This is a genomic window from Nonomuraea sp. CA-141351 (assembly GCF_050944675.1).
Taxonomy (GTDB): domain Bacteria; phylum Actinomycetota; class Actinomycetes; order Streptosporangiales; family Streptosporangiaceae; genus Nonomuraea.
The window spans coordinates 6,712,550-6,769,757 of the sequence record NZ_CP191982.1 but is presented as its reverse complement, the minus strand read 5'-3'; the positions used below and the strand labels follow the sequence as shown (position 1 = coordinate 6,769,757).

The 57,208-nt window shown below is 71.3% G+C and carries 48 protein-coding genes (1 of these 48 only partly in view); 24 read left to right on the top strand and 24 right to left on the bottom strand.

The window, feature by feature from the left end:
• Nucleotides 1-106 precede the first annotated feature (106 nt).
• The 4 genes from ACQPWU_RS32090 to ACQPWU_RS32075 form a co-directional block, all read right to left on the bottom strand.
• Nucleotides 107-631, bottom strand: coding sequence for a DUF1707 SHOCT-like domain-containing protein (locus tag ACQPWU_RS32090; protein ID WP_433428245.1), 525 nt, complete (start codon nt 629-631; stop codon nt 107-109).
• 17 nt (nt 632-648) lie between these two features.
• Nucleotides 649-1,452 carry an ABC transporter permease gene (locus ACQPWU_RS32085; protein WP_433428242.1) on the bottom strand — a complete coding sequence of 268 codons (804 nt, stop codon included), beginning with the start codon at nt 1,450-1,452 and terminating at the stop codon, nt 649-651.
• Entirely contained in the window at nt 1,449-2,414 is a 966-nt protein-coding gene (locus ACQPWU_RS32080; RefSeq protein ID WP_433428240.1) for an ATP-binding cassette domain-containing protein, read from the bottom strand. Before ACQPWU_RS32080 ends, ACQPWU_RS32085 begins: the two co-directional genes overlap by 4 nt.
• Before the next feature lie 78 nt (nt 2,415-2,492).
• Nucleotides 2,493-3,020, bottom strand: a complete 528-nt coding sequence (locus ACQPWU_RS32075; RefSeq protein ID WP_433428238.1) for an EXLDI protein — start codon at nt 3,018-3,020, stop codon at nt 2,493-2,495.
• 130 nt (nt 3,021-3,150) lie between these two features.
• Here ACQPWU_RS32075 and ACQPWU_RS32070 point away from each other — a divergent pair, with 130 nt between their 5' ends.
• Entirely contained in the window at nt 3,151-3,756 is a 606-nt protein-coding gene (locus ACQPWU_RS32070; protein ID WP_433428235.1) for a hypothetical protein, read from the top strand.
• Nucleotides 3,757-3,819: 63 nt separating this feature from the next.
• Here the strand turns inward: ACQPWU_RS32070 and argG are convergent, their stop codons facing one another.
• From argG to ACQPWU_RS32045, 5 genes are all read right to left on the bottom strand, one after another.
• Complete coding sequence (argG, locus tag ACQPWU_RS32065) at nt 3,820-5,280, bottom strand: argininosuccinate synthase (protein ID WP_433428233.1); 1,461 nt, start codon at nt 5,278-5,280, stop codon at nt 3,820-3,822.
• A gap of 82 nt (nt 5,281-5,362) precedes the next feature.
• Nucleotides 5,363-5,872, bottom strand: a complete 510-nt coding sequence (locus ACQPWU_RS32060) for a CGNR zinc finger domain-containing protein (protein ID WP_433428231.1) — start codon at nt 5,870-5,872, stop codon at nt 5,363-5,365.
• An 80-nt stretch (nt 5,873-5,952) separates the two neighbouring features.
• The gene (locus ACQPWU_RS32055; RefSeq protein ID WP_433428229.1) at nt 5,953-6,984 is read right to left on the bottom strand and encodes a 3-oxoacyl-ACP synthase III family protein; all 1,032 of its coding nucleotides are present in this window, start codon (nt 6,982-6,984) and stop codon (nt 5,953-5,955) included.
• A 25-nt stretch (nt 6,985-7,009) separates the two neighbouring features.
• Nucleotides 7,010-8,230, bottom strand: a complete 1,221-nt coding sequence (locus ACQPWU_RS32050; RefSeq protein ID WP_433428227.1) for a cytochrome P450 — start codon at nt 8,228-8,230, stop codon at nt 7,010-7,012.
• A gap of 32 nt (nt 8,231-8,262) precedes the next feature.
• Nucleotides 8,263-9,663: a glycosyltransferase gene (locus ACQPWU_RS32045; protein WP_433428224.1), complete on the bottom strand. Its 1,401-nt coding sequence runs from the start codon at nt 9,661-9,663 to the stop codon at nt 8,263-8,265.
• Between the two features lie 222 nt (nt 9,664-9,885).
• Between ACQPWU_RS32045 and ACQPWU_RS32040 the strand changes: the two genes are divergently transcribed.
• From ACQPWU_RS32040 to ACQPWU_RS32015, 6 genes are all read left to right on the top strand, one after another.
• Entirely contained in the window at nt 9,886-11,175 is a 1,290-nt protein-coding gene (locus tag ACQPWU_RS32040) for a cytochrome P450 family protein (RefSeq protein ID WP_433428222.1), read from the top strand.
• Nucleotides 11,165-12,907, top strand: coding sequence for a fatty acyl-AMP ligase (locus ACQPWU_RS32035; RefSeq protein ID WP_433428220.1), 1,743 nt, complete (start codon nt 11,165-11,167; stop codon nt 12,905-12,907). The genes ACQPWU_RS32040 and ACQPWU_RS32035 overlap by 11 nt, the downstream gene beginning before the upstream one ends.
• Nucleotides 12,907-18,318, top strand: a complete 5,412-nt coding sequence (locus ACQPWU_RS32030; protein WP_433428217.1) for an SDR family NAD(P)-dependent oxidoreductase — start codon at nt 12,907-12,909, stop codon at nt 18,316-18,318. The genes ACQPWU_RS32035 and ACQPWU_RS32030 overlap by 1 nt, the downstream gene beginning before the upstream one ends.
• A 42-nt stretch (nt 18,319-18,360) precedes the next feature.
• Nucleotides 18,361-21,012: a beta-ketoacyl synthase N-terminal-like domain-containing protein gene (locus tag ACQPWU_RS32025; RefSeq protein WP_433428215.1), complete on the top strand. Its 2,652-nt coding sequence runs from the start codon at nt 18,361-18,363 to the stop codon at nt 21,010-21,012.
• Nucleotides 21,009-22,181, top strand: coding sequence for a hypothetical protein (locus ACQPWU_RS32020; protein WP_433428213.1), 1,173 nt, complete (start codon nt 21,009-21,011; stop codon nt 22,179-22,181). The genes ACQPWU_RS32025 and ACQPWU_RS32020 overlap by 4 nt, the downstream gene beginning before the upstream one ends.
• 199 nt (nt 22,182-22,380) lie before the next feature.
• On the top strand, nt 22,381-22,854 hold the full coding sequence (locus ACQPWU_RS32015; RefSeq protein WP_433428211.1) for a hypothetical protein: 474 nt from the start codon (nt 22,381-22,383) through the stop codon (nt 22,852-22,854).
• Nucleotides 22,855-22,859: 5 nt separating this feature from the next.
• Here the strand turns inward: ACQPWU_RS32015 and ACQPWU_RS32010 are convergent, their stop codons facing one another.
• Complete coding sequence (locus ACQPWU_RS32010) at nt 22,860-23,414, bottom strand: YceI family protein (protein WP_433428208.1); 555 nt, start codon at nt 23,412-23,414, stop codon at nt 22,860-22,862.
• Between the two features lie 90 nt (nt 23,415-23,504).
• Here ACQPWU_RS32010 and ACQPWU_RS32005 point away from each other — a divergent pair, with 90 nt between their 5' ends.
• Nucleotides 23,505-24,140 (top strand): LysE family translocator, encoded by a 636-nt coding sequence (locus tag ACQPWU_RS32005; RefSeq protein ID WP_433428205.1) that lies wholly within the window; start codon nt 23,505-23,507, stop codon nt 24,138-24,140.
• A gap of 429 nt (nt 24,141-24,569) precedes the next feature.
• Here the strand turns inward: ACQPWU_RS32005 and ACQPWU_RS32000 are convergent, their stop codons facing one another.
• The 3 genes from ACQPWU_RS32000 to ACQPWU_RS31990 form a co-directional block, all read right to left on the bottom strand.
• Nucleotides 24,570-25,838 (bottom strand): MFS transporter, encoded by a 1,269-nt coding sequence (locus tag ACQPWU_RS32000; protein WP_433428203.1) that lies wholly within the window; start codon nt 25,836-25,838, stop codon nt 24,570-24,572.
• The gene (locus tag ACQPWU_RS31995) at nt 25,835-26,263 is read right to left on the bottom strand and encodes a MarR family winged helix-turn-helix transcriptional regulator (protein ID WP_433428201.1); all 429 of its coding nucleotides are present in this window, start codon (nt 26,261-26,263) and stop codon (nt 25,835-25,837) included. Before ACQPWU_RS31995 ends, ACQPWU_RS32000 begins: the two co-directional genes overlap by 4 nt.
• A 121-nt stretch (nt 26,264-26,384) precedes the next feature.
• Nucleotides 26,385-27,515: an FAD-dependent monooxygenase gene (locus ACQPWU_RS31990; protein ID WP_433445341.1), complete on the bottom strand. Its 1,131-nt coding sequence runs from the start codon at nt 27,513-27,515 to the stop codon at nt 26,385-26,387.
• A gap of 290 nt (nt 27,516-27,805) precedes the next feature.
• On the opposite strand from ACQPWU_RS31990, the gene ACQPWU_RS31985 reads away from it, so the two are divergent.
• The 4 genes from ACQPWU_RS31985 to ACQPWU_RS31970 all read left to right on the top strand — a co-directional run bounded on the left by ACQPWU_RS31985 (nt 27,806) and on the right by ACQPWU_RS31970 (nt 32,371).
• On the top strand, nt 27,806-28,669 hold the full coding sequence (locus tag ACQPWU_RS31985) for an LLM class F420-dependent oxidoreductase (RefSeq protein ID WP_433428199.1): 864 nt from the start codon (nt 27,806-27,808) through the stop codon (nt 28,667-28,669).
• Nucleotides 28,670-28,776: 107 nt separating this feature from the next.
• Nucleotides 28,777-30,150, top strand: a complete 1,374-nt coding sequence (locus ACQPWU_RS31980; protein WP_433428197.1) for an ATP-binding protein — start codon at nt 28,777-28,779, stop codon at nt 30,148-30,150.
• A gap of 152 nt (nt 30,151-30,302) precedes the next feature.
• Nucleotides 30,303-31,205 carry an SRPBCC family protein gene (locus ACQPWU_RS31975; RefSeq protein ID WP_433428193.1) on the top strand — a complete coding sequence of 301 codons (903 nt, stop codon included), beginning with the start codon at nt 30,303-30,305 and terminating at the stop codon, nt 31,203-31,205.
• Complete coding sequence (locus ACQPWU_RS31970) at nt 31,202-32,371, top strand: zinc-dependent alcohol dehydrogenase (protein WP_433428190.1); 1,170 nt, start codon at nt 31,202-31,204, stop codon at nt 32,369-32,371. The genes ACQPWU_RS31975 and ACQPWU_RS31970 overlap by 4 nt, the downstream gene beginning before the upstream one ends.
• A gap of 43 nt (nt 32,372-32,414) precedes the next feature.
• Here the strand turns inward: ACQPWU_RS31970 and ACQPWU_RS31965 are convergent, their stop codons facing one another.
• The 5 genes from ACQPWU_RS31965 to ACQPWU_RS31945 form a co-directional block, all read right to left on the bottom strand.
• Entirely contained in the window at nt 32,415-34,784 is a 2,370-nt protein-coding gene (locus tag ACQPWU_RS31965) for a glycoside hydrolase family 65 protein (RefSeq protein WP_433428188.1), read from the bottom strand.
• Nucleotides 34,781-35,557: a beta-phosphoglucomutase family hydrolase gene (locus ACQPWU_RS31960; protein ID WP_433428186.1), complete on the bottom strand. Its 777-nt coding sequence runs from the start codon at nt 35,555-35,557 to the stop codon at nt 34,781-34,783. The genes ACQPWU_RS31965 and ACQPWU_RS31960 overlap by 4 nt, the downstream gene beginning before the upstream one ends.
• Before the next feature lie 44 nt (nt 35,558-35,601).
• Nucleotides 35,602-36,927, bottom strand: a complete 1,326-nt coding sequence (locus ACQPWU_RS31955; protein WP_433428184.1) for a sensor histidine kinase — start codon at nt 36,925-36,927, stop codon at nt 35,602-35,604.
• A gap of 140 nt (nt 36,928-37,067) precedes the next feature.
• Complete coding sequence (locus tag ACQPWU_RS31950; RefSeq protein WP_433428181.1) at nt 37,068-37,823, bottom strand: hypothetical protein; 756 nt, start codon at nt 37,821-37,823, stop codon at nt 37,068-37,070.
• 107 nt (nt 37,824-37,930) lie between these two features.
• Nucleotides 37,931-38,317, bottom strand: coding sequence for a VOC family protein (locus tag ACQPWU_RS31945; protein ID WP_433428179.1), 387 nt, complete (start codon nt 38,315-38,317; stop codon nt 37,931-37,933).
• 141 nt (nt 38,318-38,458) lie between these two features.
• On the opposite strand from ACQPWU_RS31945, the gene ACQPWU_RS31940 reads away from it, so the two are divergent.
• Both ACQPWU_RS31940 and ACQPWU_RS31935 read left to right on the top strand, forming a co-directional pair.
• Entirely contained in the window at nt 38,459-38,746 is a 288-nt protein-coding gene (locus ACQPWU_RS31940) for an ArsR/SmtB family transcription factor (RefSeq protein ID WP_433428176.1), read from the top strand.
• On the top strand, nt 38,743-39,129 hold the full coding sequence (locus ACQPWU_RS31935) for a VOC family protein (protein ID WP_433428175.1): 387 nt from the start codon (nt 38,743-38,745) through the stop codon (nt 39,127-39,129). Before ACQPWU_RS31940 ends, ACQPWU_RS31935 begins: the two co-directional genes overlap by 4 nt.
• Before the next feature lie 80 nt (nt 39,130-39,209).
• Here the strand turns inward: ACQPWU_RS31935 and ACQPWU_RS31930 are convergent, their stop codons facing one another.
• A complete protein-coding gene (locus ACQPWU_RS31930) occupies nt 39,210-39,857 on the bottom strand; it encodes an HD domain-containing protein (RefSeq protein ID WP_433428173.1) in 648 nt (215 codons plus the stop codon).
• 71 nt (nt 39,858-39,928) lie between these two features.
• On the opposite strand from ACQPWU_RS31930, the gene ACQPWU_RS31925 reads away from it, so the two are divergent.
• Nucleotides 39,929-40,921 (top strand): GlxA family transcriptional regulator, encoded by a 993-nt coding sequence (locus ACQPWU_RS31925; RefSeq protein ID WP_433428171.1) that lies wholly within the window; start codon nt 39,929-39,931, stop codon nt 40,919-40,921.
• Between the two features lie 97 nt (nt 40,922-41,018).
• Here ACQPWU_RS31925 and ACQPWU_RS31920 read toward each other — a convergent pair whose 3' ends face one another.
• The 5 genes from ACQPWU_RS31920 to ACQPWU_RS31900 all read right to left on the bottom strand — a co-directional run bounded on the left by ACQPWU_RS31920 (nt 41,019) and on the right by ACQPWU_RS31900 (nt 48,813).
• Complete coding sequence (locus tag ACQPWU_RS31920; RefSeq protein WP_433428169.1) at nt 41,019-41,966, bottom strand: DUF5829 family protein; 948 nt, start codon at nt 41,964-41,966, stop codon at nt 41,019-41,021.
• A 199-nt stretch (nt 41,967-42,165) separates the two neighbouring features.
• Nucleotides 42,166-42,618, bottom strand: a complete 453-nt coding sequence (locus ACQPWU_RS31915) for a DUF6623 family protein (RefSeq protein WP_360700896.1) — start codon at nt 42,616-42,618, stop codon at nt 42,166-42,168.
• A gap of 186 nt (nt 42,619-42,804) precedes the next feature.
• Nucleotides 42,805-44,625 carry a rhamnogalacturonan lyase gene (locus ACQPWU_RS31910; RefSeq protein ID WP_433428166.1) on the bottom strand — a complete coding sequence of 607 codons (1,821 nt, stop codon included), beginning with the start codon at nt 44,623-44,625 and terminating at the stop codon, nt 42,805-42,807.
• A 237-nt stretch (nt 44,626-44,862) separates the two neighbouring features.
• Nucleotides 44,863-45,879 carry an aminotransferase class V-fold PLP-dependent enzyme gene (locus ACQPWU_RS31905; RefSeq protein ID WP_433428164.1) on the bottom strand — a complete coding sequence of 339 codons (1,017 nt, stop codon included), beginning with the start codon at nt 45,877-45,879 and terminating at the stop codon, nt 44,863-44,865.
• A 45-nt stretch (nt 45,880-45,924) separates the two neighbouring features.
• The gene (locus ACQPWU_RS31900; RefSeq protein ID WP_433428161.1) at nt 45,925-48,813 is read right to left on the bottom strand and encodes a hypothetical protein; all 2,889 of its coding nucleotides are present in this window, start codon (nt 48,811-48,813) and stop codon (nt 45,925-45,927) included.
• A 144-nt stretch (nt 48,814-48,957) separates the two neighbouring features.
• Between ACQPWU_RS31900 and ACQPWU_RS31895 the strand changes: the two genes are divergently transcribed.
• The 9 genes from ACQPWU_RS31895 to ACQPWU_RS31855 all read left to right on the top strand — a co-directional run.
• Nucleotides 48,958-49,692 (top strand): GntR family transcriptional regulator, encoded by a 735-nt coding sequence (locus ACQPWU_RS31895; protein WP_433428159.1) that lies wholly within the window; start codon nt 48,958-48,960, stop codon nt 49,690-49,692.
• 114 nt (nt 49,693-49,806) lie between these two features.
• Complete coding sequence (solA, locus tag ACQPWU_RS31890; protein WP_433428158.1) at nt 49,807-50,922, top strand: N-methyl-L-tryptophan oxidase; 1,116 nt, start codon at nt 49,807-49,809, stop codon at nt 50,920-50,922.
• On the top strand, nt 50,919-51,974 hold the full coding sequence (locus ACQPWU_RS31885; RefSeq protein ID WP_433428156.1) for an ABC transporter substrate-binding protein: 1,056 nt from the start codon (nt 50,919-50,921) through the stop codon (nt 51,972-51,974). The genes solA and ACQPWU_RS31885 overlap by 4 nt, the downstream gene beginning before the upstream one ends.
• The gene (locus tag ACQPWU_RS31880) at nt 51,971-53,008 is read left to right on the top strand and encodes an ABC transporter substrate-binding protein (RefSeq protein WP_433428153.1); all 1,038 of its coding nucleotides are present in this window, start codon (nt 51,971-51,973) and stop codon (nt 53,006-53,008) included. The genes ACQPWU_RS31885 and ACQPWU_RS31880 overlap by 4 nt, the downstream gene beginning before the upstream one ends.
• On the top strand, nt 53,005-54,096 hold the full coding sequence (locus ACQPWU_RS31875; RefSeq protein WP_433428150.1) for an ABC transporter ATP-binding protein: 1,092 nt from the start codon (nt 53,005-53,007) through the stop codon (nt 54,094-54,096). Before ACQPWU_RS31880 ends, ACQPWU_RS31875 begins: the two co-directional genes overlap by 4 nt.
• Nucleotides 54,060-54,932, top strand: coding sequence for an ABC transporter permease (locus ACQPWU_RS31870; RefSeq protein WP_433428148.1), 873 nt, complete (start codon nt 54,060-54,062; stop codon nt 54,930-54,932). The genes ACQPWU_RS31875 and ACQPWU_RS31870 overlap by 37 nt, the downstream gene beginning before the upstream one ends.
• Nucleotides 54,929-55,726 (top strand): ABC transporter permease, encoded by a 798-nt coding sequence (locus ACQPWU_RS31865; RefSeq protein WP_433428145.1) that lies wholly within the window; start codon nt 54,929-54,931, stop codon nt 55,724-55,726. The genes ACQPWU_RS31870 and ACQPWU_RS31865 overlap by 4 nt, the downstream gene beginning before the upstream one ends.
• A gap of 11 nt (nt 55,727-55,737) precedes the next feature.
• Complete coding sequence (locus ACQPWU_RS31860; protein WP_433428143.1) at nt 55,738-56,880, top strand: NAD(P)/FAD-dependent oxidoreductase; 1,143 nt, start codon at nt 55,738-55,740, stop codon at nt 56,878-56,880.
• A 126-nt stretch (nt 56,881-57,006) separates the two neighbouring features.
• Nucleotides 57,007-57,208, top strand: partial view of a TioE family transcriptional regulator gene (locus ACQPWU_RS31855; RefSeq protein WP_433428141.1) — the beginning only. The gene runs 524 nt beyond the window's last position; 202 of the gene's 726 nt are visible here — the first part of the coding sequence; it begins with the start codon at nt 57,007-57,009; its stop codon lies beyond the right edge, outside the window.

Here is a 57,208-nt window from a genome sequence, read left to right as displayed (position 1 = left end):
GGCCGGGAGCCGGCGCGGTGATGATCGTGGTGCGGTCCTGACCTGGGACGTGCTGCGGCGGCGCACCGACGCGGTTGCGGGCCGGATGCGCTTCCGCGTCTCATGACTACCTGCGCGAGTTCCGGATCCGCAGGCGGCCGTGGGTGAGCGTGCCGGTGACGCGGACGTGCAGCGCGCCGGGACGCGCCCGGCCCGCCGCCTCGCAGGTCACGCTGCCCCATTCGGTACGCACCCCGTCGGTGTTCGCGGTGGCGCCGGGCGGCAGGACGATCGTGGCGGAGCCGTATTCGAGCCGCAGGTCGATCTCGATCTCCGGATGGTCGACGACGGCCCGGGACAGGTCGAGCCGCACCTTGCCGTACTCGGACTCGATGCTCAGCCGGCGCGGGACCTGCCAGTCGCCTGCTCGCCGGATGTGCCCGCCGGTGGACCTCAGCTCGACCAGCTCGTCCGGGAGCTCGGGCAGGCCGGCGATCGCCGAGGTCAGCTCGGCGTGGGAGGCGGCGGTGAGCGCCCGTTCGAGCCGCTCCTCCATCTCGGCGGCGCTGAGCCGCCCGTCGGCGAAGGCCTCCTGGAGCCTCCGGACGGTCCTGTCGCGGTCGCCGCCGACGACCCGCACCTGTGGTTCCATGTCACTCCCCGGTGTGGTCATCGGCTGAGCGCTCGCTTGTACAGCCGGGTGGCCAGGGGCACGAACACGAGCAGGAGCACCAGCGACCAGAGCAGCGAGGCCGGCACCGCGTGCTGCAGCGGCCAGGCTCGCGGCAGCGCCATGGCAGAGGTGGTGTTGCCGAACAGTTCGCGGGCGGCCTGGGTGATGGTGGAGACGGGGTTCCACTCGGCTATGGGCCTGAGCGGCCCGGGCAGGCGGGCGCTGTCGACGAACGCGTTGGACAGGAAGACCAACGGCATCGACACGATGGTGGCGATGTTGTTGAACACCTCCGGCCTGCGCAGGGCCAGCGCGACCGTGGCGGTGACCCAGGAGAAGGCGTACGAGAACAGGATCAGCAGGCAGAAGCCCAGCAGGGCCTCGTACGGCGCCGAGTGGATGCGCCAGCCGACGGCCAGCCCGGCCAGGACCATCACGACGACGCTGGTGAGGTTCATGAGCACGTCGCTCAGGGTCTGGCCGACGAGCACCGCCGAGGGCGCCATGGGCAGCGTGCGGAACCGGTCGAAAATGCCCTTCTGCAGGTCCAGGGTGAGGGTGTAACCGGTGATCTGCGCGCTCATGACGATGGTCTCCACGAAGATCCCGGGGACGATGAACTCCCGGTACGACATGCCGGGCAGGTCGATCATGCTGCCGAAGACGAACGCGAACAGCAGCATGAACACGATCGGGAGGATGACCGTGCCGCCCAGTAAGTCGGGCGCCCGCTTGATCTTCAGGGCGTTGCGCTTGGCGATGGTCATGCCGTCGGCGAACGCCATCTGCAGGGTGGTCATGGGGTGTGCTCCTTGGCGGGTTCGGTGGTCTGATGGCCGGTGAGGGTGAGGAACACCTCGTCGAGGGTCGGGCGGCGCAGACCGGCGTCGCGTACGCGGATGCGTTCGGCGGCCAGACGGCCGAGAGCGGTGGTGAGCGAGGCGGCGCCGTCGCTGACCGGGATGGTCACCCGCAGGGCGGTGGGGTCGGTCCGCACGTCGCCCACGGCGAGTGGCGCCAGCATGCGGCGTACGGTGTCGAGGTCCGCGCCGCTGGTCATGGTGAGCTCGATGCGGTCGCCGCCGACCTGGCCCTTCAGCTCGTCGGCGGTGCCCAGCGCGATGACGTGGCCGTGGTCGACCACGGCGATCCTGTCGGCGAGGCGGTCGGCCTCCTCCAGGTACTGGGTGGTGAGCAGGACGGTGGTGCCGCCCTTGACGAGCTCGGCGATGACGTCCCACAGGCTCGCGCGGGCCCTGGGGTCGAGACCGGTGGTGGGCTCGTCGAGGAAGAGCACGGGCGGGTCGGCCACCAGGGCCCCGGCGAGGTCGAGACGGCGCCGCATGCCGCCGGAGTAGCCCTGCACCGGACGGTCGGCCGCGTCCGTCAGGTCGAAGCGTTCGAGCAGCTCGCGGGCACGTTGTCTGCTGCGTGCGACGCCCAGGTGGTAGAGGCGGCCGACCATCTCCAGGTTCTCGGCGCCGGTGAGGTGGTCGTCGACGGCGGCGTACTGGCCGGAGGCGCCGATGTGGGAGCGCAGCCGGCGGGCGTCGGCGACGACGTCTAATCCGGCGACCGTGGCGTGTCCGGCGTCGGGCTTCACCAGGGTGGTCAGGATTCTTACCGTGGTGGTCTTGCCCGCGCCGTTCGGGCCGAGCAGGCCGAGTACCGTGCCCTCGGGGACGGACAGGTCCATCCCGTCGAGGGCTACGACGTCTCCGTACCTTTTGACCAGGCCCTCGGCATGAATAGCGGGGGACATGCGGAACTCTCCTTCGTTCGGTTTCCGGGCATGACGGAATGGCGGCCGGGCGTCCGGCCGCGTCGGTCAGGGTGGGGGTTAGATGTCGAGGTCCTCCACGGCGGGCCGTTCGGCGATCTCGGCGAGCAGGTCGTAGAACTCGTCCGGGATCTTGCCGCGCAGGTCCTCGACCGCGTCGACGACCTCCAGCGTGGACTCACCCTGCACGAAGCCCCAGTTCGACTCGCCCAGCCCCAGGTAGCCGCGCCAGGTGCTCAGCCAGTCGTCGGACTCCGAGCCGCTCACCCAGTCGGGCGAGCGGTCCACGTGCAGGACGAACTTGCCCTTCCTGGAGCGGTACACCCGGAACATCTCCACCCGCCCGCCACGGCTGGTGCGGCCCCACTCGCCGAGCAGCACCCCGGAGAAGCGCTGCTTGCGGCCGGTGCCGTGGCCGACCTGCACGATGATCTCTTCGTAGCCCTCCTGGCGGCCCTCCTCCATCTCGACGTACCGCCGCAGCGCCACGCTGATCGCCGCCGACAGCTTGCCGCCGGCCAGGTCCTGGGCCCGCTGGAAGAGTGGGAGATCCTCGTCTGACACGTAGATCGTCTTGTTCGGCATCATGTCATCCTCCCGTATGCGTATAAGGCTACGTATATGGCGGGGGTGTGACAAGGGCCGGGCGGAATTCTGTGACGGCGCGATGTCAGCGGTGGCGGGGAGCCTCGTGTGCGAAGAAAGGACGTGGTGCGAAATGAGACGCGCACTCGACGCCCGGGAGGTGGTGGGCGATCCGGAGCTCCAGAGCGGGATGGCGGCGCAGGCCGGAAACTTCCTGGAGGTGAAGTCGCCCGACAAGACGCGTGCGGTCTTTCGTCGTGGGCATGACCTGTGGGTCCGTTCGCCGGCGGACGACCGGGAGCGTCAGGTGACGATCGATGGTGAAAAGGACCACGTCGCGGCGACGCGGCAGCCGGCCGAGAGGCGGCCGTGGATGGACCTCGACCGCGGGGTCGCCGTCTGCGGCATGCCGGGCGGCGGATTCGCCACGGTGCGGGCGATGCTCGACTTTCCCGGGGTGTACACCGTCGGCGCCGCCATCTGCGGCTCGCACTGGCGTCGGCGAGATGTACGACGGGCCGCCGCCGGAGGCCGGCTACGCCGCCTACTCCAACGTCAAGGACGCCGGCTGATCATCCCCGGCGCCGACCATCTCTCATCGGCTACGAGCGCCACATGCCGCGGCGGCTGTGGAATTACCTGGTCGGCCACCACATGGGCGCCGAGCCGCCCGCATCAAGCCGACCCCCGCTCGACACGGACCTCATCTCCGGATTGTTCGGCTGATCCCCGCTCGTAGTGGCGGGGTGTGGCGGGCTGTCCGACGGCGTTCGCCGCGACGACCCGCCACCACGGCCGGCGGTCAGTCGGTGCCGGACTCCATCGCGGCGTGATCGAGCAACTGGTCGTCGTCGGGAACCTCTGTGGGGACCTCGCCGCGGGAGGCGATCGCCTCGGCCCCGCCCTCGGGCATCGCGCCGATCAGCCCGGTCGAGGCGGCCTGGGCGGCATCGATCAACGTCGGGTGCGGGCTGCCGACGATGCCGAGCCTGGCGTACTGCTCCAGCTTGGCGCGGGAGTCGGCGATGTCGAGGTTGCGCATGGTCAGCTGGCCGATGCGGTCGAGCGGCCCGAAGGCGGAGTCCTCGGTGCGCTCCATGGAGAGCTTGTCCGGGTGGTAGCTGAAGGCCGGTCCGGACGTGTCCAGGATGGAGTAGTCCTCACCGCGCCGCAGCCGCAGGGTCACCTCGCCGGTGACGGCCGTCCCGACCCAGCGCTGCAGCGACTCGCGCACCATCAGCGCCTGCGGGTCCAGCCAGCGGCCCTCGTACATCAGCCTGCCCAGCCGCCGCCCCTCATTGTGGTAGCTGGCGAGGGTGTCCTCGTTGTGGATCGCGTTGACCAGCCGCTCGTACGCCGCGTGCAGCAACGCCATGCCAGGCGCCTCGTAGATGCCCCGGCTCTTGGCCTCGATGACCCGGTTCTCGATCTGGTCGGACATGCCCATGCCGTGCCGGCCGCCGATGGCGTTGGCCTCCAGCACCAGGTCGACCGCGGAGGGGAACTCCTTGCCGTTGATGGCCACCGGCCGGCCCTGCTCGAAGGCGATCGTGACGTCCTCGGTGGCGATCTCCACGGCGGGGTCCCAGAACCGTACGCCCATGATCGGTTCGACGATCTCGATGCCCGCGTCGAGGTGCTCGAGCGCCTTGGCCTCGTGCGTCGCGCCCCAGATGTTCGCGTCGGTGGAGTAGGCCTTCTCCGTGCTGTCCCGATAGGGCAGGTCGTGGGAGAGCAGCCACTCGGACATCTCCTTGCGGCCGCCGAGCTCGCTGACGAAGTCGGCGTCCAGCCACGGCTTGTAGATCCGCAGGGAGGGGTTGGCGAGCAGGCCGTAACGGTAGAACCGCTCGATGTCGTTGCCCTTGAAGGTGGAGCCGTCACCCCAGATCTGCACGGCGTCCTCGAGCATCGCGCGCACCAGCAGGGTGCCCGTGACGGCCCGGCCGAGCGGGGTGGTGTTGAAGTACGTGCGGCCGCCGGAGCGGATGTGGAACGCCCCGCAGGCCAGAGCCGCGAGCCCCTCCTCCACGAGGGCCGCCCGGCAGTCGACCAGCCGGGCGACCTCCGCGCCGTACGCCTTGGCACGACCGGGCACCGAGCCGATGTCGGGCTCGTCGTACTGGCCGATGTCAGCGGTGTAGGTGCACGGGACCGCACCCTTCTCGCGCATCCACGCGACCGCTACCGAGGTGTCGAGGCCGCCGGAGAAGGCGATCCCGACGCGTTCGCCGACAGGCAGGGAGGTGAGCATCTTGGACACGAGTAGAAGTATATACACACCAATGCATGGCCATGCAACGCCCACCCGCCGGAGAACTCAGCCGTTCAACAAGTTGATCAGTTCACGCCGTGCGGTTGCGGTGGGCGCGGGTTTTCATCCGGTTGCCCCAGCCCGCGGTGGAGCACCAGCGACCGTTGCGCGGTTTGGCGTGGTCGTAGAAGATCCAGCGGCAGTCGGGGGCGGCGCACTCCTTCATCCTGGCCCAGGACCCGTCGGCAGGCGCGACGACGACACTGGCCAGCAGGTTCGCGAGCGTGCCGGCGATCCCGTCGTCCGCCGCGCCGACGCCGAGCGTGCCGTCGCCGCCCGGGCGCGCCCGTAGCGGCAGCGCCGCGCTCACCCGGTCGAGCTCCGTCGCCACGTCAGGATCCAGCTCGCCCGTCCGGTTGGCGCGGGCCATGGCCCGGAGCGTCCGGCGCAGCGCGAAGGCCAGTTCGTCCTCTGCCGGCTCGCATGAGCCGAGCCACCCGGCCAGCTCGTCATCGGGCTCGCGCCCGCCGAAGGTCCGCAGGTCGCAGGTGTTCCTCGCCTCCGGGAAGGCGCCGGACATCAGCGGCTCCGAGCTGGTCATCGACGGCGGCATGCTGAAGCAGGTCTAGCCTGATCCGGTGTCGCCTTCCGCCACGATGGAAGGCGACACCGCGGGCCAGGTCAGGGACCGTGGTGCGCGAAGTCGCCGGGCGCGTTCCACTCCACCAGGGCCGCGCCGTAGTTGAGGCCCGAGCCGAACGCGACCAGCACGGCGCGCTGCCCGGCCCGCAACCGGCCCGTGTCCGTCGCCTCGCGCAGCACCAGCGGGAGCGAGGCGCCCGAGGTGTTGCCGATCCGCTCGATGTTGGTGAGGGTTCTGCTCAGCGGTACGCCCAGGGTGTCCAGCACGCCGTGCACCAGCCGCAGGTTCGCCTGATGCAGCGCGAAGAAGTCGATGTCCGCGACCCCCAGGCCCTGGTCGTGCACGAACGACTCGATGAACTTCGGCAGCGTGCCGAGCACGAAGTCGCGGATCTCGCGGCCCTCCATCGTGGTGAAGTTCTCACCGAAGGCGGAGGACTTGGGCCTCCCGTCCGCGCCGGTGCGCGGCTCCCGTGCCACGTACGCCGTCCAGTACCCGGCCGGTTCGCTGCGCAGGGTCACCCGCCGGATGCCGCGGCCGGCCGCGGCCGGCTCGAGCAGGTAGCAGGCCGCGGCGTCACCGAAGATCACCCCGATCGTCCGATCCTCCGGGTCGAACAACTTCGAGCTGACGTCGGTCAGCACCACCGCCACGCGCGCGTACTCGCCGGACTGCACGTACCGGCGTCCGACGTCGAGCGCGAACACCCCTCCAGGGCACCCCCCGGAGTTGACGTCGAAGCCGGCGCCGCCGTCCATGCCGGCCTTCCGCATGATCGCCACGGCCGTGCTCGGCAGCATGAGGTCCGGCGTGAACGTTCCGCAGATCACCAGGTCCACCTGGTCAGGGGTGATGCCGGCCTGCGCGCAGGCGTCCACCAGGGCGTGCGCCCCCAGATCGGAGGACCACTCGCCGGAGGCCGCCATCCGGCGGGTCTCGACGCCGATGTGCTCATGGATCCATTCGCTCGTGGTGGGCAACCGCGCGGCGAGTTCGTCGTTCGTCACCACGCGCTCGGGGACGTAGCGGCCGATCGCCCGAATCCCTACGCCGAACGGCGGAACGCTCATAGGAGACCTCCCTCGTCTGCCGGCGTCACGCCGCTTTCACGGTCGCCGGCAGGGAGTCGTACCAGCGGATGGCATAGCGGTTCAGCCGGGTGGGCTCGCCCGCGAGTGTGAGGTCCGGCAGCCGGCGCATGACCGCAGGGAGGGCGATCTGCGCCTCCAGCCGGGCCAGCGGGGAGCCGAGGCAGAAGTGCGGGCCCACGCTGAAGGAGATCGGCTGGTTGTCCGGCCGGTCGGGCCGGAAGTCGTGAGGCGAGTCGAAGCGCCGGGGGTCGCGGTTCGCCGCGCCCAGCAGAATCAGGAGCTCGGCCTCCGGCGGCAACGTCGTGTCTCCGACCCGCATCGTGGTGGTCGCCCGGCGCACGGTGAACTGCGCCGGCGCGTCCCAGCGCAGCAATTCCTCCACGTACGGCCGCACGAACTCCTCGTCGTCGCGCAGGCGCGTCGCGTGCTCCGGGCGGCGGAGCAGCTGCAGCAACCCGTTGGCCAGCAGGTACGTGGTCGAGTCGAGCGCGGCGGCGAGCATCCCCACGAGGTTGACCAGCAGCTCGTCGGCGGTGAGAGCGGCCTGGTCGCGGTCGTGAGCGGCGATGAGCGCGCTCGTCAGGTCGTCCGCGGGCGCGCGACGCCGGGCGGCGATGAGGTCGATGATGTAGGCCTCGATCTCCTCCGTCGACCGCTGCCCCAGCTCCGCCTCGTCCGGCGGCGGGAACGCCTCCAGCACGATCAGCATGTCCCCGACCCGGTCCTCGAACCAGCCGTAGTCCGACTCGGGGATGCCGAGGATGTCGCACATGATCCGCACCGGCAGGGGGAGGGCGAAGTCCTTCACCAGGTTGACGACGCCGTCACCGGCGCACCGTTCGACGAGGCCGTCGGCCAGCCGCTCGGACCGCTCCCGGATGAGATCGCTCATGCCCGCCACCCGGCGGGCGCTGAACCAGCCGGAGAGCAGGGGACGGACTCGCGTGTGATCCGGAGGGTCGGTGAACAGCAGCGTCTTGGTCAGCAGCGTCGAGGCCCGGTTCGTCCGCCAGGCCGGCCAGTTGCGGTCCAGGCGCTCTTCGTTCACCACGGACGTGGAGGCGTCGCGCAGGATCTGGTCGGCCGCCTCATAGCCGACCACGATGAACATGCTGTCGGTCACCGGCACGATCGGGCCGTGCTCGTGCAGCGCCTGGTACCCCGGATAGGGATCCTCGATCCCGTTGGGGCCCATGATCCAGGCCAGGGCGGACTCCACGTCCATCCCGGATCACCTCCTTGCCGTCGTCTGTGGTCTCATGCGCCGGACGTCTGGTTCGATGCCGCGACGTCCCGCGGCTGGAGCGCGGGCAGCCGGTTTCCGTGTGTGAGGTGCACCGCTTGCAGGACGATGTCCGCGGCCCGTCCGACGCCACCGGCCTGCCGGAGCCGATCGCCCCAGTGCCGGCTGCGCCGCCGGAAGGAGCCGTCCGACAGCAGCAGGAGCAGCTTGGCGGCCACCTCGGCCGCGTCGAAACCGGGCGGCCGGTCCAGGGCCAGCCCCACACCGGCGTCCACGGCGCGGGCGGCCAGGTCGTAGCAGTCCAGCCAGAACGGCATGACCAGCATGGGCTGCCCGCAGTAGACGCTCTCGTGGAAGATGTTGTTGCCGCCGTGGCAGACGACGGCGCGCACGTGCGGGTGGGTGAGCACCCCGAAGTGCGCCGGGACCCACTCGACCGTGCGGACGTTGGCCGGCAGCTCGGCCGGCAGCAGCGCCCGCTGGTCGGCGGGCAACTTCCACAGCACCTGGTGGCCCGGCCCGATCCGCCGCAACGCCTCGGCGAACTCCCGCAGCTGGGCGGCGGACAGCTTGATCAAGGTGCCCATGTTCACGTACACGACGGACTCGTGCCGGTCCAGCCAGTCGCCCAGCTCGCCGGCCCCGTCAGCCCATGCCTCCCGCGGCGGGACCACGGCGCCCACCATGTGCAGGTGCGGGGGAGCGGCGAACGGATACTCCAGCCCGAAGACCGAGTAGTTGAGCACCGCGACCGCGTCGGCGCTGTGCCCTTCCGGGTCGGCGAAGACGTTGGCGAGGCCGTACGCCCGCCGCTCCCGCGCGAGCGTGAGGTCGGCGCAGCGCAGCATCGCCGTCCGGAGCCGGAGCCGGAACGCGACGTTGACGAGCCACTGGGTCCCGCTCAGCCGGTGCGGCAGGCCGGAGGTCGGGGTCGGGTACGTCCACGGCAGGCGGCCGAGGTACACCCCGCTCGCAGGGAAGGCGATGCTCAGCACGAACGGCACCCGGCGCGCGCAGGCCGCGTCGATCGCGCCGACGTTCAGGTTGTCGATCACCATCAGGCGGGGGCGTACGCGATCGATCTGCTCCAGGGTGCGCTGGAAGAACGTCCGCAGCACCGCCCGGTCCCGCACGACGCGCGCCAGCGCGACCGTGCCCGCGGTGGTGCGCGGTCCCCGGGTCATGGCGCCGTACATAGCGCCGTCGACCGTGACCATCTTCTCGCCATAGGAATGGAACGAGATCGGGCTGCCCGGGCCCGCCCCGTCCACCAGGCGCCGCGCGTCCTCCTCGGAGGCGAAATGCAGGTCCGGCACATTTCGCCGGGACAGTTCTCCGGCGATCGAGAGAATCGGATTGAGCAGGCCGGAGTGCGCCGCACTGGCGAACAGAATAGGTCCTCGATCTGATGTCATCCGCATTCCTGGGTTAGGCCGCAGAAAGTCATCGCCAGGCTCGCCTGACGTGGTCGAAGGCCGGTCGTGCGGCGCTCGAGGAAAATGGGGAGGTCGGGCGGCGCTCGAGGGCCGCTGAATTGCGGGTCCAGGAAAACAATCGGCACTTGACGTGCTGACCGCGGACCGCGAAAACTCGGCTATCGGGACCTCGGGGGCGTCCGGCTTATTCTTCCGGAGGAAATGCCAGTGTCGGAATCAAGTTCCGCTCTACCCGGTTTTTACTCCCGGGAATTCGTCAGCGACCCGTACGCGGCGTACGACTATCTGCGCCGCACCGGGCCGGTCCGGCGGATCCACCGGGCCGGCGTGCGCGTCTGGCTGGTCACCAGCTACGACGAGGTGCGGTTGGTCCTCACCGACCAGCGCTTCGTCAAGGAGCCGGCGCGATGGCCCGTACCGATCGAGGAGGCCGACCCCGGGCTCGGGGGCCTCGCCCGTTTCGTCGGGAAGCACCTGCTGTATTCGGATCCGCCGGGCCACACCCGGCTGCGCCGGCTGGTGTCGAAGACCTTCACGCCGGGCAGGGTCGCGGAGTTCGAGCCGATGATCAGGACCGTGGTGGACGAGCTGCTCAAGCAGTTCGACGTACGGGACGAGATCGACCTCGTCGGCTGGTTCGCGGTGCCCATCGGGACCACCGTGATCTGCGAGATCCTGGGCATCCCCGCGGCCGAGCGGAAGGATTTCCGGCGGTGGTCGCTCCCGCTGGTCTCCGACGACGAGTCCGCCCGCTCCGGCGCGGAGCTCGCGGCCGGCCGGCGGGCCGCGCTCGCCCAGCTGAGCGACTACCTCGGCGCGCGGATCCGGCAGAAACGCGCCCGCCCCACCCCTGACCTGCTGAGCGCGCTGATCCAGGCCCGCGACGGTGACGCCCGCCTGAGCGAGACGGAGCTCGTCGCGATGGCGCTGCTGCTGCTGATCGCCGGGCACGAGACGACCGTCAACCTCATCGGGAACGGGATGCTGGCCCTGCTGACCCACCCTGACCAGGCCGAGCTGCTGCGCCGCCGGCCGGACCTGATCCCCGGCGCGATCGAGGAACTGGTCCGCTACGAGGGCTCGGTCATGATCTGCAGCCTGCGGGTCACCGGCGAGCCCGTCGAGCTCGCCGGGGTGCGCATCCCGGAGGGCGAGCTGGTCATGGCGGTGGTGGCCGCGGCGGATCGCGACCCCGCCCGGTTCGACGACCCGCAGCGGCTCGACGTCACCCGGCCGTCCAATCCCCATCTGGGGTTCGGCGCGGGCGCCCACTACTGCGTCGGGGCGCCCCTGGCGCGGTTGCAGAGCCGGATCGCCATCGGGGAGCTGCTGCGGCGCTATCCCCGGATGGAACTGGCCGTGCCCCGGCAGGAGCTGTCCTGGCATCCCAGCATCTCGCTGCGGGGCCTGCACGCCCTGCCTGTCGCACCGCACGGCAGGCCCGCGTACCCCGCGATGCGGCATGCGGCTGGGGGTGCCCGTGGTCGCTGACACCCCGCCGGGACCTGTCGCGCTGCTGCGGCGGCACGTCCGCCGCATGCCCGGCGCCACCCTCTACGAGTACGCGGGCGACCGCGACGACCGCCTCACCTTCGCCGAGCTCGACGCGCGCGCCATGGCGCTGTCCGCCGAGATCAGGCGGCACACCGCGGTCGGTGACCGGGTGGTCATCCTGCAGGAGTCCGGGCTGGAGTTCCCGGTCGCCTTCTTCGCCTGCCTGTACGCCGGTGCCGTCGCCGTCCCCCTGTACCCGCCGGACGCCCAGCGGGCCACCACTCGTCTGGACTCGGTGGTCCGTGACGCGGATCCGGCCCTCGTCCTGACCGCCGCCCGCCACCGGCGCGCCGTGCGGAGCTGGCTGGACAGCGGCGTCGTCCGATCGCCCCGGCTGGTGCTCATCGACGAGCCCGGCCACGCCGACGGGGAGCCGGTGGTGGCACGAGGCGACGAGCCGGCGCTGCTGCAGTACACCTCCGGCTCCACGGGAGACCCCGCCGGAGTCGTCGTCACCCACGACAACCTGGTGGCCAACGTCCGCCAGATCCAGCACGCCTATGAGCTGTCCTCCGACAGCGTCCTGGTCAACTGGCTTCCCCTCTTCCACGACATGGGCCTGCTGACCATGGTGGTGCTGCCGGCGCTGTTCGGGATCCGCTCGGTCCACCTGGCGCCCGCGACGTTCATCCGCCATCCACGCCGCTGGCTCGAACTGATCTCCCAGCTGCCGGACGCCAACGCCATGTCGCCCGACTTCGGCTACCGGCACTGCGTGCAGCGGATCGCCCCACCGCAGCGGGCCGGCCTTGACCTGCGCGGATGGCGGATCGCCGGGAACGGCAGCGAGCCGGTCCGGCCGCAGACGCTCGACCTGTTCGCCGAGGCGTTCGCCGGCCAGGGGTTCGACCCGGCGGCCTTCCGCCCCAGCTACGGCCTGGCCGAGGCGACCGTTCTGGTGTCCGGGTTCAGGGCGCCGGGGCCGCCCCGGCGGTTGCCGGTGGACCGCGCCGCGCTGGGTCTCGGCGAGGTGCGGGCCGTCGAGCCCGGCCCCGGCGGCGTGCTCGGGCGGCCCGTCGAGTCCGGGCCGGCGCTGGTCCTCGTCGGGTGCGGCGTTCCGGCCGAGCAGGACGTGCAGGTGGTCGACCCGGACACCGGGAAGGTAGGCCCGCCGGGACGGGTCGGCGAGCTGTGGGTGTCCGGTCCGAACATCACCGCCGGCTACTTCCGCCGGCCGGAACGCACCGCTGCCACGTTCGTCCCCGACCTCGACGGCAGGCCCGGCCCCTGGCTGCGCACCGGAGACCTGGGCTTCCTCGACCAGGGCGAGATCTTCGTCGTGGGGCGGCTCAAGGACCTGATCATCATCGACGGGCGCAACCACCATCCGGCGGACGTCGAGCAGACCGCCGAGCAGGCGCACCCGGCCATCGCGGCGGCGGGCGTCGTGGCGACCTCCGTGGACACCGCCGAGGGAGAGGCGCTCGTGGTGCTCGCCGAGGTGGACCGGCGCGCCCCCGGCTTCGCACCGGCGGCGGTGCGCACCGCGGTGCGTCGAGCCGTCGCCGACCGCCACGGCGTGTCGCCGCACGACGTCGTGCTGGTCCGCCGCGGCGCACTGCCGCGCACGACCAGCGGGAAGGTGCAGCGACGCCGGGGCCGCCGGCTCTATCTGGACGGCGCCTTCGCGGACGATCCGGCAGCCGTCGAGGCGGGGGTGGGGAACTGATGGCGAGCGGGGAACCGGCCGGGCTCAGCCCGGTGGTGCTGCAGGGCTGGTTCGTGGAGAGGATCGCGGCCGCCGCCGGGGTGGCGCGCGACGAAGTCGACCCGGAGGCGAGTTTCCGGGATCTGGGGCTCTCCTCACGGATGCTGGTCTCGCTGCACGGAGCCCTGGAGGACAGGCTCGGCCGTACGGTGCCGGCGGCCGTCGTCTGGGAGCACGGCAGCCCGGCCCGGCTGGCGCGCTTCCTCTGCGCGGACTCCGCCCCAGACGGCTCCGGCCCCGCCGACCGGCAGGAAAGGGACGACCGCGCCGATTCGATCGCTCCCGCCGGCCCTGTCGCCGAGCCGATCGCCGTCGTCGGCATCGGGCTGCGGCTCCCCGGCGCCGTCGACTCGCCGGACCGCTTCTGGCGGCTGCTGTGCGACGAGGTCGACACCGTACGCGAGGTGCCGCCGGAGCGCTGGCGGCTGGACGACGACGCCGTCCGGCGGGCGGGTGCGGATCCTGCCGCATGTCGCTGGGGAGCGCTGCTGGAGCGGGTGGAGGAGTTCGACGCCGGGTTCTTCGGCATCTCGCCCCGCGAGGCCGCCGCGATGGATCCGCAGCAGCGGCTCCTGCTGGAGGTCGCCTGGGAGGCCATCGACCGGGCGGCCGTGCCGCTGGACCGGCTGCGGGCCGGCCGGACCGGGGTCTTCGCCGGGATCGCCAACTACGACTACGGCCGCATGCAGGACGCCGAGGGCGCCGGGATCGGGGCGTACGCCAACTCCGGCAGCGCGTTGAGCATCGCCGCGAACCGGCTCTCGTACGCCTTCGACCTGCACGGCCCGAGCCTGGCGGTGGACACCGCCTGCTCGTCGTCGCTGGTGGCCGTACACCTGGCCATGCAGAGCCTGCGCTCCGGTGAGAGCGACGCCGCCCTCGTGGGCGGGGTGAGCCTCGCGCTGTCCCCGGTCGTCGGGCTCAACTACGGCCTCCTCGGCGGGATCTCGCCGAGCGGGCGGTGCCGGGCCTTCGACGCCGACGCCGACGGCATCGTACGAGGCGAGGGCGCGGCCGTCGTCCTGCTGGAACGGCTCTCCGACGCCGTCCGGCACGGCGACCCCGTCATCGCGGTGGTGCGAGGCAGCGCGATCAACCAGGACGGGCGCACGAACGGCCTGACCGCACCCAGCGCCGCCGCACAGGCCGGCGTCGTACGCCGCGCCTGGCAGGCGGCGGGCGTCACGTCCGCCGATGTCGCCCTGGTGGAGACCCACGGCCCCGGCACCCCGCTGGGCGATCCGATCGAGGTCGCCGCGCTCGCCGAGGTGTTCGGGGACGACGGCATCCGCTGCGCGCTCGGATCGGTGAAGACCAACATGGGACACCTGGAGGCGGCCGCCGGGCTCGTCGGCCTGGTCAAGGCGGCCCTGTGCGTGCAACACGGCAGGATCCCCGCCAACCTGCACTTCCGCCGGCCCAACCCGCTGATCCCCTTCGACGGGTCGCCGTTCTTCGTGCCCACCGAGGTGACGGACTGGCCCTCCGCCGCCCGCCGGAGGGTCGCCGGCGTGAGCAGCTTCGGCTTCGGCGGCACGAACGCGCACGTCGTGGTGGAGAACGCCGCGCCGCCGCCCGACCCCGCCGAGCCGGCCCCGATGGCCGCCGGCAGGCCGCACGTACTGATGGGATCGTCCCGCGGCGCCGAGGCTCTGGCGCAGTCCGCGCGGCGGCTCGCGGAGGCGGTCGAGCGGGAGGCGTCACTGGGCGACCTCTGCTTCACCGCGGCCCGCCGCCGGACCCACCTGGAGCACCGCTTCGGGGTGGTCGGACACAACCGGGACGAACTCGCGGCCAGGCTGCGCGCCTTCGCCGACGGCGCCCGGCCGTCCGGGGTGCGGGCCGGGCTGGCCCGCGGCGTCGCACCGATGGTGGCCTGGTGCTTCGCCGGGTACGCCGGCGACCCGGCCGCCGCCGGCCGCGCGCTGTACGCCGTCCCCGGCCCCTTCCGCGACGCCGTCGACCAGGTCGCGCCGCTGATCGCCGAGGAATCCGGCTTCGACGTCCGAGACGTCCTGCGGGGACGTGCGGATGCGTCCGAGGACGGGGCTGACCTCCTCGAGGGACGCCCGGATGCGCCCGTGGATCGGGCGGATGTCCTGCGGGGTCGCCTGGATGCGCCGGACGATCGGGTGGACGTCACGCGGGAAGGCCTGGACGTGCCCGAGGACCGGGCGGACGTCCTGCTGCCGACCGCCTTCGCCGTGCAGATCGCGCTGGCCGCCTGGTGGCGGTCCTGCGGCGTCACGCCCGACGCCGTCATAGGGCACAGCGCGGGCGAGGTCGCGGCCGCGTACGTCGCCGGTGCGCTTGACCTGCGGGACGCCGTACGGGTGATCTGCCGGCGGGCCCGGCTCCTGCAGACCCTGACCGGCCGCGGCGCCATGATGTCGGTGGAGATGCCGTACGAGCGCGCGATGCGGGAGTCGACCGGCGGCGGACTCGCGATCGCCGTCGATGCGGCACCCGGCCAGGTCGTCGTCTCCGGACCGGACGAGGCGCTGACCGCCCTGACCGAACGTTGCGAGGCCGAGGGGATCCGCTGCCGCCGCCTCACCACTCGGGTGCCCGGCCACTCAGAACTGGTCGAACCCATCCTGGCCGAGCTGGGGGAGCAACTGGCCGGCATCACACCACGCACGCCGGCCGTCCCGTTCGTGTCCACCGTGGACGCCGGTGCGTGGAACCCGGCCCTCGACGCCGCCTACTGGGTGCGCAATCTGCGGCAGACCGTGCGTTTCCGGCCCGCGGTGCAGGATCTGGCCGAGCGTGGGTTCGGCGTGTTCCTGGAGATCAGCGCGCACCCGGTGCTGACGTACTCGATCGACCGCACGGTGCCCGGGGGCGGGGCCGCGCGGCCGGCCGTCCTGGCCTCCGTCCGGCGCGACGAGCCGCCCTGGGAGTCGCTGCTCGCCACGCTGACCGAGCTGCACTGCCGGGGCGTCGCGGTGGACTGGTCGGTGTGGTATCCACAGGGCGAGATCGTCCCGCTGCCGTCCTATCCCTGGCAGCACCGCCCGTACTGGTTCACGCCACAGGAGCGGCAACCCGCCGACCCGCGCCCGACCGCACAGGCCACTGGTGGGGTCCCGGCCGCGCCTTCGACGGCAGCGGCGGCCGGCGGGGTCCCGGCCGTACCCCCGACGGCACCGGCGAGTGGTGCGGCTGTGACCGTGTCCCCGACCGCGCCTACGACCCGCTTGGGCCCGGCCGGGCCGGTGGCCGGTACGAGGCCGGGGACTGCGCCGATGGTGCCGCCCGGTCAGTACGAGATGACCTGGCACCCGGCTCCGCCGCCGGGAGCGCCCGCCGCCTGTGACGACGGCTGGCTGGTGCTGGCCGACGACGGTCCGTACGGCGTGGCTGTCGTCCTCGAGCTGGCCCGGCGTGGCCGGCGATGCCTGCTCGTGCGGCCGGACCGGCTGGACGAGCAGGCGCTGCGGACCCTTCGCGACGGCGCGAGACCCTGGCTCGTCGTCGACCTGCGCGCCCTCACCGATGACCACGATGACCGGGAGACGGCCCCTCCAGACCTGGCCGAACGCCGGCTGGCCCGCACCGCCGCGCTGGTCGCCGACCTGGCGGCGGCGGGGCTCGCCGGCCGGGCGCGGACCTGGTGGGTCACCCGGGGCGCCCAGCCGGTGTCCGGTTCCGCCCAACTCGTCGATGTGGCGTCGGCGGCGCAGTGGAGCCTGGCGCGGACGGTACGGCTGGAACACCCCGACCTGTGGGGCGGCCTGCTGGACGTCGGCGCCGACGACCCCGAGCCGGTGGCTCGCTGTCTGGTCGGCGAGTTGCTCGCCGCGGGCCAGGAGGACGAGGTGGCCTACAGGGACGGGCGGCGCTTCGTCGCCCGCCTCACGCCGATCGAGCCCGTCCGGCCCCATCCCGCCCCGGCCGCGGACCCCGAAGGCACCTACCTGGTCTGCGGGGGCCTGGGGCGGCTCGGGATGGCGGTCGCGCGCTGGCTCGCCGACCGTGGCGCCCGCCATCTGGTGCTGACCGGCCGGACCGGGGCCGGCCAACGGCATGAGGCCGACCTGGAGAACCTGGCCGGCCTCGGCCTCCAGGTCACGCCGGTGCGGGTGGACGTCACCGACGAGGGCGCGATGACGGCGCTGTTCGAGCGCTTCGGGCGGGACCTGCCGTCGCTGCGGGAGGTGTACCACCTCGCCACGAGCCGGGGGATAGGCCGCCTGGCCAGCACCCGCGTCGAGGACGCGACGGCGCGGCTGGCGGCGAAGCTGCGCGGAGGCTGGCTGCTGCACCGGCTGTGTGCCGGGCGTGGCGTGTCCCGTCTCGTCTTCTTCTCCTCGGCGGCGGCCTGCCTGGGATGGCGGCTGGGCGGGCACTACGCCGCGGCCAACGGCTTCCTGGACGCCCTGGCACACGAGCGCTCCCGTACCGGTGAGCCGACGCTGAGCGTCGGCTGGGGCGCCTGGGGCATGCCGGACTCGCTCGACGTCGACCTGGTCGGCGACGACGGGTTCCGCCCCATGCCGCCGGACGCCTGCCTGGCGATCCTCGGCTCGTTGCTCGCCGGCGACGTGACCCACCGCGCCGTGGCGGCCGTCGACTGGCCGGTGCTCGCGGCCACCTACCGGTCCGGCCGGGCCGTGCCTGTGCTCGACTCGGTCGCGGGCACAGCTCGGTTGGTGACGGACCCGGCTGGGTTGGGGGCGGGCACGGCTGGGCCGTTGGCGGGCACGGCTGGACCGGTGGTGGGTATGGATGGGCCGCCGGGCGAGAGGCCGGCACCGATCCGCGGCGGCGCCGTTCCGGTCACCGGCCCGGTGCCCGCCGTACTCACCGGCACGGCGGATACGGCCGTCGGCACGAACGGGGCCTCGGGAGCCGATCGCCCGGCCCGCCTCGAAGGTGTCGATGACCTGCGCCGGATGCTGAGCGCGGAGCTCGCCGCCGTACTGCGGATCGACGATCCGGAGGAGATCGACACGCGGGTCGGCCTGTTCGAACTGGGGCTGGACTCGGCGATGAGCGTCGAGCTACGCAGCAGGATCGAGGGACGCCTCAGCCGTGAGGTGCCGCCGACCCTCGTCTTCGAATATCCGACCGTCGAGGAACTGGCCGTCGCCCTGGCTATGCCCTATTACGGTCCCGGCACCGTGTCGGCCGGCCCCGGGCCACTGGCCACGCCCTTCGGCCGCCCGGATGCCGTGCCGGCCGATTCCGAGTCGCCACCCCCGTCGTTCGGTGGTCCGGGCGATCCCGGGACGGCGGTCGCACCGCGCGGGCCCAGGCCGGAGGACGCGCGCCACCGCGCTGGAGCGGAGCCGTACGGGCACGGCCCGCTGGAGGAACAGGACGAACTGATCAGGAGGCTGGCCGAGAAGCTGGAGCGGCTCCGCTGACCAGCGGCGTCCGGTGGCCCGGCAGCGAGGGGAGGGACTGATATGGACATCGATCCGGCGCACCGGGAGTTGCTCGGTCGCGCGCTGGCGACCATCGAGGATCTGGAGGGCCGCCTCGAGCGCGCAGAGCAGGGCCGTGCCGTGCCGATCGCCGTGGTGGGGATCGGGTGCCGCATGCCCGGCCGGATCCGGGGAGCCGCCGAGTTCTGGCGCGCCCTGCGGGACGGCACCGACCTGGTCGGCGCGCTCGACCGGCGGACGGCCGAGCCCGGCGTACCGCCCGACGGCTACCTGACCGGGCTTCCCGGCGCTTACCTGGACGACGTCGACCGGTTCGACAACGAGTTCTTCGGCATCGCGCCGGGCGAGGCCGCCGTCATGGACCCGCAGCAGCGGCTCCTGCTGGAGACGGCCTGGGAGGCCCTGGAGCACGCCGGCATGCCCAAGGAGGCCGTACGAGGCAGCGCGACGGGCGTCTTCCTGACCCTCGGCACGCACGACTACTGGCAGGTGGGTATCTCCCGGCTGGGCACGGCGCCACGGCACGACCACGCCGTCGTCAACAACTCCCACAGCACCGCCTGCGCCCGGATGTCGTACTTCCTGGGTGTGCGCGGCCCGAGCCTGACCGTCGACGCCGGCTGTTCGTCGGCCCTGCTGGCGACGCACATGGCCGTACGTAGCCTGCGGGCGCGTGAGTGCGACGCGGCACTGGTCGGGGCGGTCAACCTGATGATGGCCGAACACTCGGGCGCCGGCATCGCCGAGTCGGGCACGCTGTCGCCGGACGGCCGGTGCCGGACCTTCGACGCCGGTGCAGACGGCTACGGGATCGGCGAGGGCTGCGGCGTGGTGGTGCTCAAACGCCTGGCCGACGCGGAACGGGACGGTGACCGCGTGCTCGCCGTCCTGCGCGGCAGCGCGATCAACCACAACGGCGGCGGGCCCGGATACGGAATCCCCGCTGTCTCCGCGCAGCGCGCGGTCATCCGCGCGGCGTACGACGACGCCGGGGTCCCGGCTCGGACCGCGACGTATGTGGAGAGTCACGGCACCGGGACCTCCCTGGGTGACGCGGCCGAGCTGAGCGCGCTCGCCGCCGAGTTGCTGCCCGGCAGGCCGGTGGACCGCCCGCTGGTGGTGGGGGCCGTCAAGACGAACGTGTCGCACCTGTTCGCCGCGTCGGGCATGATCGGCCTGATCAAGACGGTGCTGTGCCTGCACCATGGGGAGATCCCCGGGAACCTGCACTTCACCAGGCCCCACCCCGACCTCGGCACGCTTCCGTCGGCGATCGTCATCCCCAGCGCCACGCGCCCGTGGCCACGTGGCGCCGAGCCGCGGGTCGCCGGCGTCAGCGCGTTCGCCCAGGGTGGCAGCAACGCCCACGTGGTGTTGTCCGACCCCGTGGCCCAGCCGCGGGGCTCCGGCGTCGGCGCGCCGGCCCAGCGCGGTGGCAGCGCCCACCTGGTCCTGATCGACCCGCCGGCCGACGGAGGCGTTTCCGCGCCGTGTCACCGGCCGCAACCTGTGCTGGTCCCGATCTCGGCCCACGACGAGGCGGCGTCGCGCGCGCTGGCGGTCCTGCTCGCGGATCGGCTGGAACGGGATGGAGCGGCGGCCACACCGGCCGACGTCGCCTACACCGCGGCGCGGCGGCGCTCGCACCTCGCGCATCGAGGGGCGGTGGTCGGCCGCACCGGCGAGGACCTCGCCGCGGCACTGCGCCGGCTGGCGTCCGGCCGGACCGGGCCCGGCGTGCGGGCCGGACGAGCGGCCGTCACCGCACGAACGGCGTGGTGCCTGGGCGCCGGTGACGCCTGGCCCGCCATGGCTTCCCTCGCCGGCAGCGATCCGGTCCGCCGGCTCCTCGCCGAGGCAGCGCCCCTTGTGGCCGTTGAGACCGGCGTCGACCTGGCCGCCGCGGTGGCTGCTGAGGCGGGTGTCCACTCGACGGCCGCCCTGGCCGCTGACATCCATGCCGGCCTGACCACCGCCGTGGCCGCCGGGATGGGCGCCGTCCCGGCCGCCCCCGTGGTTGCCGAGATGGGCGTCGACCTGGCCATGGCTGCGACGGGTGCGGCGGTCGCGGGTGACCGGGCCACGGCTCGGGTGCTCACCGTGCTGGCGCAGATCGGTCTGGGACGGTGGTGGCGGTCGGTGGTCGGCGAACCGGCGCTGCTGCTGTGCGCGGGGCTCGGCGTGCTGGCCGCCCGTCACCTCATCGGAGGGTTACCGCTGGAGGAAACGATCAGGTCGGCACTGGCGGACGCCTGCCCGCCCGCCGGTGGTCCGGGCGACGGCGACCCGCCCGCGCTGTGCCGGTACGACAATCCGGCCGCTCTCGCCGCCGCGGCGTCCGTCCTGGCGAGAGACGGCGGGTACGGCCTCGTGGAGATCGGCCGGATCTGCGTGCCGCCCGGTGCGGCTGACCGTGACCCCGCCATCGCCGCGCCGGGCGATGGCCGGCACACCGGCCCGGATGAAGTCCGGCGCACCGGTCTCCATCAGGCCGGGGACGAATCGGTGCTGGACACGCTCGGCCGCCTGTACTGCCGCGGCGTGGACGTGCGGTGGGAGGCGCTGTATCGGGCGGGACGACATGTCGACCTGCCGCACTATCCATGGTCGGACCGGCGGCACTGGTGGAGCCCGCCGGCGGACGCGCGGGACGGAAAGGAGCCGGACGAATGATCACGACTGACGCGTGGGTGCTTCACGCCGGGCCGAAGGGCGGTGGCCCGGCGCCCGGCGGCGCGGCCGGCCTGCGCAGGGAGACGTTCGCGTTCCCGGACCTGGGCGACGACGAGGTGCTGGTCGAACCCCTGTACGGCTCGTGGGAGGCGAACCTGGAGCACGCCCTGTCCCGCTCGCCGGTGGACATCTGCCGGCAGCGCGGCGAGCCGTCCGTCGTGCTCGGCAACATCGGCGTGGTCCGCGTGCTGCGCACCGGGCAGGCACCGGAGGCGCGGGCGCTCTCGGAGGGCGACGTGTGCATGGTGATGCCCTTCGGCAAGTGCGACCGGTACGGCTACGCCGAACTGGCCTACGCGTACGATGCTCCGGGCACGATCGGACTCCTGGCGAAGCGGACGAAGGTCGCGGCGCGGATGCTGCTCCCGCTGCCGTCCGACTCGGCGTACACCCTGCCCCAATGGGCCACCTACGCCCGGTACTTCTCGGCCTGGGACAACTGGCGGGTGGCGTACGCCTGCTGGCGGGGTCAGCTGCCGGACGTCGCCGCCGAGGACCACCTGGTGTTCGGCTGGGGCGGCGGCGTCGTCCTCGCGGAACTGGAGCTGGCGCGGCGGGCCGGGTTCCGCGTCGCCATGACGGCCGGCGGCGACGAGCGGCTGTCCTGCCTGGCCCGCAAGGGCATCACGCCCGTGGACCGGCGTACGTTCCCGGACCTCGAGCTGAGCCGGCGGCTGGACGAGGGCGATCCGGACCTGGTGGAGCGGTACCGGACCTCGGAGAAGGAGTTCCTGCGGATCATCGAGTCCCTCAGCGACGGCCACGGGGCCGCGATCTTCATCGACAACATCGGCGCGCCGCTGCTGCGGCCCACGCTCAAGGCGCTCGGACGTCTGGGGGTGCTGACCACGCTCGGCTGGAAGCGGGGGATGGTCACCGAGACCCGCCGCGCCGTCGAGTGCATCAAGCGGCACCTGCACGTCAACACGCACGTGTGGCGCTCCGGCGACTCCCCGGAGATCCTGGAGTACCAGGCGGCGACCGGCTGGATCCCGGACCCGGACATGATCCGGACCTACGACTTCGAGGACGTCCCGCGGCTCGCGGACGACTACGCCACAGGCAAGGTGACCAGCTATTTCCCCGTGTTCACGGTGAATCCCGAGTGACCGGCGCCATCGGGAACGTGGACGCCAGGCGCGACACGTCCGCACCTGCACGCGTTTCGTCGCCCCGCCGAGGCCGGCCTGCTCGTCGGCGGCTGGAGCAAGGCCAGGTCAGTCCTGGGCCGGCGGTCGAAGGCGGGGTTCGAGGAGCCGCCGTTGGGTAGCGGAACGGTGACGTAAGGTGACGAGAGGAATCGTGGCGATGCGTGCCATCATCTCTATCGTGATCGTGATGGCCGTGGCCGCGACCGGTTGCGTGTCGGTGGGCACGTATCCGTCGCAGACGTACGTGCCGAACAGCGGGGCCAACGCCGACGTTCAAGGAGTGCTGCACCTGCGCAACGTCTTCCTCCTGGACGGCGCGGACCCGAGCTCTCCGTCCCCGCAGCTCGCCCTGTACGCCGTGCTGCTCAACAGCGGCGGCAAGCCGGTCCAGCTCGACCGGGTCACCGTTGACGGCGGCGGCTCCGTACAGCTGGCAGGTCCCATCACCCTGCCCCCCAACCAGCCCGTCGGCACCGGCGACAAGCCCATCGGCACCGTCAGCGGCGTGCGCGGTGCCACAGTGCCGATGACCTTCGTCTTCGGCGGCACCGCGCCCATCCGTGTGAACGTCCCGGTCCAGCTGAGAGCCGGACAGTACGCCAACCTGCCCACCGCCCCCGCGGGGCGATAACGGGGTCACTGCTTCGGTACGAGGCCGGCGTCGAACCGTACCTCGACCTCGTCGCCGAGTTTGAGCGCGCCCAACAGCGCCGAGTAGGGACGAATCCCCCATCGGGTCTGCGCGATGGTCGCCGAGCCCTGCACGCGCTCCTCGCTCAGCGAGCCCTGGACCGAGACGGGCTCTGTGGCGCCGACCATGGTCAGCTCGCCCTCGACGCGGAACGACTCCGCGGTCCCGTCCACCCGTGCCGACCGGAACCTGATCGTCGGGTGCTTCTGGACGTGGAGGACCTTCTCCCGGATGATCTTCTCGATCTCCGCACGATCGGAGCTCGTAAGTGGCTTGACGCCGCCGGTTCCCTCCCTGACTTCAAGTGAATCGGCGTCGACCTCGACGGTCACCGAGGAGTTGGCCGGGTCGGCGGCGTCGATGGTGGCGTCGCCGCGCCAGCGGGTGACCTCGATGGTGAGATCGTGGCCGGCCTTGGCGCCCAGCCCGGTACGGGTCGTATTGACGAGGAGCCGGCCGGACTCGGGGCCGAACGTGTAGTTACCAGCGGTGATGCTCACCCTGCCAAGCTAAGCCCGCACCCGGGGGGCCACAGTGAGACGTGCCGGTGGCATGGCGAATCTGGGGCGGACATTTGACATTATTCGCTCATGCCTATCGACCAGCACCTGCTCTTGCTGTTCACCGTGACCACCATCATCGCCATGATCACTCCTGGGCCGGACATGCTGTTCGTCCTGGGCTGCGGGATGCGGGGCGGCCCGCGCGCCGGCTTGCTCGCCACCGCCGGAGTGGCGACGAGCGAGGCCGTCCACGTCGCCGTCGCCGCCGCGGGGCTCGCGGCCCTCTTCGAGGCGGTGCCGGTGGCCTTCACCGTGGTACGGATCGCCGGAGCCGCGTACTTGATCTACCTCGGCGTGCAGATGTTGCGTAACCGCAAGGGTGTCGAGAGTGAGATGCCCGTGGACGGCGGGGGAGGGATGCCGGGACGCCGGGCGTTCACCAGCGGCTTGCTGACCAATCTGCTGAACCCCAAGATGGTCACCTTCACCATCGCCTTCCTGCCCCAGTTCATCAACCCGCACCTGGGCCAGGTGTGGCTGCAGTTCGCGATCCTCGGCGCCGTACTGATCGTGCTGGAGTTCGCGGTGGACGGCACGGTCGGCGTGCTCGCGGGCCGGATCGGAGGCTGGCTGCGCCGCCGGCACGCCGCGCGCCGCCGCGTCGACATCGCCACCGGAGGAATCTTCATCGGCCTGGGAGTACGGCTGGCCGTCGAGCGATGAACCCGCGGCCACCGCTACCGAGCTCCCACCGCCGAACGGAGATTCTTACCACCGCCCGCCCAGTGGGCTTCATCGAGCCGGCCGCATGTCTCGGAGGAGGAGCTCAGGCGTCCACCCCGTCCTGCTCACGTAGATGCCAGGCGGCCTGGGCGCCCAGGCTGGTGTCGATGTGCTCGCGCATGACGGCGTCGCAGGCGATCACGTACTCCAACAGGGCCTCGCGCTCGGCGGCCGGTCGCGCGCCGCCTGACCGCCGTCCACCTCCAGGGCGAGGCGGCGGTAGCGGTCGGCCTTGTCCCACAGGCTGTCGAAGGTCTGGATGAGCAGGTCGTTGTGGGAGGCGGATTACTACCGGCACGGCGGGATCATGCCCTACGTCCGGCGTAAACTCCTCACACGCTGAGATCATCTCGTGGGCCCGGGCGGGGCTCAGCCGGCGGTTCCGGCCGCCGCCTCGGTGGCCTCCGTGAGCTCGGCCTCGCGGTCGCCCTGGCGGGCGTGGGCGTCCGCGTCGGCCTGGTTGCGCTCGGCACGCTCCAGATCGCGGTGGCCGGTCGCGAGGATGGCGATGCCGACCAGGATCGCGCAGCCGCCGATCACGAACGGCACGTGGATGTTGAAGTGCTCGGCCAGCTTGCCGGCCGCGAACGGGGCCAGGCCGCCGCCGATGAAACGGACGAAACCGTACGCGGCGGAGGCCACCGGCCGCTCCACCGGCGCGACCATCATCACGGCCTGGGTGGTGAGGGTGTTGTTCACGCCGATGAACACACCCGCGACGATGACCGCGGTGATCAGCACGGGGCGGTTGTCGACGAAGGCCGCGATGACGAAGACGACGACCGCGAAGAGCGCGAGGTTGCCGTAGAGGGTGCGGGCCAGGCCCAGCCTGCGCTGCAGCCAGGGCGCGCCGGCCACGGAGAAGAGAGCCACCATCAGGCCCCAGCCGGTGAAGACCAGGCCGAGCTGGATGGCGTCCAGTTCCATGGGGAAGGGGGCGTAGCCGAGCACGGTGAAGAAGCCCCAGTTGTAACAGAGCGCGGTCAGGCTCATGGCGAGCAGGCCGCGGTGGCGCAGCGCCTTGATCGGGTCGAGGATCGAGGTCTTGCGGGCGGGTTTGGGCTGCGGGCGTACCAGTGCGACGGTCGCGATCAGCGCGATCGCCATCAGAACCGCGACGCCGTAGAAGGGGCCCCGCCAGCTGATGTGGCCGAGCGCGCCGCCCAGTAGCGGGCCGACGGCGATGCCGAGCCCGAGCGCGGCCTCGTACAGGATGATCGCGCCGCTGAAGCCGCCGCTGGCGGCGGCCACGATGACGGCCAGCGAGGTCGCCACGAACAGGGCGTTGCCCAGCCCCCAGCCGGCGCGGAAACCGATGATGCCGCCGATGCTGTCGGAGGTGCCGGCGAGCGCGCTGAACACGACGATCAGCACGAGGCCGGCGATCAGCGTCTTCTTGGGGCCGATGCGGCTGGAGACGAAGCCGGTGACGAGCATGGCGACGGCCATCACGACCAGGTAGCTCGTGAACAGCAGTGTCACCTGGCTCGGCGAGGCATGCAGGTCGTCGGAGATCGCGGGCAGGATCGGGTCGACCAGCCCGATGCCCATGAAGGAGATCACGCACGCGAATGCCACCGCCCATACGGCCTTGGGCTGGCGGAAGGGGCTGGGGGCTGCGGATTTCGGTTCGATCATGCGTGTTCTCCGGGGGTCTGCGGGGTGCCGTCGCGTGGGGTGGCGGGGGTCAGGGCGTCGAACGCGTGGGCGGTCAGGCGATCCAGCGCCGGCAGCGCCGCGGCGATGGCCTCGCGGTCGGCCTCCGGCAGGTCGGCGAGCAGTTCGGCCAGCTGCTTGGCCTGCGCGGCCCGGCGCCGGGCCAGCTCGTCCCGCCCGTGCCGGGTGATGGCGACCACCACCACGCGGCCGTCGACGGGGTCGGGCAGGCGCTCGGCCAGGTGCTCGCGTTCGAGGCGGGAGACGAGCCGGGTCATGGCGGGCTGGGTGACGCCTTCGAGTGTGGCCAGTTCGGTGATACGGCGCGGGCCCAGCCGTTCCAGATTCGCCAGCGTGGACAGGGTGGTCATCGACAGGTCTCGGGGCACGTCGAGGAGACGCATCATCGATCTGATCCGTGCGAGGCCGATTGCCAGCTCCAGCTCGTTCGTGCGTGGAGCGTTCGCCTCGGGAAACATAAGGAACTTATATCACATAGGCATATAACTTATGCATGCACCTGGGTGTTCATGTGGCCTTCGAGTCGCGTCGGCGCCGGAATATGGGAAGCAACGAGATCCGCTCGACCATGTGGCCGATCTGGTAGTACAACCGCGGCGACATGTACGGGAGCACGCGCGAGTGCCGCTCGCAGAGCAGCGCGAACATCTGCTCCGGTGGAAGGCCGATGTAGCGGGGGAGGTTCTCGTACCACTGCGCGCTGTAACGGGCCGCTCTCTGGGTGACCCGGATCTCCGCTCTGCGTTCGTGGTCGTAGCGGGCGAGCGCGGACTCGAGCTGGGTTTCGCCGTGCAGTGCGTGGACCAGGTGGGCGGCGTCGCCCAGTGCGAGGGCGGTGCCCGCGCCGATGGAGTAGTGCGTGGTGTGCGCGGCGTCTCCGAGCAGGACGAGGTTGCCGCGGTACCACGTCCGGTTGGTCAGGGTGCGGAAGTTCAGCCAGTGCGCGCTGCCGTCGGCCTGCGCCCGGCCGAGGAGCGGGTGCCCGCCCAGTACGTCGGCGAAGAGCTTCTCCAGGAGGGCCAGGCTGTCGGCCTCATTTGTCTGGTGGAGCCCGAGTCCCCTCCAGGTCTCCGGGGAGCACTCGATGACGCAGGTGCTGTGGTCCTCGCTGAATCCGTAGCCGTAACACCAGATCCAGCCGTGCTCGGTCTCCACGAAGGCGAAGGTGAAGGAGTCGAAGACCTTGGTGGTGCCGAGCCACATGTAGGCGTTTCGCCCGGCTGTCACCTCGGTGCCGAAGTGGCCGGCGTGGCGCTCGCGCAGCACGCTGTTGATGCCGTCGCCGGCGACGACGAGGTCGGCGTCGGCCAGCTCGTCCTCGTGGGTGATCTCGTGCTCGTACTCGACCCGCACGCCGAGGGAGCGGGCCCGTTCGGCGAGGATGTCGAGCAGCCGGTGCCGGCCGATGCCGAAGCCTACTTCGCCGTGGGTGACTGTGACCGTCGCGCGGTGGTGGACGTGCGCGATCCAGCTGTCCCAGCGGACCGAGTTCTCGCTGATGACCTGCGCGGACTCGGGGTCGGCAAGGTGGAGACTCTGGTGGAGCTCATCCCAGTAGGTCACGCCCCAGCCATATGTCGACCCGGCTGGGTCGCGTTCGTAGACGGTGATGTCATGGGACGGGTTCACCCGTTTCATCATGATCGAGAAGTACAGGCCGGCGGGTCCGCCACCGACGCACGCGATCTCCACAAGAGCCCCCGCTGCTACGCAATGCGATCAATATATTACACAGAGTAGCAGAAGCTGATGATCTACACTGTAAAGGGGATGTCATGTCATGAAGCCCGCCGTGAGATAATGACCTCTACGGAGCCCTCTCCGCCTCGGGTGCAGCCCAGGCGAGAGGGTTTTTTTCATGCCCGCGGCCGCGGCGACGGCCTGCCCGCGGCGGGCACCCCCATCCACCCCGATCAAGGAGTGTCCTCATGGATCTCGGTCTGACCTGCCCCCGTTTCACCTGGCCCGGTGGCGACGCCGCCATCGCCGGCAGGTTCGCCGCCGTCGCCCAAGGCGCCGACCAGGCGGGATTGCGCAGCCTGTGGGTGATGGACCACTTCTTCCAGATCCCCAACTTCGGCTCCGTGGAGGATCCGATGCTGGAGGCGTACGGCGCGCTGTCCTACGCCGCGGCCCTCACCAGCAGGGTGAGCCTGGGCGCCCTCGTGACCGGCGCCGTCTACCGCGAGCCCGGCCTGCTGGTCAAGCAGGTCAGCACTCTGGACGCGCTCTCCGGCGGCCGTGCCGTCCTGGGCATCGGCGCCGGCTGGTACGAGCCCGAGGCCCGCGGTCTCGGACTCCGCTTCCCGCCCTTGGCCGAGCGGTTCGAGCGACTCGAGGAGACGCTCCAGATCGCACGGCAGATGTGGAGCGGCCAGGACAAGCCGTACCACGGCAGGCACTACCGGCTGGAACGCACGCTGAACGCGCCGCAGGCCAGCCCGCCCATCCTCATCGGCGGCAGCGGCGAGAAGAAGACCCTGCGCCTCGTCGCCCAGTACGCCGACGCGTGCAACTTCCTGCACGGCGCCGACGTGCGGCACAAGCTCGGCGTGCTGCGCGCCCACTGCGAACGGCTGCGACGGCCCTACGAGGAGATCGAGAAGACCCTCCACATGCGCATCCCCGACGGCCAGAGTGTCGAGGAGAGCGTCCAGCGCTGCGGTGATCTGGCCGCCCTGGGCATCGACCACGTCATCGTCGCCGTACCCGATCCCTCCGACGACTCGTGGCTGGCCCACCTGACCGAGCTCGCCGCGCGGATAACCACCATCACCCCACTCGGCCGCTGATCCCACCCGAGACTTGGCGAGGTCTTGGAACCCCCCTTGCCATTACTCGAACACCTCGTGCACAGCCTGCTACAGCCCGCGTGTTCGACTGGGTGAGGGGATGGCGCATGAAGACGCAGCGACGTTGGTCGATTACAACCCGTATCACGCTGTTCACCGGGGTAGTGGCGACCCTGCTGTCCGCGCTCCTGGCTGCGACGGTCATGATCGCGATCCACCGGTACGTCACAGCAGACCTCGGGGGAGAGCTCTCCGCCGCCGGGGGCCGCGTGGCCCATGAGGTGGAGCACGACCAGGTGGTCATGCCGCTGGTCGCGCACAAGGGCCGCAACCTGCAGGTCGTCGACTCCACGAGGAAGGTCGTCGCCTCGACGCCGCAACTTCGGGGCAAGCCGGCCATGGCCGGCTTCACCCCCGACCGCAGGAACATCTCCACCGGGGTCGTATGCGGCGGGGTCTTCCCCTCGGGCGAGTGCAACCTCGTGGTCGCGCAGTCGGCGTACCGGGGGGGAGACGACTGGGTCGTTTACAGTTCCTCTCCCGCGGTCCCTCTGTACGTCGATCCGTGGCTGGCCGGGACGGTGATCGGCGCCACCGCGTTGATGGCCGTGGCCATCACCATGATCGGCCATCGGATCGTCACCGAGGCCCTCAGGCCGGTGAACGCCGTCCGAAAGGAACTCGACAAGATCACTGAAATCTGTCCCGACCGGCGGGTACCCCTTCCGCGGAGCCAGGATGAGATCCATGACCTGGCCGACAGCGTCAACCGGACGCTGGCCCGGCTGGAGGCCGCGATGAAACAGCAGCGCCATTTCACCTCGGACGCCTCCCACGAGCTGCGTACCCCCCTCGCCGCGATACGAGCCGAGGTCGAGGACGCCCTGCACGCGCCGGAGGAGACCAGCGTGCCCACGCTGGGTAACACCGTGCTGAGCAGTGTGGGCCGGCTCGAGGCGATCGTGGGCGACCTGCTGACCATCGCACGGCTGGAGGCGGGCAGAGAGGTCGAACGCGAGCCGATCGACCTGGCCGAATTCGTGATCTCGGAGTGCGAGAGGCGCCCGAAGCCGAACAAGCGGTTCGAGTACGCGCTCGAGCCCGGTGTAGTGGTGACCGGCGACCGGTTTCAGCTGTCGCGCCTGCTCACCAACCTGATCGACAACGCCGAGCGGCATGCCGCCAGCACCATCGCCTTCCGCGTACGGCAGGCGCCCAGCCCCAAGCGTGACGCCCAGCGCTTCCCGTACGGCATCGCGATGCTGGAAGTGGTCGACGACGGGCCGGGGATCGACCCGGACAAGCGCGAGCTGGTCTTCCAGCGCTTCACCCGGCTGGACACCGCCCGTGACAGGGACGCCGGAGGCACCGGACTGGGCCTGCCGATCGCCCGGCAGATCGCCGAGGCGCACCACGGCAGCCTTCAGATCGAGGACAGCCCCCACGGCACCCGGTTCGTGCTCCGCCTCCCGCTCTGCTAGGTGACCGCTTGGTGTCATGGCAGGTCATTGGGGTACTGGCCGGAGCGCGGGGGAGTCCGGCACGAGCTGATCGCGCCACGCGAAACCTTCATGGCCTTGAGACGTCCGCCGCTTGTCCGGCACGAATCTCGACCAGTCATGTGAGGGGACGCATGAGCAGGAAATCCGACACACTGGCCCGCGCGCTGGGCTGGGTCAGCCTGGCGCTGGGCGCGGCGCAGCTGGCCGCGCCACGCACGGTCAGCCGCCTCAGCGGCGTCGACGACTCCCGCCTCGCCGGAACGGTGACGCGGATGATCGGCACGCGGGAGTTGATGCATGCCGCTGCGCTGCTGGGCAGCCGCCGGCCAGGTCCGTGGACCTGGAGCCGGGTCGCGGGCGACGCGCTGGACCTGACCCTGCTGGGCAGGGCGATGGCGAGCCGGTCGGGCCGCAGGCGCCGGCGGGTGGCCGCGGCGACGGCTGCCGTGACCGGCATCACGGTCCTGGACCTGGCCATCGCCCTGTACTCCTCCGGCCTCGGCGTCAGGCGGCCGATGAGGCTGCAGGCCTCGATCACCGTCAACCGGCCACGCGAGGAGGTCTACGCCTTCTGGCGCGACTTCGAGAACCTGCCAGCGTTCATGCTGCACCTCGAGTCCGTACGGACCATGGGCGAGCGCCACTCGCGGTGGCGGGCCATGATCCCGACGGCGGACGTGGAGTGGGAGGCGGAGATCCTGGACGAGCGGGCCGGTGAGCTGATCGCCTGGGGATCGGTGCGCGGCTCCAAGGTCACCACGACCGGCGCGGTCAGTTTCACCGACGCCCCCGCAGGGCGCGGCACGATGGTGCACGTCACGCTGGAGTACCGCGGCCGCGGCCGCGCTCTCGGCACCTCCGTCGCCAGGATGTTCGGCGCATACCCGGAGCAGCAGGTCCGTGACGACCTGCGCCGCTTCAAGCAGATCCTGGAGACGGGAGAAGTGCTGCTCTCCGAGGCCAGCCCGGAGGGCATCCGGCTGCTGCGCCAGCTCAGGCAGCGCCCCGCCCAGCCGGTGGGAGGACGGTCATGAAGGCCAACTGCTGGATGGGACGCAACACCCTCGAGGTGCTGGACGTGCCCGAGCCGCGGATCCTCAACGCGCACGACGCCGTCGTCCGCGTCACCTCGACCGCCATCTGCGGCTCCGACCTGCATCTCCTCGACGGCTACATCCCGACGGTGAAGAAGGGCGACGTCCTCGGCCACGAGTTCATGGGCGAGGTCGTGGAGGTCGGCCCCGAGGTGGCGAACCTGCGTCCAGGCGACCGGGTGGTCGTGCCGTTCCCGATCGCATGCGGCCGCTGCTTCGCCTGCGAGGAGGGCCTGTATTCGATCTGCGAGAACTCCAACCCCAACGCGGGCATGGCCGAGAAGCTGATGGGGCACGCGCCGGCGGGCATCTTCGGCTACTCGCACATGCTCGGCGGCTTCGCCGGCGGTCAGGCCGAGTACGTGCGCGTGCCGTTCGCCGACGTGGGACCGATCAAGATCGAGGACGACCTGCCGGACGAGAAGGTGCTGTTCCTGTCCGACATCCTGCCGACCGGCTACATGGGCGCGGAAATGTGCGACATCAAGCCGGGGCAGACGGTCGCGGTCTGGGGCGCGGGGCCGGTCGGGCAGTTCGCCGTGGCCAGCGCCTACATGCTCGGCGCGGGCAAGGTCATCTGCATCGACCGCTATCCGTACCGGCTGGAGTACGCCCGGCGCGCGGGCGCGTACACGCTCAACTACGAGGAAGTGGACGTGCTGGACGCGCTGCGCGACATGACGGGCGGGCTCGGGCCCGACGCCTGCATCGACGCCGTCGGCATGGAGGCCCACCACCCGACCCCCACCCTGTACGGCTTCGACCGTCTCAAGCAGGCCATGCGGATGGAGACGGATCGTCCGTACGTGCTGCGCGAGGCCATCCTGGCCTGCCGTAACGGCGGCGTGGTGTCCGTCATCGGCGTTTACGGCGGGCTGCTGGACAAGTTCCCGATGGGCTCGCTGATGAACCGGTCGCTGACGCTGCGCACCGGCCAGTGCCACGTCCAGCGCTACCTGCGGCCCCTGCTGGACAGGATCCGCGCCGGCGAGATCGACCCGAGCTTCGTCATCTCGCACCGGATGCCGCTCAGCGAGGCGCCGCACGGCTTCGAGCTGTTCAAGAACAAGCGGGACGACTGCAACAAAGTCGTCCTGACCCCCTGAGTCGCGCAGGGCGGCCACCGCGAACCGGGTGGCCGCCCTGCGCTCAGGAACCGTCGTCCGCCGCCGGGCGGCGGGGGGCGGGCTCGCGGCCGGGTGGCTGGTGGAGGCGCTGCTCCGGCACCGGGGTCGGCGGGTTCGGCAGGGTGACGGGCTCCGCGTGCAGCGGGAACGGCTCGCCGTGGTGGGTCAACGTGATCGGCGGGCCGTCCAGCAGCCGGTAGCTCGTCGTCCCGTTCGTGACGCTGACGTGCAGCAGGCTGCCGCGGTAGCGCAGCCGGAAGGCCAGCCGGGTGATGCCCGGCGGCAGCTTCGGGGCGAAGCACATCCGGCCCTGGCCGACGCGCATCCCGCCGAATCCCGCGACGAGGGAGATCCACACCCCGGCCAGCGAGGCCATGTGGAGCCCGTCGATGGTGTTCCTCTCCAGGTCCGCCAGGTCCATCATGGCCGCCTCGCCGAGGTACCGATCGGCGAGCTCCAGCTGCCCCACCTCGGCGGCGATCACCGCCTGGGTGCAGGCGGACAACGACGAGTCGCGAACCGTCAGCGCCTCGTAGTAGGCGAAGTCGCGGGCCTTCTGCTCGGGCGTGAACGCGTCGCCTCGCAGGTGCAGCGCCAGCACGAGGTCCGCCTGCTTGACGACCTGCTGGCGGTAGAGGTCGAAATAGGGGAAATGCAGGAGCAGCGGGTACTGGTCCGGCTTGGTTGCGGCGAAATTCCAGAACGCGTGCCGGGTGAACCCCTCGCTCTGCGGGTGCACGCCCAGCCGCTCGTCATAAGGGACGGCCATCGCGTTCGCCCCGTCCCGCCACCTCGTGGTCTCCTCTTCGGTGATCTCGAGACGTGCCGCCAGGTCGGGATGGCGGGCGGCGACCTCGGCCGCCTCACGCAGGTTCTGCTGGGCCATCAGGTTGGTGTAGATGTTGTTGTCGGCGACGGCGCTGTACTCGTCGGGCCCGGTCACGCCGTTGATGCGGTACCGCCCGTCGGTGTCGTGATGGCCGAGGGCGCACCACAGCCGGGCCGTCCCGGACAGCAGCGGCAGGCCGGTGTCGCGCTCGAACGCCGTGTCCCCGGTGGCGTCGACGTACTGCGTGACCGCATGGGCGATGTCGGCGTTGATGTGGAACGCCGCGGTCCCGGCGGGCCAGTAGCTGGAGCACTCCTCGCCGTTGATCGTCCGCCAGGGGAAAGTGGTCCCGGAGAGCCCGAGCTGCGTGGCGCGCGCCTCCGCCAGCGGCAGGGTCGACTTCCGCCACGACAGCGCGTCCGCGACGGCCCGCGGGTACGTGTAGGTGAGCACGGGCAGCACGAAGATCTCGGTGTCCCAGAAGGCATGACCGTCATAGCCCGAGCCGGTCAGCCCTTTGGCCGGGATGGGGCGGTCCTCCAGACGCGCGGCCGACTGCAGCAGGTGGAACATCGCGAAACGTATGGCCTGCTGCACCTCGGCGTCGCCCTCGACCTCTACGTCCGCGCCCTCCCAGAACCTGTCGAGGAACTGCCGCTGATCCGAGCACAGCCCGTCCCAGCCGACCAGCCGGGCGGCCGCCAGCGCCGCGACGACCTGGTCGTGCATGGCGGGCCGCGAACGCCGGGCCGACCAGCCGTAGGAGAAGAACTTGACCAGCCGCAACCGCCGGCCTGGAGTAAGGCGGGTGGCGACCGTCACCCGGCTGACATCGCCGCTTGCCTGCGCATCGATCTGTGTGTCATCAGGCCCGTCGATCTCGTGGCACATGGCGGCGCCCACTCGCAGGCCGCTGGCCCGGGTGTGATGAACCATGATCGCCAGGCCGTCCGTGGCCGGGATGTTCTCCTCGAGGATCAGCGGCGACTCCAGAGGGGCGGCCGTACGCGGGTCGGCCCCCATGTACTGCCGGGTCTCGTTGGCGACGAGCTCCGACTGCACGACCACATTCCGGGGCTGCTCGACGGCTTCGACCTCGTACAGGATCGCGGCCACCGCACGGTGGGTGAAGGACACCAGCCGCGTGGTGGTGAGCCGCACCTTGCCTCCGGTCGGGGAGCTCCAGAGGACTCTGCGGGTGAGCGTCCCCGCGCGCAGGTCCAGCGCCCGCTCGTGCTCGTGCAGCGTGCCGTACCGCACGTCGAACGGCTCGTCGTCCACCAGCAGCCGGATCACCTTGCCGTTGGTGACGTTCACCACCGTCTGCCCCGACTCCGGATAGCCGTAGGCCGACTCGGCGTACGGCAGCGGCCTCACCTCATAGAACCCGTCGAGGTAGGTGCCCGGCTCCCCGTACGGCTCGCCCTCCTCGAGGTTGCCGCGCAGACCGATGTGCCCGTTGGACAACGCGAACACCGACTCGGTCTGCGCCAGCACGTCCAGGTCGAGCCGGCACTCCCGCACCGACCACGGCTCGACCGCGAATGCCGGGTGTTGGATCATCGCGCCACCTCGTCGCGTGGTTCCAGCAGTTCGGCGAGGTCGTTCACCACGATGTCGGCGCCGTGCTCGCGCAACGCGTCCGCCTGCCCGGCCCGGTCGACGCCGACGACGAAGGCGAACCGCCCCGCCCGGCCCGCCGCCACCCCGGCCAGCGCGTCCTCGAACACCGCCGCCTCCGACGGCTTCAGCCCGAGCGCCTCGGCGCCCGCGAGGTACATGTCCGGGGCCGGCTTGCCGGCGAGATCCCGCTGCCGGGCCACCACCCCGTCGACGCACGCCTCGAAATGTTCGGTGAGACCGGCGGCTGACAGGACCCGGGCGGTGTTGGCGCTCGACGAAACGACGGCCCTGCGCAGTCCCGCGTCCCGCGCGGCCAGTACATATCGGACAGAGCCGGGGAACGTCTCCACGCCGTCCCTGTCGATGACCGTCTGAACGAGCGCGTTCTTCCGGTTGCTCAGCGCGTGCACGGTCAGCGCGTCCTGCGGATCGTCAGGCGACCCTTCGGGCAGGCTGATCCCGCGCGCCTCAAGGAAGCTCCTCGTGCCGTCCAGCCGCTCCTTGCCGTCGACGTAGCGGTCGTAGTCGGCGGTCGCGTCGAACGGCACGAACGGTTCCCCCGTCCGGTCGGCCCATTGCCGCAGGAACTCGTCGAACATCGACTTCCACGCGGCGGCGTGGATCGTCGCGGTGCGCGTGAGCACGCCGTCCATGTCGAAGAGACACCCGCGGACACCATCAGGCAGCCCGAGCATCAGCCCTCCGATCCGCACCTGTTCCGTATCCTCACCTGCGACTACCCCGCATCCGCTGCTTCTCACCGGGGGGTCTCCGCCTCGCCAAGGGGCAGGCGCAGGACGAAACGTGCGCCCCGCGGGCTGTCCTCGATGGTGAGGGAGCCGCGGTGGGCCTGGGCGATCTGGCGGGCGATCGGCAGGCCGAGGCCGGTGCCGCCGGGATCTTTGACGCGCGAGGCGTTCAGGCGGACGAACCGCTGGAAGACCGTTTCCCGTAGGTGAGCGGGGATGCCCTCCCCGTCGTCGGCCACCTCCAGGACGGCCGTGCCGGGCTCGCGGCCGACGGTGACGGTGACGGTGGAGCAGGCGTGACGCTCGGCGTTGTCGAGCAGGTTGGTCAGCAGCCGGGCCAGGCCGATGCGCTCTCCCTTGACGATGACACCGGGGGTGAGGCGGCGGACCACATCGACGCCGCGAGGCCGCCGGTCGAGTTCGTCCTGCACGAGATCGCTCAGATTGACGACGTCGTGGGGGGCGCCGCGGCCGGCGTCCAGCCGGGACATCTGCAGCAGATCGGCGACCAGGTCCTGCTGGCGTTCGACGCTGCCGAGCAGCATGCCGGCCGTCTTGGGCCAGTCGGTCTCGTTGGGGTACATCATCGCCTGCTCCAGTTGCGCGCGCATCGCGGTGAGCGGGCTGCGGAGATCGTGGGAGGCGTCGGAGGCGAATCTGAGCTGCTGCTCGACCGCGGCCTGCGCCCGGTCCAGCGTGCGGTTCGTGACCTGCGCGAGTTCGTGCAGTTCGTCGTCGTACTTGGGTATCGGCACCCGGTAGGTCAGATCGCTCTTGGTGATCTTGGCGAGCTGGGCGCTGATCGCCGCCACGGGGGCGAGCGTCCTGCTCACGATGAGATAGGTGCCGATCGCGGTCATCGCCACGAGCAGGAGCGCGCCGCCGATGAGCGCTGTCAGCTGCGCCGGCTGGCTGTACCAGGCAGGGGCCGGGGTGGCCGCGTACAGCATCCAGGTGCCCTCGTTGAGGGGGATGGGGAACCTCAGCACGATCATGCACTGGCCCCGGAAGGCGGGCAGGTCACACCGCTCCCGGGACGTGTAATTCGCCGAGTCCGTGGCGGAGTCCGCCAGCAGGGGCTTGGACGTGCCCTTGAGGTTCGGGCTGGACGCGATCAGTTTTCCTTTCGCGTCGAACAACTGGGCGACCTCGCTCACCCCGCCGGACAGGATGTGCGGGGCGCCGTTCAGCCGGACGTTGTCGCTGACGCGCACCGCCTCGGCGATCAGGGTGTCCCGCCGGTAGTCCGCCATCTGCTGTCGCAGTCCGGCCAGAGCCAACACGACGCCGACGACGCACACCACCGCCATGGTGGCGGTGGCCGCCAACGTCAAACGGGACCTGATGGAATACCCATGCCACAAACCCATCTCCGTCACCGCCCCCCTGCGAGAGGCCCCCTGTCTCCAATTCCCTCCCTTCACCAGCCAAAAGGAGATTCATCACCACAAGAGGGCAAACACCGCCGGAATGGTCAGACCGGCTCTTCCCGACGCGAGGTGTGCAGGTAGCCGGCGGCGGCGCCGAGCAGCGCCACCCCCCACAGCAGGAAGACCGGATAAGTCCCCGCGAACCCCCAGCTGCCGTCGAGCACCTGGGTGCCCCCGTCCGGCGCGCATGTGCGGGTGATGCCGAAGGCCAGGCATTTCGTCATCATCGCGCCGTACTGGCCGACCAGCAGGCCGACCACCACCGCCGGAACCACGGCGAGGCCGGGCGGCACCCGCCGGCCGCCCGCCAGCGGCACCCACCCCGGCACGACCTGCCCCCACCGGCTGATCAGCCCCAGCGTCAGGAAGGCCCCGGCCAGCGGCCCGGCGACGAGCAGCCCCCAGAACACCGCCGAGCCGCGCAGCGCCGCCAGCCCGGGAACGGAGTCCGGCGCCACACCGAACGGCACACCCAGCCCCCACAGCAGGTGCGGAACCGAGAAGCCCAGCACCGGCACGCCGGCCGCCACCCAGGTCACCACGCCTGCCCAGCGCGCGGGCCGCACCGTCCCGTCGGCCCGCCGCTCGGGCGGGCGCGCGGCGGTGCGCGCGCCGTAGCGGACGGTGGCGAGGGCGAGGAGCAGCCCCATCGCGGTGAGCAGGAGTTGCCAGGCGAGCGCGGGGTCGCCGAGCTTGCCGAACGCCAGCCGCATCACCAGGTTTCCCGGCGCCACCAGCACGAGCACGGCCGCTCCCGCCGAGCCCGCGACCACCAGCGCCGGTCGTACACGTGATCTCATAGCCGGCCACGCTAATTTCCGGCGCCCTGCCGCGATCTCCTCCCCAGGAGTGAAAGTGCTCCCCCACCAGGGGGATTCTCAGGCGATCATCACAGAGCTGCGGCTTGTCAGCGTGGATCACGGCGCAGCGGGTGTCCGGACGGGACCTGCACCAGGACGATCCGATGCCCGTCGGGATCCTCGATCCACAGCTCGATGAGGCCCCACGGCTCCATGCGCGCCTCGCGTACCACCGTGACCCCCGCCTCCCGGAGCAGTTTCTCCTCCCGCGCCACATCGCGTACCTGTAGCCAGAGTGTCAGCCCCGGGCCGGCCTCATCGTCGGAGTGTCCCGAGAGCTCCAGGAACCCCTGACCCAGGAAGAAGACCACGCCGGGCTGATCGACGGCGCCGAACTCCCGATAGACGGCCAGGCCGAGCGTCTCGCCGTAGAAGCGGAGGCTGCGCGCGAGATCCTTCGGACGCAGCAGCACCCGGCTACTCAGCACCTCCATGTCTGGACCTGTTCCCCGCCGGACGGGCATGAACGCGCCCGAGGCTGCGCCCCGAGCCACGGCGGCCTCCAGATGGGCGATCGCCGACGCCCCGGCGGTCTTCCTTTGACAGGCAAGTGATCGCTTGCCTATCATCGCCGCATGGGCGATGTCTTCAAGGCACTCGCCGACCCCACCCGGCGGACCATTCTCGACGAGCTGACCGAGCGCGACGGCCAGACCTTGTTCGAGATCTGTGTCCGCCTGACGAGTCGACATCAGCTGAGCCTGACCCGGCAGGCCGTATCCCAGCATCTGGCGGTGCTGGAGGAGGCCGGGCTGATCACGACGCGCAGGCAGGGGCGGTACAAGTTCCACCACCTCGACACCACTCCGCTGGCCGCCATCTTCGAGCGGTGGCCGGTCACCAGGAAAGGACAGGAACCGTGAAGATCTACGTCACCAGCGTGTTCGTGGACGACCAGCAGAAGGCCCTCGACTTCTACACCGAGGTGCTCGGCTTCACCAAGAAACACGACATCCCGCTGGGCGGGCCACGGTGGCTGACGGTCGTCTCACCGGAGGACCCCGAGGGCACGGAGTTGCTGCTGGAGCCGGACGGGCACCCCGCGGTCAAGCCGTACAAGAAGGCACTGGTCGCCGACGGCATTCCGGCCGCCTCGTTCCAGGTCGCGGACGTGCAGGCGGAGTACGAGCGGCTTCGCGGGCTGGGCGTGACGTTCACGCAGGAGCCGATGGCGGCGGGGGCGGTGACCATGGCGGTCTTCGACGACACCTGCGGGAACCTGATCCAGATCGTGACCCCGGCCTAGCGCCAAGTGCCCTCCGCCGGCCGCATCGTCCACTGCCGGCTCACCGACGATGACGCCGATGCCATCAACCGGCGGCCTGCTCACGCTCCCCAGCGTGAGGCGTTCGCCGCGAGTTCCAGAGTCGTCGGGGTGCCGAGTTCCCCTCGTTCTCGGGTGAGTTCGTAGGCGGGGGTGTAGCGGGCAGCGGCTTGCGGGGCGCGTGCGGCGTGCCGGACGATGTCGTCGACCAGGGCGGTGACGATGTTCAGCCTGGGGTAGCGCAGGTGGACGGCCTCGCCCTGCGCGTCGGTCACGAATTCGACCCCGATTCCGAAATCGGCGCCCACACCGCCGCGGGTGAGGTAGGCCAGCACGCCTCGACGCTCGGCGATACCGGGCGAGGTGTGCAGCGCTATCGCCTCCCAGACCGCGTCTGTCTCGCGCGTGCCGTAGCCGTGCCCGGTGAGGAACCCGGCGGCCATGTCGGCGCCTTCGATCTCGAAGCGCTGCTTGCCGGGGGCCGACGGCGAGGTGCCGAGGTCGTGCAGGATGCAGGCGTGGAAGAGCAGGTCGGCGTCGAAGTCGGTGCCGGCCTTCAGCCCCTCGTGCTCGGCGAGCAGGGCGGCGAACAGGTAGCTGCGGATGCTGTGGTTGGCGACGGGTTCGCTCTCGCATGACCGGACGTACTCGACGGCGTGGCGGGCCACAGGACTGTCGGGCAGTGCCGGGATGCTGTGGGAAGTGTTCATGGTGCGACCGTAGGGGGAGGCGCGCAGGAACCGTCAGTGGCGCAGGTGCCGCTTGTCGATAGGATCGTGCCATGCCTGGTCGGATTTCCGGCGTTTCGCATCATGTGGTCGTGCTGGTTCTCCCGAACGTTCTCGCGCTGGACCTCGGGATTCCCCTGCAGGTCTTCGGCAGCTGGCAGGACGGGCCGTACAGGCTGACGGTGTGCGCCGAAAGGCCGGGACCCGTCCCCGTGCACGGCGGTCCAGCGGTATCCGTCGAGTACGGGCTGGACTGTCTGGAGTCCGCCGATACCGTCATCGTCCCCGGTCAGGCCGACCCGGGTCCGCCCTCCGTCGCGGTCCGCGACGCGCTGGCGGCGTCGGCAGCCCGGGGTGCCCGCATGGTGTCCATCTGCACAGGCGCGTTCGTCCTCGCCGCGGCCGGCCTGCTCGACGGGCGGCGTGCCACCACGCACTGGCAGCAAGCGGCATCGCTGGCCGGCCAGTATCCCCGGGTCAGGGTGGAGCCGAAGGTGCTGTACGTCGACGAGGGCGAGGTTCTGACCTCGGCCGGAGTCGCCGCAGGACTGGATCTGTGCCTGCATCTCATCCGCCGTGATTTCGGGGCCCGCGCGGCGAACCAACGGGCCCGCATGCTCGTCACCGCCCCTCACCGCGCCGGCGGCCAGGCCCAGTACATCGACCTGCCCGTACGGCCCGAACGTTCCGGAGGTCTGACGCTGCTGTACGAGTGGGCACTGCTCAACCTGCACCAGCCACTCACCGTGGACCAATTGGCGCAGCAGGCCGGTATGTCCCGGCGGACTCTCATCCGCCGCTTCAACGCCGAGACCGGGCGGCCGCCCATGCGGTGGCTCCTGGAGGCCAGGCTCAGCCACGCGCGGGAACTGCTGGAGTTCACCGACCTCACGGTGGAAGGCGTGGCGCGGCGTTGCGGCCTCGGCACCCCGGCCAACTTCCGCACCCTGTTCAAAGAGCACGTCGGCGTCCCGCCCAGCGTCTACCGCGACACGTTCCACCCCGCCACCGGCAGCCGGCACCGCACCTCCACTGCGGGCCGGTGACCGGCGCCCATGGCAGCCGTGCGCCCCCGAACCACGCCCGGCCGGCGACGATCGACGTCGTCGCCGGCCGGGCGCGTGGGGGAGGTGCTACGGGGCTTTACCGCGGGGCGTCGAACGTCCAGTCGGCGCGGGCGCCCGGGCCGACGGCAAGCGTCGAACGTCCGATCCGCTCCTCGTGCCGAGTCGCCACGGAGCGGTTGAGCGACATGCTGACCTGCTTCAGGCCCGCCTGCTCACGCGCAACGGAGTCGAGCTGGATGGTGGTGCCGCCGCCCATCGCGATGACGCCGCCGCCCGTGGTCGTGACGTCGAATCCGCCCGCCTTGAGCAGCGGGACCGTGTTGGCGAGGTCGCGCGCGGTGACGCCGATGCGGATGTAGGTGATGTCACGCATCAGATGGTCGGCGTAGGCGTCGGGCAGATAGCGCTCGCGGCTGACGTCCCCGGTGTAGCTCGCCGGCTCGGTCTGGCTGCGCGGGTCGGCGAAGTACTCCGGGAAGTACTCCATCGCCCACGGGTCGAAGGCCTCGTACTGGGCGGCGGTGGTGCGGATCGTGTCGAACCACGGGATCGGGACGCCGTCGCCGAAGTCCCGCGTCTGGCGGTACTCGGCCGGGTCGCTGATGCCCAGGGCGGCCAGCTGCGTGGTCACCTTGGCCAGGTCACCGGAGCGCTCGGTCGACACGCCCAGCCCGGCGGAGCCGTAGAGGGCGTCCTGGCCGGGCAGGTCGCCCTCGCCGAACAGCTCGATGTAGGTCTCGCGGCCCTTGAGGTAGCGGCCCTTCCAGGTCAGTCCGCCACCGGTCGTGGTGCGGACCTCGAAGTTGGCGAACTCCCGCAGGTAGGCGGAGTTCTCGATGACGTCGGCCGTCTCCCGGTCGACGACGCTGTAAGCGTGGTTGTAGAACAGCAACTGCTTCTGGGACGACGCCTGAGCCTGGTCGGCCTGCGCTGTCCCCACACCGCCCGCGATCGCTCCGGTGAGCGCGACGGTGCAGGTCGCGGTGAGGACGGTGATCATCCGTAATGTCCGGCGAATCAGCATGGAAGTGATCTTAGAGCGAAAATGATCACCTTCACTATCGTTTTGACATGACCATACAGCCAATGTGGCGATCTCATAGCGGCGATGTGGCGAGCCTGTCACGTCGCTCCGGCCGGTCCGACGACGGTCTGCGTCCCCTCCGTACCAGGCGGGTCAGAGCCGCGCGCGACACCCCACTCGGCGGTGTCGCGCGCGGGGTTCAAACGTTGTGGAAGAAGTCTCCGCCGAAGCTGCTGATGAAGAACTCGCTGTCGCTGGAGGCCGAGATGTTGTTGACGCGCAAGGTGACGCCGATCCCGAATGCGATGTCGGCCTGGCGGACGGAGAAGACGTTCCTGGCATCGACTCCTTGCGAGTGATCGCCTGAAAGGCGCATTTCCGAGAACCTCGAGATACGGCGCGGTCCGTCGAAGACGTGCACCTCTATGATCTCGCTGTTCTGACGTGCGTGGAACAGGACCAGCACCTTGTCAAGGGTGGCGCGGTCGTTCTCCATGATGACCGGCGTGGGGATCGGCAGGTGGATCCATTCGGCCCGGCCGGCCGGGATCGTGAAGGTCACCCCGAAACCCTGGCGGAGCGTTCGCAGATTGGCGGTCTCGGGGAATGCCGTGTATCCCGACGCCCAGGACGCGTACAACTTCTCTGCCATGGCTGTTCCTTCCGGTCCGAGGCTAAGGCTCCTTCAGATTCGGCTACAGCTCGCGGACTGTCGTGAGTACCCACTACTCAGATGCAGGCCAAGCGTCTTTGAGACTTGTGAGGCGACGCGCCTCCCGACGCGCTGAGGTGGCCCCGCGAGGAGAACCGCGGGGCCACCTTCGCGAGGCGGCCGAGATCACCTCACGTAGATGTTCGGCCTGGGTGGCGTGGGCATGCCGTCACCGATGAAGAAGCTGGTGTGCGGTGGCTGGTTGTAGGCCGTGTTCTGCCAGGCGACGGACACCCGGTAGAGCGGGTCGTGCATCAGGGTGTAGATGCGCCGGTCGGTCGGCGTGGTCGTGGCGTAGATCCGCAGGGCCCGGTTGTCGCTCGTGGGCCAGATGACCTCCTCGCGCCAGTCGCCGAACAGGTCCGCCGACAGCGACGGGGTGGCCTTGGTGCCGTTGTTGGAGTGCACGCCTGAGGCGGTCAGCAGGCGGGTGTCGGAGCTGGTGCCGTACTTGTCGATCCGCGTCTGGTCGAGCAACTCCCTGAGCGGGTCGGCGTCCCACCAGATCAGGAAGTTGACCGAGGACGGTTCGCGGCCGGCGTTGTTGCCGGTGACGCTGCGCAGGTTGGTGTCGGCGGCGGACCAGAACTCACTGGCGATCCTGACCGTCGAGATGTCGCCGGCCACGCCGCGGCCGTTGTCGCCGTTGGCCGGGGTGGACCAGAGGATCTGGCCGTTGTGCGGGTCGATGTAGAGCGAGGAGGGTTGTGAGCCCGACTCGCTCACCTTGAAGTACTCCAGGCCCGGCCTGGCCGGGTCGAAGTCGCCCAGGTGCTGGGCGTCGCCGTGGCCGGTGCCCGTGGTCCACATGCCGGTGCCGTTGTCGTTGACGGCCATGGCGCCGTACACGATCTCGTCCCTGCCGTCCTGGTCGATGTCGCCGACGGACAGGCTGTGACTGCCCTGGCCGGTCCACTGCGAGCCGGCCGAGTTGCTGTCGAACGTCCAGCGCTTGGTGAGCGTGCCGTTGCGGAAGTCCCAGGCGGCGATCACGGAGCGGGTGTAGTAGCCGCGCGCCATGATCAGCGACGGGCGCTCCCCGTCCAGGTACGCCGTCCCGGCCAGGAACCGGTCCACCCGGTTGCCGTACGAGTCGCCCCAGGAGGAGACGGTGCCGCGGGGCGGGTCGTAGTTGACCGTGGACATCGCGGCGCCGGTCTGGCCGTTGAACATGGTCAGGTACTCGGGGCCGGACAGGACGTACCCGCTGGAGTTGCGGTAGTCGGCCGACGCGCTGCCGATGACCGTGCCCTGGCCGTCCCTCGTGCCGTCGGCGGTCTTCATCGCGACCTCGGCCCGGCCGTCGCCGTCGTAGTCGTAGACCTGGAACTGGGTGTAGTGGGCGCCCGCGCGGATGTTGCGGCCCAGGTCGATGCGCCACAGGCGGGTGCCGTCCAGTCGGTACGCGTCCACGTACACGTTGCCGGTGTAGCCGGACTGGGAGTTGTCCTTGGAGTTGGACGGGTCCCACTTGAGCACGATCTCGTACCGGCCGTCGCCGTCCACGTCGCCGACGCCGGCGTCGTTGGCGCTGTAGGTGTAGGCGACGCCGTCCGGGGTGGTGCCGCCGGACGGCGGCTGGACCGGCACGTCGAGGTAGGAGCCGCCGGTGAAGCGGAGCGAGGCGGGCGAGGCGGCCTGCTCGGCCCCGCCGACCACCGCCCTGACCGTGTACGAGGCGTCGGCGGCCGCGCCGTTGTCGAGGTAGTTGGTGGAACTGGTGAGGTTCGAGGTGACCCTGGTGGAGCCCCGGTACACGTTGAAGGCCACACCGTCGGGGTCCGTGCCGAGCAGCCGCCAGGACACGAGGTTGCCCGATCCCGACCGGACGCTGATCAGACCGCGGTCAAGGTCCTCCATCTGCTTCGTGGGCGGTGCGGCCTGGGCGGGGACGCCGCCGATCGCCAGGGCGAGGACCGCCACCATGCCGGCCAGTCGTAAACGCACGTTTCTGACTCCCTTCGCGGTAAGCGCTTTCCCGATGCCCCGAAAAAAAGAAAGTTTCATCGCGGGCTCCGGCCGGGGGTTAGCGCTAACACGGAAATGCCGAAAAGGAGGATTTCCGTGGTGAGGGCTTGAACTGCGGGAACGGTCACGGGTCTCTCCTCGTCGGCGGCAGGGGCGGCTTGCCCCGCGCCGCGCGGTATTAAAGCCTCCGCCTCCAACACCCGCAAGCCCCCGGAGTCAGGTCAGGGCGTCCAGCGCGCGATCGACGTCGTCGGCGGTGTTGTAGACGTGGAAACTGGCGCGCACCTTTCCGGCGCGGACGGCCGCGCGGATCCCGGCCGCCGCCAGCCGCTCGCCCGGGGCGTCCACGGAGACGATGGCGGTGCCGGACGGCTCCAGGCCGAGCCCGGTCCTGAACCGGTTGGCGAGGGCGACATTGTGATCCCGGATCCGCTCGATGCCGAGCTCGTTGAGCAGCTCGATGGCCGGGGCGGCGCCGACGTACGAGAACCAGGCCGGCGACAGGTCGAACGCCCGCGCGTCCGGCGCCAGCCGCAGCGGCGGGCCGTAGTAGGAGCCGCCCTCGTCGGCGCCGCCGTACCAGTTGGCGGCCAGCGGACGCATGCGCTCGCGCAGGCCGGGCGACAGATAGCCGAACGCGGCCCCGCGCGGCGCCATCAGCCACTTGTACGCGGCGCAGGCCAGCGCGTCGATGCCCTCGACGCCGACGGGCAGCCAGCCGCAGGCCTGGGAGCCGTCGGCGATGACGAGCACGTCATGGGCACGGGCGGCCTCGATGATGTCCTGGAGCGGCGCGACGTGGCCGGTGGCGGACTGGACGAGGCTGAAGGCGACCGCGGCGGTGGAGCCGTCGATCGCGTCGGCCAGCCGTTCGGCGGGTACGGTCTCGACCTCTGCGGCCACCGCCCACGGGAACAGGTTGCTGGTGAACTCGATCTCCGGCACCACGACGCGTGCGCCCGGCGGGAGCGCCGTGGCCACGGTGGACATGATCTGGGAGACGGTGGAGCTGACGCTGACATCGCCGGCCGGGGCGCCGATGAGGCGGGCGAAGGCTTCGCGGGAACGGCCCACGGAGGCGTCCCACGGTTTCCAGTCGCTGCTGCCGTGCCGCCAGTCGGTCAGGACGGCCTGGAGCTCTTCGAAGGCGTGGCGAGGGGGCAGGCCGTAGGAGGCGGTGTTGAGCCAGCCGGGGGCGGCGTCCCAGAGCATGCCCGCCGAGGCGATGTCCATGTGATCAGCTTATGGCGCTCGGTGCGGGCGGTGTGCGGCAGCCTTTCAGGGCGCTCGGCGCGGGCGATGTGCGCGCTGCCACAGCGCGGGCCAGCCGCCGTTGCCCAGCCACGTGGCCGGGGCCCGGAGCCCCTGCGCGGCCACCCGCTCCCAGAACGCTTCGAGGTCGGCGCCCAGCTCCGCGGCCCCGGGCATCGCGCGCTGCCATGGCCCGCCGGGGTCCTGCAGATCCGAGCGCGGGAAGCCGGGCACGGTGATCTCGCCGGGCGCGGTCACCGGCGCCGTCGGCGGCGCGGCGTCCGGCCAGGAGGTGATCGCCAGAACGAGCGCGCAGAGCACGTCGGTGTCCGGGCGGCGGGCGAGGTGCTGCGCGAGCACGGGGTCGCCGGCGCGGGCGAGGCGGCCGAGCGCGGCCCGGATCCTGCGTGCCACCAGCTCCATCGAGCGGGCCTGGGCAATGGCCCCATGGCGCGCCAGCTTGCGCAGCGAACCCGGCAGCGGCGCGTCGGCCGGCAGGAGACCGAGGTGGTCGTACCGTGCGGCCAGTTCGGGGCCGAGGCCGGCGAGGGCGCGGGCCAGCGGGCGCACCCCGGTGGCCCGCCACAGCTCCGGCAGGCCCGTCACAGGGAGCGCGTCGAGGCAGGCGCGCTCGATCCGGTCGCCCGAGAGCCTGCGCAGCGCCGTCAACGCGTCCACGGCCGGCAGGCCGTGGCGCTCGCCCTCCGCAGCCCGCGCACCGCCCACTCCCGAAGCACTCGAAGCACCCTGCCATGAGCCGCGCTTTCCCGCGCCGGCCCGGGCGGCGTTCATGGCGTCCAGGACGTGCAGGGCCGTCACGGTCTCGGAGTGGGCCAGGGCGCGGCCGGCGAGCTCCGCCAGCGGCTCGCTCACCTCGCGGAACACCCGATCGAGGCGGCGGCGGGGCGGCGCGACGGGCGGGCGCTCGCGCGCGGGCGCCTCGAGGAGCGGAGGCGACGGGAGAGCCGCCAGCCAGCCCGCCACGCCATCGCTCAGCCCTGGGTCGGGCTCGGCGTTGAACCTGGCCTTGAACTCGACGATCTGCCAGCCCTGCCGCCGGTGCCGGATCTCCAGATTCGCCACGATCCGTCCGTTCGGGCCGCGCAGCGCGGCCAGCGCGCACGTGCCCTTCGCGGCCTGCTCGACGTAGTAGGGGCCGGCGATGCAGTTGCCCATGTACGCCGACCACCGGGCGAGCGTGCGCGGGTCGCGCGCCCATTCCACGCGCACGTCCGTACCGGGGACGATCGTGCCGTCCTCCGCCGCCAGCGGCGCCGGCAGCCGGAACACCGTCGTGAACGCCTCCGTTACCTCCACGCTACGGGTCAGCCCGGCGGTCAGCTCCGCCCAGTCGCGGCACTGCCGGGGCGGCTCCCCGCCCAGCGAGACCAGCTGCGCGGCGCCGGCGAGGGCCGCGGGGATCGAATCCAGTGACGGCTCGTCCGGGTCGGGCTCCCAGTCGGCGTACGGGTGGATGTGGCCGTAGTCGATGGCGGCCTTCTCGTGGCCGTTCAGCTGGGCGAGGGCGTCGGCCAGGTCGGCGAACCAGAGCAGGTCGCCGGCCGTCTCCTCCTCTTCCGGCGGCACACCGGGCTGAGCGGCCAGCCTCTCGTCGAGCGGGCGTCGTTCGGTGGCGACCGGCGGCTGGGCCCATGCGGCGGGAGGGCGCTGCGCGGTGTGCCCGACGGCGGCGCGCCACTCCCGCAGGCCACCGATCGACCAGCCGCTCAGCTGCTCGCCTGCCTCGTCGAGCAGCTCGTTGACGGCGTCCATGACGACCATGGCGTACTCGCCGGCCCTGGCCAGCCGCTGCATCACGTACGGCTCCGAGGGGGCCTTCAGCCGCGCGGCCAAGTCCCTGACATAGCACCCCGGACGGGCGGGGAGCCCGGCGAGCCCGGGGACCCGGCGCGCCGCGGCGCCCGCCTCGTGGGGATCCATGAGCGCGGCGGCCGCGGAGAGCTGGCCGGCGCAGCGGGCGATGCCGTCCCGGACGCCGTGGTCGGCCACGGCCATCGCGGTACGCAGGAGCACGGTGGCGGCCATGGCGTTGTGCATCGCGCGGCTCATGAACATCGTCCAGTGGTACGGCTTCGGGAACCAGCGGGCCGCCTCCACCAGCGACGGCTCGTGACCCACGTCCAAGCGGACGCGCTCCAGCAGGTACTCGTTCTCGTGGTGCGCGTAGCGGGCGGTCAGCTCTTCCAGCCTGCTCTGCTTGCCCTGGGTGGCCAGCCGCCGCTCCTTCCGCCTGCCCGCCTCCTGGCGGGCCGCCACCCGCTTCCACAGGTCGAGGAGGAGGCCGAGCCGCCGCCGCTGCGGGTACGCGCCGAGCACGCGGCCGAGGTGCTCGGCCATGGTGGAGGCGGCGGGCCCCGGCGCCGGATCGGACACGTCCAGGTGCGGCAGGCGTGCGGCCTGCTCGGTGCCCAGGTGGAGCAGGCGTTCGACCTGCTCGGCGCCCAGGAGGCCGCTGGCCGCCGACGCGAGTCGCAGGGCCGCCCACCGGCCGTCGGCGATCGCCCGGCCCGCCGCGGCGGCGACCGGCTTGGTGGCCTCCGCGCCGAACAGCGCCACCAGCACCCCCGCCCTGTCGCCCAGCCGGTGCAGGCCCTCCAGCTCCAGCGCCTGTACCGCGGCCAGCACGGCGTCGCGCCTGTCGCCCCGGACGCCGTCCAGCCGGGCGGACACGAACCCGGGGCACAGCTCGACCCCGGCCCCCGCCGCCACCACACCGCCGCTCGCGACCAGCCGGCCCAGCTCGGCGACGGCGGCCCGCGGATCGGCCGCGTCGTGCCGGGGGCCGAGCACGACGGGGGCGCCGGTCTCGGCGTGATCGTCAGGCAGCAGACAGCCTCGCGCGTCCCAGACCCGCTGGTCGCGCCCCGTCACCACCCCGTACGCAAGCCGCACCACAGCTCCCATGATTCGGGGCGCCGCTGCCGCCGGGCAACCGGAATTCGGGTAGTTGCCCTGGAAGCGTCCTCACCAGGGCCGAGACCAATAAGTTATGTCTAATCACCTATTGACATAACTAAAGACCGCAACGAGTATTTTGGCATGTCAGAACGTGACCTACTGCTCCATGTGCAGATCCGCAGGGTGCTGGAGGCACGTATCCGCAGCGGCCAGTGGGGGCCGGGCACCCGGATCCCCACCGAGGTGGAGCTCTGCAAGGAGTTCGAGGTCTCGCGCATCACCGTGCAGCGAGCCCTGCGCGACCTCGCCGACGCCGGTCTCATCGTCCGCTTCCGCAAACGCGGCAGCTTCGTCGCGCAGGCCGTCGGCCAGCACAACCTCCTCCGCTTCACCGGCCTGCTGATCCAGGGGCCGGAGACGCACGGGGACCATCGGGTGGTCTCCGCGCAGGTGCTGCCCGCGCGGGCGGCGCGGCTGCGGCTGCCCGGCGTCCCCGACGAGGAGGCGGTCATCCAGATGGAGCGCCACAAAATGGGCGCCGACGGCCACGTGATGAACACCGAGCTGCACGTGCTGCCCTTCCGGCTGGCCCCCGACCTGCTCGACCAGCCGCTGGAGCCGCTCACCACCCACGCCTACCTGCGCGACCGCGGGGTCGAGCTGGTGCGGGCGAGGCTGTACGTGGAGCCGTACGTCCTCGGAGAGCCCGAGGCGAAGCTGTTCGACCTGGCCGCCGGGACACCCGTCTTCCGCTGGACGCGCGAGACGTGGACCAGGCGCGGCGAGATCGCCGAGCTCCTCGAAATGATCGTGCCGCCCGGGGACGAGCGCTTCTACGTGGAGACCGACCTGAGCGGCTCGTCCGACCACAGCTGAACCCATCTCCTGGACAAACAGGCCCGCGAGCCGGGGCCGCGGCCTCGCCATGCCGAAAACAGGCCCCGAAACGAGCGCCGAGAACACTCAAACCCCCACGAAGGAGTGGCTTTCATGACCTCTGTCGCCGTCGTCGGCACGGGCACCGTCGGCTCGATGGCCCTGTGGCGCCTGGCTGAACGCGGCATCCCCGCGGTCGGCTTCGACGCGTACGCCCCGGGCCACGACCGGGGCGCCCACGGCGGCGAGACGCGGATCTTCCGCACCGCCTACAAGGAGGGGCCCGCGTACGTGCCGCTCCTGCGCGAGGCCCGCGATCTGTGGGCCGAGCTGGAACGGTCCGCGGGACGCCGCCTGCTGACCCCGGTCGGCGGCGTCACGGTCGGCCCGCGCGAGCACCCCACGGTGCGGGCGGTGCTGGAGTCCGCCCGCGCCCACGACCTGCCCGTCGAGGTGCTGACCGGAGAGGAGGCGCGGCGGCGGGTCCCCGAGCACCCGCTGCGCGACGGCGAGGTCATGGTCGTCGACCGCGACGCCGGCTACCTGCGCCCCGAGCCGGCTGTGGGCGCCGCCGCGGCCGCCGCCGAGCGCGCGGGCGCGCGCGTCGCCCGCTACACCCCGGTCAAGGAGGTACGCGAGGACGCCACGGGCGTGACCGTCGTGGCCGAGGACGGTGAGCACCGCTTCACCCATGTCGTGCTGGCCCCGGGTCCGTGGGCGAAGACCCTGCTCCCCGACGCGCCCGTCGTCACCAAGGCCATCACCTCGACCTGGTTCCCGCGCCGCGACGAGACCCTGTTCGACCCGGAGCGCTGCCCGATCGCCATCCGCGTCGGCGAGCCGGCCTACTCCTGCTTCCCCTCGGTGGACGGCGCGGGCGTCAAGGTCAACCTGCACGTCCCCTGGCGGGAGATCGGCGCGCCGGAGGACCTGGCCCGCAGTGTCCCCGTCGCCTACATCAGGCAGGTCGGGGAGGCGGTGGCGCGGACGCTGCCCGGGCTGCGGCCCGACCCGGTCCGCGTGGCGACGTACTGCGACGCCTTCACCCCCGACGGCCATGGCCTGCTCGGCAGGACCGGCCGCACCGTGCTCGCCGCGGCCTTCAGCGGGCACGGGTTCAAACTCGCCCCCGTCTTCGGCGACATCATCGCCGACCTGGTCGAGACCGGCGCGAGTAAGCGCGATATCGACCATCTAGCCCCGAATCGCCCCCTTCGGAGGTCGCCATGACACCCAGATCGCTGACCACCGGGCTCCTCGCCGGTGCTTTCGCACTTACTTCATGCGGCGCGCCCGTGGCCCCGTCCGCCGCCAAGAACTCGCTGGTCATCGCCGGGTACGGCGGCTCGTACGAGGAAGCGTTCAAGAAGTCGGTCATCCCCGAGTTCGAGAAGACCTGCTCCTGCAAGGTCACCTACATCGCCGGCAGCTCCACCGACACAGTGGCCAAGCTGAAGGCCCAGCAGGCGAGCCCTCAGATCGACGTCGCCCTGATCGACGACGGCGTGCAGAACCAGGCGGTCGAGGCCGGGCTGCTGGCCAAGCTCGACCCGAAGGCCGTCACGAACCTGCCCGACGTCATCGACATCGCCCGCCTCCCCGGCGACATCGGTGTCGGCTTCTCACTGAACGCCACCGGCCTGGCGTACAACACCGAGTACTACAAGAAGAACGGGCTCCAGCCGCCGAAGCGCCTCGCCGACCTGGCGGACGCCAAGCTCAAGGGCAAGCTCGTCATGCCGTCCATCACCCAGACGTACGGGCTGGGCGCGCTGCTCATGGCGGCCAAGGTCGGCGGCGGCTCGGAGTCGGCCATCGACCCCGGGTTCGATGGCGTGAAGAAGGTCGCGGCCAACGCCGTCACGTTCGACACCACCGCCGACGTGTCCAGCTACTTCCTCCAGGGCCAGGCCGTGGCCACGATCTGGGGCAACTCGCGGGTGCAGACGCTGGCCGGCAAGGGCTTCCCGATCGCGTTCGTCTACCCCGAGGAGGGCGCGCTGCCGCTGATCGCCACCGTGAACGTGGTGAACAAGGCGCCGCACGCCGACCTGGGGCAGAAGTTCGTGAACCTGCTGCTCGAGCCGTCCTCGCAGAAGGCGCTGGCCGCGGCGGCGTTCAACGGCCCGGCCGTCAAAGGCGTCACGCTCGACCCCGCGCTCGCCGCGAAGGTCGTGGGCCAGGACCGCGCGGGCCGGCTCCGGAAGCTCGACTGGACCGTGATCAACAAGAACCGTTCCGCGTGGACGGAGCGCTGGAACAAGGAGATCGAAATCTCATGACAAGGCTGCTCGCCGCGGCGCTGGCCCTCATCGGGCTGACGGCCTGCGCCCCGCCAAGCCCGACCGCCGCCAAGGAGGGCGAACTCGTGGTGGCGGGATACGGCGGCTCGTACCAGGAGGCCTTCGAGCAGGCCGTGCTGCCCGGCTTCGAGAAGACGTGCTCCTGCAAGGTCACCTACATCGCCGGCAGCTCCACCGACACCGTGGCCAAGCTGAAGGCGCAGAAGGACGCGCCGCAGATCGACGTCGCGCTCATCGACGACGGCCCGCAGGCCCAGGCCGTCCAGGCCGGACTGCTGGCCAAGCTGGACCCGAAGGCCGTCACCCGCCTGGACAAGGTCGAGAAGGTCGCCAGACTGCCCCAGGACATCGGCGTCGGCTTCGCCCTCACCGCGACCGGGCTCGCCTACAACAGCGACTGGTATGCCAAGAACGGGCTCCAGCCGCCGAAGCGGCTGTCCGACCTGGCCGACCCGAAGCTCAAGGGCAAGGTCGTGCTGCCGTCGATCAGCAACACCTACGGCGTGGGCGCCCTGATGCTGGCGGCCCGTGAGGGCGGCGGCTCGGTCGAGGCGGGCTTCGCGGGCGTCAAGAAGGTGGCGGCCAACGCCTTCACCTTCGACACCACGGCGGACGTGTCCAACTACTTCCTCCAGGGCCAGGCGGTCGCCACGGTCTGGGGCGGGTCCCGGGTGGAGACGCTGGCGGACAAGAAGTTCCCGATCAAGTTCGCGTACCCGGAGGAAGGCGCCATCCCGCTGCTCGCGACCGCGAACGTCGTGAACAAGGCGCCGCACGCCGAGCTGGCGCAGAAGTTCGTCAACGCCCTGCTCGAGCCGGCCATCCAGGAGAAGCTGGCCGCCGAGGGCTACGACGGACCGACCGTCACCGACGCCACGTTGGACGCCGCACTGGCCGCGCGGGTGGTCGGGTCGAAGCAGGCGGCCGAGATGAAACCGCTGGACTGGACCGAGGTCAACGGCTCACGGGCGGCGTGGACCGACCGGTGGACGAAGGAGGTCGAGCGATCATGAGCATCGTCGAGGCTCCGGTGGAGACCGCTGTGAGGCGCGGGCGGCTGCGCCTGGACGGCGTTCGCAAGGTGCTGGGCGGCAAGGAGGTGGTCTCCGCCGTGGACCTGGAGACCGAACCGGGCGAGTTCCTCACCCTGCTCGGCCCCTCCGGCTGCGGCAAGACCACCACCCTCAACATGATCGCCGGCCACTTGGGCGCCGACGGCGGCGTCATCGAGGTGGACGGCACGGACATCACCGGCACTCCGCCGCACCGCCGCTCCATGGGCATGGTCTTCCAGTCGTACGCGCTCTTCCCGCACATGACGATCGCCGACAACGTGGCCTTCGGCCTGCGCATGCGCAAGGTCGGAGTGTCGCAGCGGAAGAAGCAGGTCGCCGAGGTGCTGGAGATGGTCGGCCTGGACGGCATGGCGGGCAGGCACCCCCGGCAGCTGTCCGGCGGGCAGCAGCAGCGCGCCGCGCTGGCCAGGGCTCTGGTCATCCAGCCCGACCTGCTGCTGCTCGACGAGCCGTTCTCCAACCTCGACGCCCAGCTGCGGGTACGGCTGCGCGAGGAGGTCGTCGCGCTGCAACGCCGCATCGGCACCACCACCATCCTGGTCACCCATGACCAGGAGGAGGCCCTGGCAGTCTCCGACCGCATCGCGGTCATGGCCGACGGCGTCATCCACCAGCTCGACCGGCCGCAGGAGATCTACCTGCGGCCCGCCACCGACTTCGTGGCCCAGTTCATCGGCGAGGTCAACGCCCTCGACGGCACCGCCGCCGGGCCCGCCCAGGAGGGGCACGCCTGCGAGGTGGCGGGAGCCGTCGTCGCCGCCACCCCGGCGGGCGAACCCCCGGCCGAGGGCGCGGCCGTGCGCGTGTACGTGCGGCCCGAGGTCGTGCGGATACGCGTGGAAGGCGAGGGGCTCAGGGGCACCGTGCAGGAGACCCGGTTCCTGGGGGCGCGCATCCGCTGCGTGGTCGCCACGAAGGCGGGGAACGTGACGGCGGCGCTGCCCTTCGACGCCCAGGTCCCCGCAGTCGGCGAGGAGGTGACCTGCGCATGGCGGCCGTCGGACGCGTCGCTGGCGGCTCGCTGACCCGCCCGCGCTGGCGTACGGGCCTGCTGCTGGCCCTGCCCGCCATCGCGATCTTCGCGCTGCTGTTCGTGGCGCCGCTGTTCACGCTGGTGGCCAACAGCTTCAGGACGCAGACGGGCGCCTTTACGCTGAGCAACTACGAGCGCTTCCTCGGCGACCCGTTCTACCGGGACGTGCTGTGGAACACGCTGAAGGTCGCCGCGCTGACCACGATCAGCTGCCTGGTCGTGGGCTACCCGTTCGCCCTCTACATGCGCGGCCGTTCGCCCCGCGTGCGGAACTGGCTGGCGTTGCTGCTGCTGTCGCCGCTGCTCATCAGCATGGTCATCCGCGCGTACGGCTGGCTGGTGGTGCTCGGGCCGAACGGCCCGGTCGCGGCCGTCATCAAGTGGCTCGGCCTGACCCCGCCCCAGCTGCTCTACAACGACACGGCCGTGCTCATCGGCATGGTCCACGTGATGCTGGCGTACATGGTGCTGCCGCTGATGGGCAGCCTGGACCGGATCGACCCGACGCTCGTGCCCGCGGCCAAGGGGCTCGGCGCGCCCGGATGGACCTGCTTCTGGCGGATCACGCTGCCGCTGTCGGCGCCCGGCATGCTGGCCGGGGCGATGATCGTGTTCAGCCTGACCGCCTCCAGCTTCGTCACCCCGGCGATACTCGGCGGCCCGAAGGTGAAGCTCATGCCGTACTTCGTCTACACGCAGGCCACCACCACGCTCGACTGGCCGTACGCGGCCGCGATCGGGTTCGTGCTGGTGGTGGTGACGACGGGGCTGCTGCTCGGCTACTCGCGCCTGCTGCGCCGTGGCCAGGGGGAGGTGGTGTTCGGATGACCCGGGTGCTCGGGACCGTCTTCGCGTTCCTCGTCGGGCTGTTCCTCATCGCGCCGGTCGCGGTCACGGTGGCGTCCTCGCTCACGACCACCTCATACGTGACGTTCCCGCCGCAGGGCATCACGCTGCGCTGGTACGCCGAGGTGTTCCAGAAGCCGGAGTTCCTGTCGTCGTTCGCGGTCAGCGCCGGGGTGGCGGTGGCCGCGGCCGCCGTGTCGGCGGTGGTGGGGCTGGCCTGCGGGCTGGCCATCCACCGGCACCGCTTCCCCGGGCGCGGCGCGCTCGAGGCCGTGCTGTCGAGCGCGTTCGCGGTGCCCACGATCGTGCTGGGCATCGGGCTGCTGCAGTGGTTCGCGCAGATGGGGCTGGCCTCCAGCCCGTTCACGCTGCTGCTGGCGCACCTGGTGCTGACCGTGCCGTACGCGGTGCGGCTGGTGCTGGCCGGGCTGGCAGGCCTGGACCGGTCGGCGGAGAGGGCGGCGGCCGGGCTCGGCGCTCCGCCGTTCCTGGTGTTCTGGCACGTGACGCTGCCCGCCGTGCGCGGGGCGCTGATCGGCGGCGCGTTCTTCGCGTTCATCACCTCATTCGACGACCTCACCGTGGCGCTGTTCGTGGTCACCACCGACCTGCAGACGCTGCCCGTGCGGATCTTCAACTACATGCAGTACGACTACGACCCCACGGTCACCGCCATCGGCACCCTGATGGTGCTGTTCGCCGTGGTCGCGGTCGTCGTCATCGAACGTTTCGTCGGCGTGGCCAGGCTGTTCGGCGCCGACACGGATCACAAGTGAGAGGAGCCAGTGTGCGAGTCGTCGTCATCGGTGCGGGGGTGGTCGGATCGGCGGTCGCGGCCGGGCTCACCCGGCGCGGCGCGCAGGTCACCGTCCTGGAGGCGCGTACCCCGGGATCCGGTACGACGTCCACGTCGGTCGCGTGGGTCAACGCCAACAACAAGACGCCCAAGGCGTACTTCGACCTCAACCACGCCGCCGTCTGGGCACACCACCAGCTCCCCGGCGACTGGTTCCACCCCATGGGCAACCTCGAGTACGCGGTCACCGACGAGCACAAGGAACTGCTCGAGGCCCGCGTGGAGCGGCTGGCCGGCATGGGTTACCCGGTCGAGCGGGTGACCGCCGGGCGCGCCCTCGCCCTGGAGCCCGACCTGGTGCCGCCGCCCGCGGGCGCCGAGTTCGTGTTCTTCCCCGTCGAGGCCTACGTCCAGCCGCTGCGGCTGCTCGGCCGGCTGCTCGGGGAGGCGCGGGACGGCGGGGCCGTGGTCGAGTGCGGCGCGGAGGTCACCGGCATCGAGACGTCGTCGTCGGGTGCGAAGGTGACGCTGGCCGGCGGGCGTACATTCGCCGGTGACGTGGTGGTCACCTGCACCGGACGCTGGACGCAGCGGGTGGCGGCGATGGCCGGGGCGGAGGTCCCGATGCTGGACCCGGCCGTGTCCGGCGCGGTCACGAACGGCTTCCTGGTCACCACCGCCCCGGTGCCCGCCCGCCTGTCGCGTGTGCTCACCACGGCGGGGCTCAACCTGCGCCCGGACGGGGGCGGGCGGCTGCTGCTGCAGTCGCTGCCCCTGGACGGCCGGGCCGACCCCGCCGTCCCGGTGCCGGCCGACGTCCTGGACTCGATCATGGCCCTGCTGCCCGGCGTCCTGCGTGCCACGGACGGGGCCACCGTGGAGCGGGCGGTGGTGGGCCAGCGGGCGATGCCCGGCGACGGGCTCACGGTGGCGGGCTTCGCGGACGCCGAGCGGCGCCTGTACACGGTGGCCACGCACAGCGGGGTCACACTGGCGCCGCTGCTGCTGGGCGAGGTGGCGGGGGAGCTGTACGGCGAGGAGTCGCCGCTGCTTGCCCCCTTCCGCCCCACCCGCTTCGCCGACGGCACCGCCGGCCCGGCCCCGGCCCCGGCTCGGCGGCCGGGACAGCAGTAACCCGCCCGCCGTACTCTGGCTGAGGTCCTTCGCGGCAGGAGGCGCAGGTGCCCTCATCCGGAGTACGGCGCGGCAGGCCCATGGCCGTGCGCCCGCGAAGGCAGGCCCGCCACCTAAGCTTTTGCAATGCCCCGTGAGCGACTCCGCCCCGTGGACCTGGCGCGCGAGCACGGTCTGTCCACGCAGGCGATCCGGAACTATGAAGAAGCGGGCATCCTCCCGCCGGCCGCGCGCACGTCCAGCGGCTACCGCGCCTATACCCCTGCCCACGCGCAGGCGCTACGCGCGTTCCTCGCCCTGGTGCCCGGCCACGGGCACCAGACGGCCA

Coding starts and splice junctions, on each gene's coding strand:
- ACQPWU_RS32085 (WP_433428242.1), bottom strand. CDS start 1,452: ATGACCACCCTGCAGATGGCGTTCGCCGACGGCATGACCATCGCCAAG.
- ACQPWU_RS31915 (WP_360700896.1), bottom strand. CDS start 42,618: ATGGCAGAGAAGTTGTACGCGTCCTGGGCGTCGGGATACACGGCATTC.
- ACQPWU_RS32030 (WP_433428217.1), top strand. CDS start 12,907: ATGGCGAGCGGGGAACCGGCCGGGCTCAGCCCGGTGGTGCTGCAGGGC.
- ACQPWU_RS32050 (WP_433428227.1), bottom strand. CDS start 8,230: ATGGACGTGGAGTCCGCCCTGGCCTGGATCATGGGCCCCAACGGGATC.
- ACQPWU_RS32045 (WP_433428224.1), bottom strand. CDS start 9,663: ATGACATCAGATCGAGGACCTATTCTGTTCGCCAGTGCGGCGCACTCC.
- ACQPWU_RS32055 (WP_433428229.1), bottom strand. CDS start 6,984: ATGAGCGTTCCGCCGTTCGGCGTAGGGATTCGGGCGATCGGCCGCTAC.
- ACQPWU_RS32070 (WP_433428235.1), top strand. CDS start 3,151: ATGAGACGCGCACTCGACGCCCGGGAGGTGGTGGGCGATCCGGAGCTC.
- ACQPWU_RS31985 (WP_433428199.1), top strand. CDS start 27,806: ATGGATCTCGGTCTGACCTGCCCCCGTTTCACCTGGCCCGGTGGCGAC.
- ACQPWU_RS32005 (WP_433428205.1), top strand. CDS start 23,505: ATGCCTATCGACCAGCACCTGCTCTTGCTGTTCACCGTGACCACCATC.
- ACQPWU_RS31865 (WP_433428145.1), top strand. CDS start 54,929: ATGACCCGGGTGCTCGGGACCGTCTTCGCGTTCCTCGTCGGGCTGTTC.
- ACQPWU_RS31930 (WP_433428173.1), bottom strand. CDS start 39,857: ATGAACACTTCCCACAGCATCCCGGCACTGCCCGACAGTCCTGTGGCC.
- ACQPWU_RS31995 (WP_433428201.1), bottom strand. CDS start 26,263: ATGATGCGTCTCCTCGACGTGCCCCGAGACCTGTCGATGACCACCCTG.
- ACQPWU_RS31880 (WP_433428153.1), top strand. CDS start 51,971: ATGACAAGGCTGCTCGCCGCGGCGCTGGCCCTCATCGGGCTGACGGCC.
- ACQPWU_RS31975 (WP_433428193.1), top strand. CDS start 30,303: ATGAGCAGGAAATCCGACACACTGGCCCGCGCGCTGGGCTGGGTCAGC.
- ACQPWU_RS32090 (WP_433428245.1), bottom strand. CDS start 631: ATGGAACCACAGGTGCGGGTCGTCGGCGGCGACCGCGACAGGACCGTC.
- ACQPWU_RS32060 (WP_433428231.1), bottom strand. CDS start 5,872: ATGACCAGCTCGGAGCCGCTGATGTCCGGCGCCTTCCCGGAGGCGAGG.
- ACQPWU_RS31965 (WP_433428188.1), bottom strand. CDS start 34,784: ATGATCCAACACCCGGCATTCGCGGTCGAGCCGTGGTCGGTGCGGGAG.
- ACQPWU_RS32020 (WP_433428213.1), top strand. CDS start 21,009: ATGATCACGACTGACGCGTGGGTGCTTCACGCCGGGCCGAAGGGCGGT.
- ACQPWU_RS31925 (WP_433428171.1), top strand. CDS start 39,929: ATGCCTGGTCGGATTTCCGGCGTTTCGCATCATGTGGTCGTGCTGGTT.
- ACQPWU_RS31895 (WP_433428159.1), top strand. CDS start 48,958: ATGTCAGAACGTGACCTACTGCTCCATGTGCAGATCCGCAGGGTGCTG.
- ACQPWU_RS32000 (WP_433428203.1), bottom strand. CDS start 25,838: ATGATCGAACCGAAATCCGCAGCCCCCAGCCCCTTCCGCCAGCCCAAG.
- ACQPWU_RS31905 (WP_433428164.1), bottom strand. CDS start 45,879: ATGGACATCGCCTCGGCGGGCATGCTCTGGGACGCCGCCCCCGGCTGG.
- ACQPWU_RS32080 (WP_433428240.1), bottom strand. CDS start 2,414: ATGTCCCCCGCTATTCATGCCGAGGGCCTGGTCAAAAGGTACGGAGAC.
- ACQPWU_RS32025 (WP_433428215.1), top strand. CDS start 18,361: ATGGACATCGATCCGGCGCACCGGGAGTTGCTCGGTCGCGCGCTGGCG.
- ACQPWU_RS31885 (WP_433428156.1), top strand. CDS start 50,919: ATGACACCCAGATCGCTGACCACCGGGCTCCTCGCCGGTGCTTTCGCA.
- ACQPWU_RS32075 (WP_433428238.1), bottom strand. CDS start 3,020: ATGATGCCGAACAAGACGATCTACGTGTCAGACGAGGATCTCCCACTC.
- ACQPWU_RS32040 (WP_433428222.1), top strand. CDS start 9,886: ATGCCAGTGTCGGAATCAAGTTCCGCTCTACCCGGTTTTTACTCCCGG.
- ACQPWU_RS31950 (WP_433428181.1), bottom strand. CDS start 37,823: ATGAGATCACGTGTACGACCGGCGCTGGTGGTCGCGGGCTCGGCGGGA.
- ACQPWU_RS31970 (WP_433428190.1), top strand. CDS start 31,202: ATGAAGGCCAACTGCTGGATGGGACGCAACACCCTCGAGGTGCTGGAC.
- solA (WP_433428158.1), top strand. CDS start 49,807: ATGACCTCTGTCGCCGTCGTCGGCACGGGCACCGTCGGCTCGATGGCC.
- ACQPWU_RS32015 (WP_433428211.1), top strand. CDS start 22,381: ATGCGTGCCATCATCTCTATCGTGATCGTGATGGCCGTGGCCGCGACC.
- ACQPWU_RS31870 (WP_433428148.1), top strand. CDS start 54,060: ATGGCGGCCGTCGGACGCGTCGCTGGCGGCTCGCTGACCCGCCCGCGC.
- ACQPWU_RS31980 (WP_433428197.1), top strand. CDS start 28,777: ATGAAGACGCAGCGACGTTGGTCGATTACAACCCGTATCACGCTGTTC.
- ACQPWU_RS31945 (WP_433428179.1), bottom strand. CDS start 38,317: ATGGAGGTGCTGAGTAGCCGGGTGCTGCTGCGTCCGAAGGATCTCGCG.
- ACQPWU_RS31875 (WP_433428150.1), top strand. CDS start 53,005: ATGAGCATCGTCGAGGCTCCGGTGGAGACCGCTGTGAGGCGCGGGCGG.
- ACQPWU_RS31990 (WP_433445341.1), bottom strand. CDS start 27,515: ATGAAACGGGTGAACCCGTCCCATGACATCACCGTCTACGAACGCGAC.
- ACQPWU_RS31940 (WP_433428176.1), top strand. CDS start 38,459: ATGGGCGATGTCTTCAAGGCACTCGCCGACCCCACCCGGCGGACCATT.
- ACQPWU_RS31920 (WP_433428169.1), bottom strand. CDS start 41,966: ATGCTGATTCGCCGGACATTACGGATGATCACCGTCCTCACCGCGACC.